The organism is Paraglaciecola arctica BSs20135, assembly GCF_000314995.1.
Taxonomy (GTDB): domain Bacteria; phylum Pseudomonadota; class Gammaproteobacteria; order Enterobacterales; family Alteromonadaceae; genus Paraglaciecola; species Paraglaciecola arctica.
This window is the reverse complement of sequence record NZ_BAEO01000062.1, coordinates 1-57671: the sequence shown is the minus strand read 5'-3', so window position 1 is coordinate 57671 and position 57671 is coordinate 1. Positions and strand designations below refer to the sequence as shown.

Here is a 57671-nt window from a genome sequence, read left to right as displayed (position 1 = left end):
TAGTCTTTTGTGACCACTCATCCCAATTATAAATATGCATATCAGTACCACAAATTGCGGTTTTATGGATTTTTATCAGCAAGTCGTTATGGCCGACTTCAGGAATATCGCATTCGGTTAACCAAATGCCTTTTTCTTTATGTAATTTGGCTAAGGCCTTCATGCAATGACTCCTAATTCTTTACCAACTTCAATAAACGCATCTATTGCCTGATCAACTTGCTCTAGGCTGTGAGCGGCTGACATTTGGGTGCGAATACGCGCTTGCCCTTTTGGTACCACAGGAAATGAAAAGCCCACTACATAGATGCCTTTTTGCAACAGGTGGTCAGCCATACTACTGGCCAGTTTAGCATCGCCTAAGATCACAGGAATAATTGCATGGTCTTTGCCTGATAAAATAAAACCAGCATCACTCATACGCTGCCTAAAGTGGCTACTGTTACGATTCAACTGAGCTCTTAAAGCCTTGCCATCACTCATCATGTCAAATACTTTTAGGGAGGCTGCGACAATAGGAGGCGCGACTGAATTAGAAAAGAGATAGGGACGTGATCGTTGACGTAACCAACTGATAACTTCTTTTTTACCTGACGTATAACCGCCAGAAGCTCCGCCTAATGCTTTACCCAAGGTGCCTGTTAATATGTCAACTCTCCCCATCACATCACAATATTCGTGACTTCCACGACCATTTTCACCAACAAAGCCAGTAGCATGGCAGTCATCTATCATAACCAATGCTTGGTATTTGTCGGCTAGGTCGCAAATCGCTTTTAAGTTGGCAATAATACCATCCATAGAAAAAACGCCATCAGTGGCGATAAGCTTAGTGCGGGCCCCATTAGCATCGGCTTGAATAAGCTGTGCTTCTAATTCTTGCATGTTGTTATTCGCGTAACGGTAGCGCTTAGCTTTCGATAATCGCACACCGTCAATAATACTGGCATGGTTTAACGCATCTGAAATAATGGCATCTTCAGCATCTAGAATCGTTTCAAATAAGCCGCCATTCGCATCAAAACAAGAAGGGTACAAAATAGTATCTTCAGTCCCTAAAAAATGACTAATTTTAGCTTCTAATTGTTTGTGAATATCTTGAGTGCCACAAATAAAACGAACCGAGGCCATACCAAAACCGTGGGAATCTAAGCCTTGTTTAGCGGCAGTTATTAAATCCCTATGATTAGCTAAACCTAAATAATTGTTCGCACAAAAATTGAGAACTTGTTGTGATTCATTAACCCTGATATCAGCTTGTTGACTAGAATTGATAACACGTTCAGTTTTATATAACCCTTGGGCTTTTGTATCCAAGATTTGTTGTTGTAGCCGCTCGAAAAAATGTTGTTTCATCATGTTTTCCTGCAAAAAATTAAGACCCAGATCCAGCGATTCAATTAAATGAACCTTTTCTTTACTGGGTTCTTCAAAGATATTAGTTGTGGTAAACCTATTTGAGTTTGGTTAGGTGGGCAACCCAACCACCGCTGGGAGCGAGCTTTATGGGGATATCTTGATTTTTAATTACCTGCTGATTGTGGATCCTATAATCACTAGCATATCTATCGGAATTAATGCCGTCTGCAAAACTATCCATTTGATAATTTCCATTATCTAGGAATGATAAATTAATAGTAAACTCACGTTTATTACTGTTGCCCATCACTCCTATAAACCATTCGTCACCAGAACGTCTTGCCGTAATAATGTGATCTGCAATTTTAGCCGATACTATGATCGTTTCGTCCCACACTGTAGGTACTTTACTGATGAAATCAGTAGATTCAGCTTCTCTTAGGTAATTCGATGGACTATCGGCCAACATTTGCAATGGGCTTTCAAACACAACATACATGGCCATTTGATGTACACGTGTGGTCATACTCATTGGGCGATTAAAGTTAATGTTGAAATTTTCAGGTTGAGAATTAACCATAGCACCTGGAGTATAATCCATAGGTCCAGCTAACTGACGAATAAAAGGTAAGGTCAAATTGTGCTCTGCAGTAATATAATCTGCCCATTTATTATGCTCCAGACCACGCAGCCCTTCCCGGGTAATAACGTTCGGGTAAGCTCTGCGTATTCCTGCCGGTTTGTAGGACCCGTGGAAATCAACTAATAAGTGACGTTTAGCGGCTTGTTTGGCAACACGCCAATAATAGTCCACCATGGCTTGGTCATCACGTTGCATAAAATCTACTTTGATACCTGCCGCCCCCCACTCTTCAAAAGTATCTAATGCAACTTCCAACTGATTATCTAAGGTTTTCCAGATCACCCATAAAATCACCCCAACATTTTTAGCTTTGGCATAATCAATAATCTCCTGAATATTAATATCAGGTACAACATCTAAGACATTAGTTAAATGATGCCACCCCTCATCTAACACTATGTATTCCAATCCGTATTGGGCAGCAAAATCGATATAATATTTATAGGTTTGGGTATTGATCCCTGCTTTAAAATCTACGTTATATACGTTATTGGCATTCCACCAATCCCATGCAACTTTACCCGGTTTTATCCAGGATGGATCAATAGCTAATTCGTCAGCTAACAGGTAACTTAATTGATTAAGCAATAAATCAGCGTCATCTTTGCCTATTGCAATTATTCGCCAAGGAAAAGACCTCCCACCTTGCTGCTGCTCAATAGTGTTTTTGGATAAATATTGACCTCGCTCAATAATATTTTCGTTGCGATCAGAATTTGTTTTTAGCTCACTCTTAAGCACATAATGTGGAAAACGTGCATTCAGTGAGTTATCACTATTTCCTTCAATCCACATACCAGGATATTCCCGTAATGCAGTTTCAGTAATGACAACCTTAGTCCCTTCCACATCGACCAATAAAGGCAAACTGGCAAATTGTTTGTTGGAAATCTGATTAAGCTGCTTGGGTAGATATAAACGCTCATTGTGGGAAATAAAGTTGGTTTCTTCAGGAAACAATACTTGGTGATCAGCTGCAAAATTAAATTTTGCGTGCTCTGCCGTAACAATGACCTCCCCTGTTTTTTGAGTACTAAAACGATAGGCAACACCTTGATTAAAGGCACGAAAGCTTATACTTTTTTGATTTTTGAAATTTAAAATCAGTTCATTATAATGTTCGACGACTTGTTTGGATTTCTGACGAATATGAGGAGTGAGGGTACGATTAACAGTTGCTCGTTTAACACTGTCAATAACCAATACATCATCACTTACACCAGCAAAGGTTAGCGCCGCACTTGCATTTTTTAATATATCCCTACCTGCCACTTTTAATGAATAATTCAAAGTATTTTGGGCGGATACAGTTAAAACTAACTCGCCGTCTGGAGATTTAATTTCGTAAACAGAATTTTCTGTAGACGCCTGCTCTAAAGATTTGGCTTGAATATTACTTAAGCATAACCCTGTCACAATAATGAACAGGATCAGTTTATTTATGGTTCGCAATTGAATTGTTCTCATCTTGATCTCGTATATATTTCTCAAAATAAAATGGTCGATATAGTGGAACATCAAACAAGTTAAATAACTTATCGAAAACAAAGGAAAACATCTTCAAAAATAACTTTTAAGTGAAGAAAATAACCACTTAAAAACTAAATAACCTACAGCCATCTATGGCCTCAAGTTAGATATACATTCGCTCTCCATGTTCGGGATTAGTCCATTGATGGCGAAATTGTTGAGGTGTTTGTTGATACTCGCGCTGAAAAATATCGTAAAAGCGACTAATTGAGCCAAAACCGGCTTCAAGGGCGATATTCAAAACTGCATTATTAGTATCGATCAAGAGTGCTTGAGCATGTTGTAGACGTAATTTATTGATATATTTTTTAATGGATATTTTCATCACACGTTGAAATAGCTTCATTGCATAATTTGGATGTAATCCCGTCACTTGTGCAACATTTTCAATAGTGACTTTTTGGTCATAGTTGTCGGCAATATAGCGGAGTATTGCCTGTATATGAAACAGACCGCCGACAAGTGACTTATTGTCTAATTTATCTGAAGAATGAGATAGTTCAAACGTAGAATAGGATTCAAGGGACATTCGCCGAATACGATTTCTGATTTCATCAATAACCTGCATTGTTAGTGCTATTTCTTTTTTTTCTAAATCATCTTCCCACATACGGGTTACAGGATGATCACTAGAATGCAAACTATCAGCCACCAATACCTCCCCATGAAGAATTTCACTGATAAAAGTATTTGAAAATTTCCAAGATAGAAATGATTGTAGAGGCACGTATATGTTAACCATTTCACCTTCACCTGAAGACGCGATCATTTGGTGTGGGATTGAAGCCCAAAAAAGGATCATACGTCCTTCGGGCACACTTACTTTTTTACCATTAATCAAATAATCAGCTGAACAATTAAACAGATAATTGATTTCAATATGGCCATGCCAGTGACTCGCATCCATAATTTGTGGTTTATGCCTTTGAAAACCAAAATTATTCTCATGCCCCAATACTTCTAATGGGCTATTTTCACTAAATTTTATGCGATTTACCCAGTCCAACATAATGTCATTCCTACTTTTTAGTACTAGGTTAAGCTAATAGATGAAACCACTTTGTACAACAGCAATGTTAGAAAACGGGAATAATACATGTATAAATAGGACGCCTCTTTATTGCAAGTCTTTTTTACCCGGTTCATTAAGGCCAAAAATAATTTTAATGAGTCTTGAAAAAAGAGTTAATTAACACTAACCCAACCCAACGAACAAGAAAAAACATTTATAAATTTCAGATGGTTAGACCAATTTTGGCAAAAGTAAAAAGCCCTCATTCTGAGCATTAACTACCAACTATAAACCGCAAAAATAAAGCCTCCAATTACAACAATCATCACAACATTAATTGTGATTTAACGACATTTCAAAGTTGCTTCGAGCAAGCATAGTTATTTATTAGTAGTAATCGGGTGTTTATCAGGAAAGCAAAGTGATGTCATTCGAGATATAAATTTTACGGTGAGTTGTTGACCTAGATCGAACTGTTCAACAAATTGATTCATAAAAAATAAAATAATTAATCACACATGACTAACACTAATGCTAGAGGTGAAATATGAAAACCAAATACCTATCAGTTGCCATAAGTGCAGCACTGTTTACTTCAATAAGTTCTTATTCAGCAGAAAATAATATTGAAAATGTAGCCCAAAATGATGTTGAAGTAATTAACGTCGTTGGAATAAAACGCAGTATGTTATCGGCCAACGAATTAAAGCGAGATGCCAGTGTCATTACTGATGGTATCTCTGCTGAGGACATAGGTGTATTTCCTGACGGTAACGTTGCTGAGGCACTTCAGCGCATTACTGGGGTTTCCATTGACCGCTCTGGTGGTGAAGGTCGTTTTGTTACAGTACGAGGATTAGGGCCAGAATTTAATACTGTTCTTGCAAACGGTCGTATGTTGGCGACTGAAAATGCCGGTCGAGAATTTAGCTTAGATGTACTATCTGCCGATTTAATAAACGGGGCACAAGTCTATAAAGGTTCAAACGCGGTACTAACTGAAGGTGCTATTGGCGGTACTGTAGATATCTCAACTTGGCGACCATTTGAAATTGATGGATCCAAATTTATCGCTTCTGGCTCAGCAAGTTATGATAGTAATTCTAAAGCAAACGACGTAAAAACCTCTGCACTTTATAGCAACACTTTTAATGACGATACTATGGGTTTTTTGATGTCAGTTGCTTATAGTCAACGGACAGCCAGATTGGATAGTATATTTTCTGATGGTTATAGAAATTTTGACTTTGATGCAAGTCAGACTGTCAGTGGTCAGGCTATTACTGGCGCAACCACGTTAGCGGCTCAAAGGTTTCAGGTATTTAATCAAGATAGAGAACGTTTAGGCGGTACTGCTGTATTCCAATGGCGTCCTAACGATGATCATGAAATAACAGTCGACGGTTTATTCTCATTGTTTGATGTGGCTGATTCCAGCTATCAAGCGGCATATCCACTTGATGCAGGCGGAGCTGCAGGATTTAGCAATGTAGTAGTTGATCAAAACAACCTAGTCATTTCTGCCGACAAAGCAGCCCGTGTTGATGTCATCAAAGGTTCAAACCCACGAGATACAACCACTTTCCAAATTGGCTACAACCACGAATGGCAAGTTGATGAAAATTTGACTGTAGTGGGTGATATTGCTTACTCCGAAGCTGAGAGTAATGCTTATGGTAAAGACCGATTTTTCATTGCTCGGGCAGATACTGATGTATCGTTTACCATGGCAGGGGATTTTCCGCTTATCACCACAACCGAAGTTTTAACTAATCCAACTATATGGGAATCCCATGTAGCATCAAAACAAGGCAGAGATACTAGCGACGAAGTGTTAGAAGCCAAGCTTGATTTTGATTACATTTTGGAAGACTTGGGAGTGATACGCAGTGTTCAATTTGGCATCTATTACTCTGATCGTGAAAAAGATGTCATTGCTTCAAAAAGAGGGGATTGTGCCACTTGTTATAATGGAGGCAAAGTAAAATATACCGACCCCTCTATTTTCACGTCATTCACTCCAGGTGACTACATGAGTGAAGTTGGTGGCAATTTCACCAATCAGTGGATTGATTTTGACTACGAGGATATTCAAGCTTTCTTAGAAAGTGAAGCCGCGCTAAGTCAACTATCACCAGCAGATCGTGCGAGTATCGAAGCAAGATTAGCAACCAGCGGTTATGAAGCTCAACCCAATCCAGCGGGCACCAGCAAAGTGAGTGAAGAAAGTTGGGCTGGTTATCTGCAACTCTCCCTTGGTGGTGATATATGGGATGGTCAAGTTGGTGGTCGTTTTATCAAAACTGACCAAGTATCTACCGGACAATTTCAGGAAATTGTGTCACTTGTGGACATAGTAGATCCTGATGGTTTTGTTGAAAATCGCGTGGTAACACTCAGCGATCCAACTTCCACAGAATTTAACAATGATTATACCGAATTTTTGCCCAGTGCCAGTTTCCGCGTAGATTTAAATGAAGAGGGAGACATTATTTTACGAGCAGGATATTCCGACACATTGACCAGACCAACTATAAGCAGTTTGTCGACCGGGATTAGTTATTCAACCAATGTGGGTTCAGAGCGAGTTAACGCTTCAAATCCAAATCTTAAACCATTTAAATCCACCAACTATGACTTGTCGTTAGAATGGTACTTTAATGATGTAGGCTCTTTAACTTTTGCTGCTTTTAAAAAGGAATTGGATTCCTTTTTAACTGTTACCACCGAGCCTGTCATTATCTTTGACGTGCAGTTTGGCGATACTCGTCCACGTAATGGTGGCGAAGGCAATATTACAGGTTATGAAGTTGCCTATCAGCAAATTTTTGACTCTCTGCCAGCACCTTTTGATGGCTTAGGAGTACAAGCCAACTATACCAATATTGACAGCAGTGCTGACTACAGTCAGTTGGGTGCCAGTGGCGAGCTGACCTTAGAAGGTTTATCTGAACATAATGCTAACTTAGTCGCATTTTATGAAAAAGACGCCATTAAGTTACGACTGGCCTATAACTATCGTTCTGATTTTATAAACGAAGCTGTAAGTTATATTGGTGGTCCTAAATCAACCGATGATTTTGGTCAATTAGACTTCCGTGGTAGCTACGATATTAATGAAAATCTCCAGGTATTTGTTGAAGGCATAAACATTACCAATGAAACTCTTAGCCAATTTTATGACCTAGATAAAGCGCAACTTTCTGGTTATGAAGACTTTGGTGCTCGTTATGCAATTGGTGTAAGAGCTCAGTTCTAATATAGTCAGTAACACTTTTCAAGGTGCATGGATGCACTTTGAAAGGTTATATCAAACAGTGATAATCAGATTATTTTTAGGTTTGTATTAAAACCAGTCAAATTAATCAAAAATTGTATTTTGTTGGAAACAGTTACCAGATCCTGACAGCTTAAGGAGACAATTATTGATAGTAATTATCGCAACAGCTCTACAAATAATTTGTGACAATATGTATTCACAAAACGAGTTGTTTTTTTTCAAGCGCATAAAAGCCGCTGCATGTCTGCTCGATATAGACGGCACCAATAATGTTTTAGAAATGATTAATAACAGGCAGACTTTTTTATGAAGCTTAACGGCACAATGATATATCAAACGGATTACCAGATTGATACTGTCATAGAAATTTCGACCAATAATACTTTGTTATTATTGGGGGTTAATACCTTAACCGGTGAGCTACTACAATTTTATTATGGTAAACGTATTCAAAACCCTCTTGAACTCATTCCCCAAGGGCGGCCTCGCAAAGGTGAAGAAGCAACCCCGGCTTATTCAAGTTTTGGAGGGGGTAATAGTAACGCAGCATTATGGGTCACTCATGCTGATGGAGCACTATCCACTGAGCTAATTTATCAATCCCATAAAATCGAACAAGTTGATAACAATAAAAGCCATATTATTATTCTACTCAAAGATAAGTACTACCCTTTTTACGTAGAACTCAATTACAGCTGCTATCAACAACAAGATGTAATCGAAAGTTGGGTGGTATTTTTTCATAACGAACAAAGCAATATCGTACTTAACCAATACTCCTCAGCAGAACTTAGTATCGCAAATCAATACGAAGACTATTACCTCACTAGTTTCCAAGGACTTTGGGAAAGAGAAAACACTTTGCAGCAAGAAAAGTTGCAGATGGGTAAAAAGGTTCTTGATAATCGTTATGGTACTTGGTCTTCTTTTGGGCACAACCCGTCGTTTATGTTATCCCTAGGCACGCCTGCAGATGAAAAACAGGGAGAGGTTATTGCAGCAGCATTAGCTTGGAGTGGCTGTTGGAATATGACGTTTAATTACAGTAATGGAAAGCTATATCATGATACCAGTGATCGACGATTATTAAGTATCACAGCTGGCATCGACAACGTTGCAACAGACTACCACCTGCAACCCGGTGATAAATTAAACACCCCTAAATTCATTATGACATATAGCGATAAAGGACGGGGTCAGGCATCACGTAATCTGCATAGCTGGGCAAGACGTTATAAGTTACTGGATGGCGACTTAGAACGCCCCATATTACTTAATAGTTGGGAGGGTTTACACTTCGATTTTGATGAAGCCAAACTGCTTGAAATGATGGATGGTACAGCGGCCATGGGTGGTGAAATGTTTGTGCTCGATGATGGTTGGTTTGGCAACAATGACAAAGCCAGAAATGGACCAGATAGAGGGCTGGGAGATTGGCAGGTAAATAAGCAAAAATTACCGAATGGTTTGGCTTATTTAGCTGAACAAGCGAATGAACGGGGTTTAAAGTTTGGTTTGTGGGTCGAGCCTGAGATGGTAAACCCCGATAGTGAGTTGTTTAAAGCTCATCCAGAATGGGTAGTACAACAACCAAATAGAGAACAGATACTCTATCGCAATCAACTAATATTGGATCTAAGCAATCCTCTAGTACAAGATTTTATCTTTTACAGCGTGTCTGACATTTTAAATCAAAGCCCGTTGATCTCTTATATCAAATGGGATTGTAACCGTTCTTTTACTAATCCCGGATCGCAGTATTTGCCAAAAGACCAACAGACCCATATTTGGTTTGAATATGTTAGTGGTTTGTATAAGGTCTACGACCGACTAATTAAAGCTCATCCTAAGGTCATGTTTCAAGCTTGTGCTAGTGGGGGCGGTCGTATTGATTATGGCATGCTTATGCGCAACCATGAGTTTTGGCCAAGCGACAATACAGATGCGTTGCAACGTGTTTTTATTCAATGGGGAACAAATTACATATACCCCGCCATTGCTACCGCTGCTCATGTGACATTATCCCCAAATATTCAAACACAGCGTCATACTCCCCTTAAATTTCGTTTTGATGTTGCTATGTCAGGACGTCTCGGTCTGGAACTAAAACCAGAAGATATGCAGGAGGATGAATTAGCTTTTGTGAAGTCAGCGATACAGACCTATAAATTGATCCGTGCGACCATAATGTTTGGTGATTTGTATCGTCTAGCATCCCCATATGATGGTCACTTTGCTGCTTGTATGTACGTGAGTCAAGATGCCCAAAAGGTCATTGTTTTTGCCTACAACATTTGTTACAAACTTGGTCAAATTCAGCCACATATAAGATTGGACGGCTTGCAAGAAGATAGAAAATATGTGATTAGAGAAATTAATAAACTTGATGATCATAGTCACTGTAGTATTGAAAATTCGGTGCTAAGTGGTGACGTATTAATGACCTATGGTCTATCGCTAAATTTTACTCAAGAATATGACAGCGCAGTGTTGCAACTAAATATGGTTTAATATCCAGACTGCGTGAAAATGAAGAATTCCTGAAGATTTAAAGCGGTTTTCAACTGTTATTACCAACCTCAATCCATACCTATCGATTATGCCCCGGCGCCGGGCAGTCTAAACGGCAGCATGTCCCAATTTATGCTGTCTAGTTTATTGTATTATCCTTATTTAACAATGGTTTAATTCCAAAATGGAGATAAGGATAAGAAAAGGCGTAAAACAACGAAAACAACGGCCCGCCGAGGCAAAATATAGCCCAAGGTGCATAATCTAAAGTAGCAACACCTAAAGTAGTAGCAATAAACACTCCGGAAACTGTCCAAGGTAAAATGGGATCCATCAAGGTCACTGAGTCTTCCAAAGAACGAGAAAGGTTTTCTGGGGCTAATTTGCGATCTTTATAAGCCCCCTGAAACAAGTTGCCAACTATCAATGCAGTAACACTTCCATGACTGGATAGAGAGATCATTAACAATCCTGAAGACATAGTGGCAGCGATCAAACCAAATACTGAGGTAGCAAATCTTAGCAAGCGTGTAATGATAACATTTAGTGCCCCTGAAACTTCCATTGCACCAGTGAGTAATATAGCCGCAACAATGACCACTAAAGTGTCAACCATTACGTAGACTCCTCCGCGATTGATCAAAGTTAAAAAAGGCTCACTAAACGAGGATATTTCGACACCAGACGGGTTAAACATTGAACTATTAAAACCATTCATTGCGGCATCAATAGCACTGCTGATTGAGAAATCTTGCACACTTACACCAATGACCAAAGCACTTAAGCTGGATGCAGCAATACCCAATACAGGTGGTAGTTTTGCGGCGATAGATGCCAAAACAATGAAGGGTGGTATAAGGGTCCACCAATTTAGCACGTAAGCCATATCGATATCCCGCAACATCCGAACGGCCCCCAGAGGCAGTTCTGAACTTGAACTGGATACACCACTAGAACCTGCAATAAAAAAGACAATTGCCGCCAGTAAAAATGCTGGCACAGCGGTATAAAGCATATGCCGAATATGGGTATATAAATTAACACCAGCAGCAAGCGCGGCAACATTGGTTGTATCAGATAAAGGCGACATTTTGTCACCAAAGTAGGCGCCTGAAACCACAGCTCCTGCGACCATAGCAGGAGACGCTTCTAGTCCAGGTGCCATACCCATCATAGCCACTCCTAGGGTGCCAATTGAGCCCCAAGATGTGCCAGTCATAAGTGACATTATTGCAGTCGACAAAAAGGCGGTTAGTACAAAAGTTTCTGGGTCAATCAAACGTAAGCCAATTGCCACAAAGTAGGGAATTGTGCCACTTAGTACCCATGAACCTATCAATGCACCTATAGCCAACAGTATTAACAATGCTGGAAACAAACTTGCCAATTTATGGGCGGCAGAAGATTGCACTTGATCCCAGGATTGCCCTTGTTTTAAAGCCAAAAGGGTAGCCACAACCGCGGCAGCCAGTAATGAAACCACTACAACGTTATTACCGGTTTGAATAAATATTGAGCCACAGATAAAAAAAATCAACATGATGGCAAAAGGTAACATCGCCAAATAAAGTGGCAGTTGATGCTCACTTTGCTGTTTTGCTACTGTCATTCTGATCAACCCATTTTATGTACGGTGGAAAAATTTAAATCACTCGTAATTTTTATTCCGCTCAAAGGCATGAGAAACATCTCATGCTCTCTAAACGATTAAGTGAAAAACCATGATTTACCTATTTTTATTATAAATAACACAGCCTTAGCGGATAGTGTTAGACCTTTATTCAAGAATTTTTCAAAGAGGATTTTGTTCACAAAAAAAGCTATTAAACGAGAGTTCTTAGCTGTTTTGCAGGACAATAATTACACTTGTTACTGCTATATTAAACGATTAGTGCAGTATGTTTTTGCTTAAGTATCAAATGTCGCTACACCCATTTGTGTGGATCAATTTAAGTAATATCAAATTTAGGAAATTGATAAATGTTTACTAGAGATCGAATGAAAAGAGTTGGATTAAGTTTGTTTTTCATGTTGCTAGGTGTGCAATACGCCGTCGCACAAGAAAGGCATTTTGTTATTGGTGAACAGAAAATAACTGTAGAAGGTGATTTGGCTGGTTTTAGTCTGAATATCGATAATACCAAAATAGAAGATGGCTTAGACGTCGCGGTTTTAACACTTAGTCATAGTGAAGCAACCACTCCGCCCAAATTGACCCTTAAGTGGTCACTGCCATCGACAGATATTTCCGGGATCTGGACTGCAGCCTACAACGAAAGTCACATATTGCAAGCTGATTGGGACGAATCTAAATTAGAATCTATGTTAACTCGTAATGCCCCGGTTTTTACCTTATTTGGATTTGACGATGTAAATCGCCTAACCGTAGCAGTGGCGGATGCAGTTAATCCGGTAAATCTAGCTGCAAAAATCAGAGAAGAAGATGCCCAAATTTATGCCAGTATTGAACTTTTTAGTGAAAAACATAAAAAAGTCACTCAGTACAGCACCGAGATTCGTTTTGATCGCCGCGCTAGGCCGTTTTATTCAGCATTATTAGATGTTTCAAATTGGTGGGCATCAATGGCGGCTTATATCCCAACCAAGGTACCTGAAGCTGCAACCGAGCCGATGTATTCAACTTGGTACAGTTATCACCAAAACATTGATCACGATGAATTACTCGAAGAAGTTAAACTCGCGGTCAAAATGGGCTTCAAATCCATTATTGTTGATGACGGTTGGCAGACAACAGACAGTAATCGCGGTTACGCATATACAGGAGACTGGCAGCCTGATCGTTTACCTGAAATCAAAAAATTTGTCGATGACGTTCATGACCAAGGCATGAAAGCCTTGCTTTGGTATTCTCTGCCATTTATGGGTGAGAAAGCTAAGGGTTTGCAGCAATTCGAAGGCAAATTTCTGACTCATCATAAAAGTTTACAGACTTATGTGTTAGATCCTCGTTTTCCGGAAGTACGGGAATATATTATCGGTCATTATGAAAATGCCATCCAAAACTGGGGCTGGGATGGTTTAAAATTAGATTTTATCGATCAGTTTAAAAGTTATTCAACAACAGTATTAGAAGCCACTGATGGCAGAGATTACGCCTCTGTTTACGAAGCTGTTGATAGATTAATGACAGACACCATTGTGGCACTAAAAAAAATCAATCCCGAGGTAATGATTGAGTTTCGCCAGCGTTATATTGGTCCGGCAATGCGCAAGTACGGCAATATGTTTCGCGCTACCGACATACCTAATGGTGCCATTACCAATAGAGAAAGAATTGTAAATCTCAGAGTGTTAAGTGGCAACACCGCAGTGCATTCAGACATGCTGATGTGGCACAAGGATGAAAAAGCTGAGATCGCAGCCTTACAATTTTTAAACATATTATTCTCGGTACCACAAATTTCAGTTCGACTTGCTGACATTCCCAAACCCCATGTCGAGATGTTAACTTTTTACACCCAATATTGGTCAAATAACAAACACGTATTGTTAGACGGAGATTTCAAGGCTCACGGAATTTATGGGAAATACCCACAGATAAGCGCTAATACCAGTAATAAACAAATCACAGCACTTTATGCCAACGAGGTAGTTAAATTAGGAAGTGTGTCACTCCCAAATTTAGATATAGTAAACGCCAAAAAATCTAACCGCGTTGTACTAGATTTGAGTGACAGTTGGGGCAAATACAATGCTGTTATCACTGATTGCACGGGTAAGATAATCAGTAAAAAAAGTGTCGACTTGAAACAGGGACTACATGGTTTCGACGTACCCACATCGGGATTATTGTCGTTTACAAAACAGTAAATTAATCAAATATAGGAAAACAAATATGAACCAACTGAGACCCTATGTTGCACTTTTGGTAATGACATTTTTATTATGTTCATGTGCCCAAAAAACTGAGCAAATAGCCAAAACACCAGATAAAAAGCCCAACATATTATGGATTTATGTAGAGGATATATCCCAAGATTTGGGAACCTATGGTGAACCATTGGTAAAAACCCCAGTAATTGACGATCTTGCAAATAAAGGCGTTAAATTTACCAACACCATCATGCCAGCGCCAGTTTGTTCCGCTGTGCGTTCAGCTATGATCACTGGTGTTATGCAAACCACCTTAGGCGTGCATAATCACCATAGTGCAAGAACTGAAGAGTCTGCATTTTACTTACCTGAGACGATCACAACCGTACCTGAGTTGTTTAAAAAGGCGGGATATTTCACCTTTAATAGTGGTAAAGAGGATTACAACTTTAGCTATGATAGAAAGGATTTATATGAGGGTGATTACATGGTTCATCCCTTATACGGAAAATCAGGTGTACCTATTGATTGGAATTCTAGACAAGATAAAGACCAGCCATTTTTTGGACAAATTCAACTAAAAGGTGGCAAGCACATCTTCAGCAGTACATTTAAAGATAGGGTTAAATTTCCAATAGACAGATCCAAAATAAAATTACCTCCCTATTATCCAAATGATCCTGTCGTTGTAGAAGAATGGGCAAGATATCTAGAATCTTTACAAATGACAGACAGGGACGTTGGTGAAATATTGCAGCGCCTAAAAGATGACGGCGAACTTGATAATACTCTTATATTCTTCTTTGCCGACCATGGAACACGTTTCCTGCGTCACAAACAATTTCTATATGAAGGAGGTATAAAAGTGCCCTTCATCGCTTATTGGAAAGGTAACCCTAATATTGTGGTACCTGGCGTAAGAGATGAATTAATCAGTGGTCTGGATATTGGTGCTACTTCATTAGCCGTTGCCGGTATTGATATCCCCGAGTACTTTGAAGGTGAAAATCTGTTTAGCGGACACTACAAGAGCAAAGATTATGTAATATCAGCCAGAGACAGGTGTGACTTCACCATAGATAGAATTCGTTCAGTACGAACCGAGCGCTATAAATATATTAAAAACTTCTTTCCTGAACGTTCAGCTATGCAACCTAGCTATCGAGATGAATGGGAGCTAACCAATGTTTCCCGCCAACTCTATCTGGACGGTAAACTCAATGACATCCAAGCTAAACATTGGCTTCCTCAAAGAGATGTAGAGGAATTATATGATTTAGTGAATGATCCTGATGAAATTAACAACTTAGCTAATGATCCCAATTATGCCGCCGAGTTAATTCATCATAGGGAAATCTTAACTTCTTGGATTAAACAAACAGATGACAAAGGACAATATCCAGAACGTGAGGAATCATTAAAATTAATGCTTGGCATTTGGGGAGATACCGCTATTAACCCTGAATATGACCTCTTAAGAGCCAAATATCCTGATCTGTCAGGGTCTCAATACTCGTTGAAAAATGAAAGATTCAAGAAAGTAACTCAGAAATGAGTTAACGACTTCTTATAGGTTCTCTCTTACTAGAGAGAACCTATAAATAGCTCAATACAGCGGAATACTAGATTTAGTCATCTAAGGTAAATCTAGTTAATTTTAAACCTTAATGTTCAAAGTACATCGAATTTTGAGGTAACTCCTAGCGGGCCTGACAAACAATAATCTTGGAATATTTATAATGAATCTATCTGCAATTGATATAGGCATTTTTGTCTTTTACGCATGTGCGCTACTCGCGCTGGCGCTGTATATTTCTCGGGATGAGAAAAATCATGAACGTGATACAGAAGACTATTTCTTAGCCGGTAAATCCTTACCTTGGTGGGCAATAGGTGCTTCGTTAATAGCCTCGAACATTTCGGCGGAACAAATTATTGGCATGTCAGGTTCAGGTTATGTTTTGGGTTTAGCCATTGCGTCTTACGAATGGATGGCCGCTATTACTTTGATTATTGTCGGTAAATACTTTTTACCTATTTTTCTCAAAAACAAAATATTTACCATGCCGCAATACTTGGAGCAACGCTATGACAATAGAGTTAGGACCATAATGGCGGTATTTTGGTTAGCTGTTTACGTCTTTGTCAACTTAACTGCAGTGCTTTGGTTGGGTGGTTTGGCCATTAATACGATTACAGGCGTTGATATAACAACGGGCATGGTTTGTCTTGGATTGTTTTCACTCGCTTATTCACTTTATGGTGGCCTTAAGGCCGTTGCATACACAGATATAATACAAGTTGTATTATTAGTTTTTGGTGGTTTTGTTTTAACTTACATCAGTTTAGATAAAGTCGCAGGCGGTGAAGGATTTATTGCTGGTTTTGGTATATTAACCGAGCAACTGCCTGAAAAATTCAATATGATTTTTGATGCTGATAGCCCCCATTACGCAAATCTGCCAGGGCTTTCGGTATTGTTAGGCGGAATGTGGATTATGAATATTTCCTATTGGGGCTTTAATCAATATATTATTCAACGCGCCCTAGCCGCTAAAGACCTCGAAGAAGCACAAAAAGGTATTGCTTTTGCTGCATACATGAAACTCCTTATTCCATTTTTTGTTGTAGTGCCAGGCATTGCTGCCGCATTATTGTTTACCGATTTAGATCGCCCTGACGAAGCATATCCTAGCCTAATGGCATTAATGCCTGTTGGTATTAAAGGGCTGGTATTTGCAGCACTTATTGCAGCAATAGTGTCGTCATTAGCATCCATGTGTAACAGTGTTTCAACCATATTTACTATCGACATATATTCCCATATTAAAAAGGATCGAAGTCAGAGCCACTACGTTGCAGTGGGCCGTATAGTTAGTTTGCTAGCGTTGATAATTGCTATGCTCTGCGCAAAACCATTACTTGGAAATTTTGATCAAGCATTCCAATACATCCAAGAATTCACCGGATTTTTTACTCCTGGAATAGTGGTACTTTTTGTTCTAGGAATGTTCTGGAAGAAAATGAATGCAGTAGGCGCAATGTCGGCAGCAATAGGTTCAGCCGTGTTATCTTTTACCTTCAAATTTGCTTTCCCAACTATCCCCTTTATGGATAGAGTTGGCTTAGTGTTCTTAGCCTGTATCGGTTTAGCGGTATTCTGCTCATTGGTATTCAGATCGGCTGGATCTAATACACAATCACAAACAGTGTCTCTTAAAGAAGTTAATTTCTCTACAACCCCTTCGTTCAATATCTTGGCGATTGGTATCATTTTGATACTTGCCGCATTTTATAGCGCTTGGTGGTAACTCGCCGTTAATTCCTATATTGAGTATCATTTAAAAAAGACAAAGATTTTAGCTTTGTCTTTTTTATTTTTTTTTATTTTTTTTATTTTATTCCAAGTGCATCGTAGACCAAATAGCCATTATAAGAGCAATAAATAGCTAGTAAGAAAATACCTTCTTTTCTAAAGATCCGGCTCCTCTTGCCAAATCCAAATACCATTACTAGTAATATTAGAGTCAAAGCAAACATGACTGGCCAGTCACGGCTCATGACCTCCGCAGGAATCGATGTTATCGGCGCAATTGCACCGGTAAGACCAACAACCCCAAGAATATTGAACATATTTGAACCGATGAGATTACCAATAGCGATGTCGTGATTACCTTTGCGAACGGCAGCAATAGTAGTGGTTAATTCTGGCAATGAAGTCCCAACAGCAACAATAGTCAGTCCAATAACTAGGTCACTAACCCCAAGAGCTGAAACAATTTCAACAGCACCCCATAAAAGTAATCGTGAACTAGCTATAAGTACAACTAAACCAACGATAAGCCAGATTATTTCACGTCTAAGAAGTATTGGAGTTGACGGCTGATCATCGCAACACTCCGAGTTTGAAGCGTCAGAACGATGCCCCAGAGCAGCAGTAACTGACCATATTATTACCAGTACAAATCCAGTGAGTAATAAATAGGCATCAAAAGTTGATAAAACACCATCAAAAAATAAATACCCAGAAAATAGCATTATAAATATTAAAAGCGGCATTTCATTTTTTATAATTTTTGAATGAATAGTGATAGGACATAAGACTGCTGTTATCCCCAAGACAAGGCTAATATTGGTAATATTTGAACCTATTGCATTTCCCAGTGCGAGTCCTGGAATACCATCAATTGCAGCCATAGCAGAAACCACCATTTCTGGTGCAGACGTCCCAAAACCAAGGATGACGATACCTATAAGTAATGGAGGTAGTTTAAAGTGTTTTGCTAAAATAGCAGCTCCATCAACAAAACGATCGGCACTCCATACCAATAAACTAAGACCAATAATTATTGCCAATAAAGCTATAAACATTAAAACACCTGCCAAGTAGACATATTTTAAAAAAAACGTGAGATTTCAGAAGAAAAACTCGACACTGAAGAACCGAGATTAATGAGCCGTTATTTCATTATGCTTGTTAGCAGTTCTTGTTTATGTCGTTCCATTTTTGAATTATTCTCAATCATATTCCGTGCAGTTTCCGAAAACTGTTCGGCAATGTTTTGGAATGGTATTTTGTTTGTTTCAGTTAACACCTCTAACTCTTCATCATTTATATATTTGTGCCCATACATTGCACCTAAAATCACGCCAGACATAACACCAATGGAATCCGTGTCTCGTCCAGAGTTAATACCACCAATAATGGTCTGTCTAAAGTCACCGTCATGTAATACCGCGTAGGCAAGTGCAAAAGGTAATTCTTCAATAGCGAACAGTCGACTTGGTACGTAATGATTTGACGGCACACCTATCTTTTCGATTTTTCGGCTGACATCATCAGCCATAGGTGAATACGGCAAAATTGTTTTTTGGAATTCAGCGACCACTAATGCATGATCATCTTTTTGACTTTTCAGTTGTCGCGCTTTCTCGCACATATCCTGTATAGCCATCTTAGTGCCATCCTTCGCCAGCGATAAAGCTGTTGCGACTATGTCTTCAATAACAACGCCGGGTTCAAATGCTTTAGCAACACAAGCGGCTAATACACCTGCTGCTTCTAGTCCATAACTAGCTTGATGGCCACTGGCAAAATTAATAGCCTCATCATACGCAGCCTTTGGATTGCAAGCGTTCACTATCCCAATAGGAGCAATATACATGGCGGCACCACAATTTATCATATTGCCGATCCCACCTTCTCGTGGTTCACAATTAGCGAGTGCATGACGTTGAAAAATCCATTTTTCAGGGTAAAACAAACGCTCGATAATATGATCTTCTCTGCCTAATTCTGGAATATAAGTTTTCTTAAATGCTATTTCTTTTACCATTCCATCAGCCATATCCCACGCATCGAGGGGACGTTTCACATCGTTATAAATATTCATAAGAGCGATGGTCATTAAAGTATCATCGGTAATAATGCCGTAACCTCGTTGACGATTATTACGCATAGAAGCTGACCAATCTGCCTTATGCCAAGGCATTAATATGGTTTCCACCCTGCCGTATTTTTCTAAAATTTGCTCGTAAGTAAGCTTTTCAATAGTGGCGCCAATGGCATCACCAAACGCAGTGCCATAAATCACTCCTTTTACTCTATCTACAAAGCTCAGCATATTTTTCTCCAAATCCATCATTTAAAAGGGGTTAATTGTCTAGGGTAGGTAGCAGCTAAAACATCCAAAATATTATGTTTGCAACTGTTCCAATGTGTTTTGATCAAACGTAAAACTGCATTCATTTGATTTGTTTTTTAACAAGTCATCGCTTATTTAGTAAGCAGCGGTATCGCTATTCATTACTGTCATTAATTTTTTTAGCGTTATCCCTCCATGCTACGGCTGTGTTGAAGTAGTTGCGTTAAGTTGCAGAAATTGATTAATTTGTTGGTGATCAGGGGCCGCATCTTGTGCCAAAGGTTTAATGACAGACAACGCAGCAGCTGCTGAAGCACGTACCACGGCGTCAATGAAGGGCTGTTTTCGCGCTCTTGCTACCGCTAAAACGCCATTAAATACATCCCCCGCGCCGGTTGGATCGAGAGCTTCAACTAAAAACGGGGGAATAAATTGCTGGATCTCGTTAGACGCTACGTAACTTCCTCTTTCTCCCAATGTAATAACGACCTGTTTAACCCCTTCGGACAACATAATATTCGCGGCTTCAATAACACTATCGTTATCCTTAACTTCAATACCAGTTAGCTCAGCCGCCTCAGTTTCGTTAGGCGTAACAATATCGGCAAGTGAATATAAAGATTTTGCATAGTCGGCAGCCGGTGCGGGATTAAGTACGGATAAAACATGGTGTTTTCGAGAAAGTTCCAAAGCAACTTTCACCACTTCAGCTGGTATTTCCAACTGAACAATAACTACATCTGCCTCACGAATTAGCGCTTCTGAATTGTAAACATCTTCAACAGTTAGCAGCCAATTGGCTCCCGGCGCAACAGCAATAATATTCTCTCGCTGATCAGTCACCAAAATTGAAGCAGTGCCTGTGGATTCATTTTTAATAGCACGAATATTGTCGGTATTGATTTGATGTGAGTGCAAATAATTAAGCGCATTGCTGGCAAATAGATCATCCCCTACACATCCGATGAAACTTACATTTGCACCATCTTTAGCCGCTGCAATGGCTTGATTAACCCCTTTCCCACCAATAGATAAAATAGATTTTTTGGCCATTACCGTTTGATTTTTTAAAGGAAAATCAGTTAGGTAGGTCGTTAAATCGCAATTAACACTGCCAACAACAACCACTTTGACGGGGGGAACTAAGCTATTAATTTGAGAGTTTTTCATTTCATTTTATCTTTAGAATAGGTTTGGAAAATGTTATTAGTTGAACCGCAACTAACCTTTGATTTACGATTCTGACACACGGAGTTTTGGATTGATTTTTCCTCAGAGGCGAAAGCTCAAATCCGACCATAATTAGCTTTTTTAATTTCTTGAATAAAAGCTTCTAACAGTCGACTTCTAATCGAAGAGCGCGACCAAACCACTCCAATTCTTCTAGGCTCAAATGTGATGGGCAGTGCAATCCGCGTAAGATTTAAGCCCTCCGGCCATGGTTTGGCCCAATCAGGTACAAGTGAAACTCCTAATCCCCGATCCACCATAACGGCAATCGCATTGAGTGCTGCTAATTCACAACGTTCATTTGGTGAAATCCCTACTTGATTGAGGTATTGATCTGCCAAGTTGCCACCCCACAAATTTCGGTCATAACGAATGAAAGGCTGAGTAGTGAGCAATTCATGAGGATCACAGTTCTTCATGCTCTCAGGTGCTAATACAATTAAAGGCTCCTCTCGAAGCAGGTGCCAGCAACAAGTTTTGGAAAGTGTAAACGGTGCTTGCAATACAAACGCGGCATCTAGTTGGCCATTTTCAACCGAACGGTGTAAGTCAATAGATAAACCAGGCTGAATGGTGACCCCAATCTGCGGAAAGTCAGCAACTACATTAGCTAATATGTCAGGCAAAATCCCCGTTAATGCTGTGTTACATGCGCCTAACTTAAGTTCACCACCGACCGAGTCATCAATTGCCATAGTACGTAGTTCGGCAACGTTTTGTATTACATTGCGAGTGCGCTCGAGTATTCGAACGCCTGCTTCAGTCACAGTTACCGTACGCCCTGCTCGCCTAATTAATGGAGCTTCAATCTGACGCTCTAAGGTGCGGATCTGTTGCGCCACACCAGCCGGGGTAAGATTAAGCTGTCTGGCAGCTGCAGCCATTGAGCCGCAATCTACAACAGTTACGAAGGTTTTAAGAAACTTAGTATCCATTTATATCCCCATCACAAAAAATACTCTGCAAAAATAACCTGCGGAGCTCACTTATTGGTCCGCAGCCTGAACTTTAGATCCTGCTTGATCCGCATAAATGGTTAATCCATCCAGACGTTCAGGGGCGGGGAAAAACCAACTAGCAGCATATCCAACAACAATGCAGACGAAGACTGAAAGAGGCATATAAAAATAGGGGTGCACAAGGTCAACTGTCCAAGCCATAAAGGTCACAATGAAACTAGCCGTTACCCCAACAATAACGCCTTGCCAATTTGCACGCTTAGTAAACATACCCAAAGTGTAAGCACCAGCGAATCCACCACCTAATAAGCCCCAAAGTTCAAGTGCCACATCGAGTAAAGAGTTAACATTATAACTTGCCAACAACAGCGCTAAAGCAATACCAATTAAGCCAGCAACCACAGTCACAATTTCTGCAAAGCGGAGATTGGTCTTTTCATCGCTGGTTTTGAACCATTTCTCATAAAAATCCACAGTTGATACTGTCGCCACACTATTCAAAATGCTCGACAGGGTGGACATTGCAGCGGCAAATATACCGGCGATGATCAAGCCGGTAACGCCGACTGGCAGTTCCGCGGAAATAAATAACGGGAAGGTTGCGTCAAGAGACAACGAAGGATCCATTCGTCCAGGGTTAGCTTGATAAAAGACATAGAGAGCAGTACCAATCAAATAAAACATTGCACTTCCAGGTATTACTATCGCCGAAAACGTCCACATCGAGCGTCCTGCTTCTTTAGCGGAAGATGTCGAAAATACCCGCTGCATTAGTACTTGGTCTTTAGGGAAAGTGAGCACAGTGTCGAAAAAGACCAGAAACAAGAATCCCCATATTGTTGCGTCAGTTAGATTGAAACTAAAATCAACCATTTTGAACTTGTCATCTGCTAAGGCGCTGGAAATAAACTCTGTAGTGCCGCCGTCAAGTTTCATTAAGATAAAAACAATGGCAAAAATAGTGCCGCCAAACATGACAAACAATTGTAAAACATCAGTCCAAATAACGGCTTTCATGCCACCTAATACCGTATAACATATGGTCACAAAGCCCATAACAAGTATACACATCGTTATATCCAGCCCAGTAACAGTGGATAATGCCAATGAAGGTAAATATAAAATAACCGTCATTCTGCCGCCCAACTGGAACACAATAAATAAAATGCTCGAGATCACACGAATAGACGGATGGAAGCGGGTTTCCAAATAATGAAATACAGATATTAAATTGAGTCGACGCAATAATGGCACTATCCACACAGCAACAAATATTAATCCAAGTACGAGGATCATATTGCTCATCAAATATTGCCAATTAGTAGCAAAAGCTTTAGCGGGAACAGCAATATAACTAATAGAACTGGCATTCGAAGCGTAAATACTTATTCCTGCAGCCCAAAACGGAATTGAGCGACCACCAAGGAAAAAGTTGGATTCTGATGACTGTCCTTGTTGCAGATAAAAATATAAACCCATACCCAACATCGCAATCAGGTAAACCACTAAGATGACCCAATCCGTCAGCGATAATAAATTTTGTCTAGACTGCACTTGCGCCAGTCCTAGTTGTGTGCCGTTCTGGTCATTTGCTGATGCGACCCACAGAATTCCTTTTTTCCATCCAGTACCGGACAAGGTGCCATGATTGTCCCAACGTTCCAGTTCAGCCCATGCGCCAGTTATCGTTTGAAAGCTCATTACTTTTACGCTGGAACCATCCGCACTGGTTACAAGATAAAGCGCATGTCCTTGTCCCATAGAACGAGCAGTTCCTTCAATCACATTACCCTGTAATATACTGCGTTGCTGCCAACCGTCTTTGGGTAACCATTGCCACATTTGCTCTTCAGTACTTGCCTCATGCTTTAAGGTAACTTGTAATCTATCTGTTTGAGCAATGACTGATGTAACAACCCCTCCATCTCCCGACCAAACAGGATAGTTTTGCCATTCGGCATTATCTGACGATAAATCTAGAGCCAACATTTTCGAAGCTCCTTGTGCAGATGTGCCCACAATAAAAAGCTTTTCATCCAAGATGCTTGCAGCAGCGAATTTAAGTGGTTCGGGTAACATAGGCATTGAATAACCCTGAGGTTGTTCAGAGGATCCAAAAGATTCAACTCTATTTATCCAGCCTGTTGACGGGTCTGCCATCAGCAAATAAGTACTATCGGCGCTAATTGCCGTGCCTTTCACTATGCCTCGAAAAGGTATTTCTTTTTTGTCCCATTTATCCGTTGTTTGATCAAAACTCCAAATATTGTCGCGACTATCAACTGCCACCAAGTTTTGTTGATATGTCCAAATTTTTGCTACAGCAACATCGCCAGGCAAAGGTTTGACATCTTCGGTACTCACAGCAACTAGATTTTCGGCCTTAACTCCGAGACTTATCATTAGAATCAAAACCAATGCTAAAAATGGCTTTAGAGTGATAGAAAAGAGAGTAGATCGATGACCTGACACTTTACTGTTATTGGGCATAATTTGGTTCATTTTGTACATCCTGAAATTCTTACCATTAAGTCGATTAAGCCGTTGTTTGGGTGTTTATGTAGTGCCTATATTCTGCAAGTACTGATTTAGCCCGCTGGATAGAGGGAAGATCAATCATTTTTCCAGCAACAGTAAAAACCCCGACACCTTTACTTTCAGCTTTATCAGCCGCTTCAACAATCTGCTCTGCCAAGGCAACATCTTCTGCTGCTGGGATAAACAGTCGATTAACTGTCGCGACTTGATTAGGATGTATGCAACTTTTGCCGCTATATCCCAAGCGACGCGCCATTTCTACCTCAGTTTGAAACCCTTGCATGTTATTAATATCGGGAAATGCGCCATCATAAACCTTAATACCGGCTTCGCAGGCTGCTAGCCGAAGCGTCAGCATTACAGCATGCACACTGGCGTTATCATCTCGATCGATCCCAGCTGAATCAAATAAGTCATTCAAGCCTAATTGCAGTCCAGCGACTCTTTTATGGGCGCCGCAGATTTCTATTACGTTACGTAGTCCTTTGGCGGTCTCGATGTTAACGAGTAAAGGAATGGGGTTAACAATAGCGTTTTCCCGTTCGATTTTTTCAATCAAGGAAACCGCAGCCAAGACATCTTTGGCTGATTCAATTTTAGGTAAATTGAGCATGCTTAGGTTAGGGCGAATAACGGCCGCTAGATCATCTTTAAAATGACTAGTATAAATTCCGTTGCACCTAACAATAATAGTTTTGAGACAAGTAGCAACTTCCGCGGACAGCAAAAACTCGCTGATAATATGCCGTGCTTGGACTTTTTGGCTAGCAACTACCGAGTCTTCCAAATCTATAGAAATGGCGTCGGCAGGCCCGGCTAATGCCTTACTAAATAATTCAGGGCGGATACCAGGAACAAAAAGCTTACTACGCATAATTACCCTCTATTGATTAGCTAAAAAGATATATTTGTTTTGTTTTGTTTGTTGCAAATGTTAACAATTGAGAATTTACATTTTCATTCAAAACTTTATAGAACAAGTACTAGGGGGCAATTTAAGTTATTTTTAGGATTAACAAAATAGTTCTATTCTATCTTCAAACCATACTTTTTGTTTCTTTATAATTAACTTGGGTCCCCAGATAGCTATTGACCACAGCTATCCACAAAGCAGATTGCGTAGTCAATAACCCAATTATTGTTAGAAACAGTAGTTAAAAGCAGTATTAGCGGTTAAAAATCATCTACCTGACTAACAGCAGCATTTGATTTTTGGTTCGATGAACTTTGTATGACAGCAACAGTTCTAGTGGCTAAATCAGTAAATTGGGCATTATCAAACCCTCCCAAACTAGAGCGAATACGATTATTCAGTGGGTCGATCCATTTATTAGGCAATGCGGTGGCACCGTTGATGATACCGACTATGGAGCCTGCTGTGGCGCCGTTGCTATCAGTATCCCAGCCTCCCATAACCACATTACATATGGTTTTTTCCAGATCGCCGTTACCCACTAATAATGCAGCAACGGTTAATGCCGCATTATTGATGGTGTGTACCCAATGGTAGTGGCCAAAATGATGGTAGATTTCATCTACCACTTGCTCCCATTGCATTTCTTTAAGGGGAAATTCCAGCACTATATTAATAGCTTTCGCAAAGCGTGATTCAGCAGGGACACAAGCTAAAGCAGCGTGCACTAAGGTACGTATATCTGATCCATAAAAAGCTTCGGCAATCAGTGCGGCAAAAAACATTTCACCATAGATACCGTTGCGTGAGTGACTCAGGCGAGCATCACGCCAGGCAAATTCGGCTGCCCGTTGTGGTTTTCCAGGAGAAATGTAACCCCACAAGTCGGCTCGAATTTGGGCGCCGATCCATTCCCGAAACGGGTTAATATAGAGTCCAGACTCAGGTGCATCATGCCCTGCTAAGAGGTTAAAATAGGCCACTCGTTCAGCAGTAAATAACTCCATCACCGGTAATTTTGCTAACCAGGCGGTGCCCACATCTTCACTACTAAAATTTTCACCATGGGTCTCGAATACGTGTAAATTTAGCATAGTGTAATTAAGATCATCATCTTCGGGCATATATTGAATATTTTCCCTAAGACTGGCCAAACCTCCACGTCTTTTCCATGGATACTTGGTCAGAATTTCCTCTGGCATCCCATCTTGGGTCCAATAATTATCCAATGGCCAAGTATTATTGGCTTCTAGCATTTCTCGCAACGAAGGCCGTTGATATCGCTCCACTGGTTTACCAAGTAAACAACCAGCGGAACGCCCTAACCAACCGCCCAGAATACGATTATAAAGTTCAGCTTCATTAAGAGGAGTTCGAATTGATTCGGGAGCATTTATTGGTTTTGCAGCATCCATTATCGCATTCAATTCATCAGGTTCAGTTAAAGACGATCTATTGCCCTGTTTGTCAGTGGCCATTAATTCGATCAGTAACTGACGAGCATTCTGACTGCCCAGCTCTAACGGCTGGCTCTGTATTTTTTTGAAAGCATTCGAAAGTTCGCTGGCATCGTCGCCTTGTTCTGTGCGTTGAATAATTTCAAACTCTAGCTGTTCTAGAGGATCCAGATATCGAATAATCACAAAATTTCCTTAAATTTATAAACAACAAATAATTGACTGGCATCATTTTGATGCCTTGTAGTAAACCAATAGGCATGAATAGGTTTATTTCACTACGCTATCATTACGCAGTTTAGTCCGTTGTAATTCGGTAAATCCGAGCTGCTCCAACACAGCATCGGAATGTTGTCCAAACACTGGTGCCGCAAAAGGTTTAGGTCCTGGTGTGCGGCCAAATTTTATGGCCCGGGTCATTCCCTGATATGTACCCACCAGTGGATGTTCAAATGTGGTCATCATGTCTTCTGCCACAACCTGCTCATGGTTAAATACGTCTTCAATTTGTCGAGCAGCGGCACATGGCACGTCATTACCAAAAAGGGTCTCCCACTCAATGGCGGTTTTATTCATTAATGCTGCTTGTAACAAAGGTACTATTTCTGCAGCATGTTCAGCTCTTTTGCGAATACTATCGTAGCGCTCAGAAGCCGCTAAATCGGGAAGACCAACTTTATTACAAAGTGCTTTCCAAAAATGTGGTGTATTAGCAGATAAATACAAATATCCTTCTTTGGCTGGGTGGATGCCGGTTATCCCCCCTGACCGGAAATCTCGTCCGATATTGGCAGGTTCACCTTCAGCCCAGACAAGCCTAGCTGATTGCATCGTTAAGGCACTACGTAATAACGACACCCCAACATATTGTCCTAACCCACTGCGTTCACGTTCATATAAAGCAGAGGACGCGCCACCAGATATTAATGCTGCAGCATAATAATCAACAACTGAACCGTTGACTATTTCAGGTGTTTTACCGCGTATCCCTTGCATAGAACAAATTCCGCTCATCGCTTGTAACACTTGATCAAAGCCAGCCTTGTTCTTCAACGGTCCCGTTTCACCATAACCAGTAACAACACAATAAATTAGTCTGGGGTTGATTAAATTTAACGTTTCAAAATCGATACCGAGTCGTTCAGGTACGCCAGGGCGAAAGTTATGCACTAATATGTCGGCCTTTTTTACCAACTTCATCAGTATTTCATGACCTTCCTGGCTTTTAAGATCTAGCACCAATCCACGTTTACTACGATTAATCCCGAGAAAACCTCTGTGCTCAGCTTCCAAGGTGGTAGGATATTTACGCATATTATCGCCAGTAGGGGGCTCAATTTTAATGACATCTGCGCCCTGATCAGCTAATAAGGTACAACCATATGGTCCTGCAATATATGCACTTAAATCTATAACCTGAATGCCACTTAGAGGCCCATCAGCTCCAGATCTTGTTGATAAAGAATATTCTGGTTTAGAATTCATAAACTTCCTCCACTAATCCAATGAGAGAATAGTCAAAATTGATTACCCAATCAGGTAAGTTTGTATGACTTTAAAGCGAGAATAAACAGAATGGTACTTTCATCAAAGCATACATAATGTTTATTCCCGCCATTGATTAAAACAAGCAACTAATCTCGGTTAGAATCAACAACACAGCGAAATCCGAGCATTCCTGATCTGTCTTTACAGGGCGCCATCAATAAATATTTACCATGTTGATCTAACTGATAGGCTTGTGGGAAATACCAATGAGATGTAGCTGGGTGATATGATGATCCTCCACGCAAAGCTGCAGCACGAGTATGTTCGTCAACAAATTCATTGGTCCATTGCCAAACATTCCCCACCATATCCATTACCCCAAATGGGCTAGCGCCGGTTGGATGTGCATCAACATTGGCAGGAGGCAATAAATCTCTTTGGTGATTGATTGCTGGCACAGCGTTAGCATCCCAACTGTCGCCCCATGGGAACAAACGTCCATCCGTACCTTGGGCTGCATATTGCCATTCCCATTCGTTAGGCAAGCGTTTATTTGCCCAAGTTGCGTATGCTCTTGCATCTTCAATGGACACCCAAGTTACGGGTTTATTTTCCCAACCTTTTTGAGGTTTTCCATCTACCCAATCCTTCAAGAAGTTGAAATCATCTTCAGGATGATAACCAGTGGCAGTGACAAATTTGAAATAATCAGCATTACTCACAGGATATTGATCCATAAAAAATGGCTTTATATCTAGGTGCTGGTTATGGGCTCGACGCGGCACGTTTTCCCACGGATATTGGAAGTCTAGACCTGCCCACATGAAACCTTCAATTTCTATCCCACCCACCTTAAAATCAAAACCACCAGCAGGAATGGCGATCATGCCTTCAGGTGCTTCTGTCTTAGGTGCAGTTGCTGGAATATCGACCATATTCTGTACAAGCGCTTTCCACGCTCCTGAATAGTGTTGCAACGGCTTAGCAGCTAACTCTTTCATTTGCTGCAAGAAAACCGTTAGATCAGTGATACTTTCGCCTTCTTTTAACGCTAATACACAGCCGTACCCATTAGGCTCCATATCAAAATGTAATATTGCCTTATCTTTGGATAATCTGGCTTTTAGCTCAACGCCATTCCAGATATCGATATAGCGCGTACCAGCCTGATGATTAACAACTAGTTGCTCTGTAGATAATTCATACTCATTGCGATTGACTACAGTCCATAAGGTCATTTGTTCTCTAGGAAACGCGCTTGCAAAAACACCTTGCTGAAGAGTTTGTGCATAGGGCTCCCAATCGGGGCCGACAAGCAAAGTGGAAAATTTTCGGAAAATAGTGGCAATACGCCGCAAGGTTTCCCCATCTCTGGGAGTGAATTGATTCCAGATACCCCAAATATTTTCCCAAGCGTTATAACCATGACCATTAAAGAATATATATTGGAAATCATCGGTACGATTTCTCGCCCAGCGGTTCTCGACATTAGTTAAATGCCTCGACTCTAACCATTTCAATTTGCTAACCGCAGGTATAAAAGAGGTCGAGGCTTTACCCCAAGTTTGGTTATTCCACATCAATGCTTCATCTGACAGTGGCCAGGTTTCGGGTTGTAAAACCACTGGGTGCCCGGTTTTGTCTGAAGCCACTCTAAAGGAATGAGGAACACTAAAATAAGTATCTCCATTGATACCGTCTGCATTCACTTCAGCGGCGAGCTCGGCCATAGCTTGCCAATCTGTTTTACCATTATCTCGGGTACCATTATCCCATGGCATAGTGGGCAAAAACACTCGCACATTACGGCGATGGAAATCGGCAACAACCTGTTTCAATCCTTCAAGACCGCCCGGTAATGAATCAACTAAGTCGTGTTGACTGCGATCATCAATTCCGATGTTTGGGTAAATGTACCAAAGTAAAACGCTGTCAATTCCGCCAAATCGAGCTTTCAGATCATCAAGATATTTGTCTACCGTATATTGTCTTGCAACAGGATCATAAAAATAACGATCTTCAACCATCATTTGCGCGTGCACATAGTTACTCTGTGACCAAAGTAATTCTTCACGCTTATATTGGGCATCGTCATATCCCATTCGGATCAAATGTTCTTGGCGCCACACTTTCATACCATGACGCCACGTATCGACACCCGCATTTACGTCAATTTTCCACTCACCAATTTTATGAAATGGCCAAGGTGTTGGTTCGCCAGGAGTAGGTAGATGAATAGGTAAAGTATGAGGTTGTTCAAATTCAGCTATTTTAGGTTTGGGGGCGGGTATGTTGTACTTTTTATCGGTCATAGAAACTCATGCAGCTTATTTTGTGGACTCCGCTTAACTAACTGGAGTAACAGAATTATGTAAATTAGAATATATCAGGTATGCAGTGGAACTTGTCTTACCCTCGGCCTATACCGAGGGCAAGTTTTATAGTCTTAGAATTTTAATGTATAGCCCAAACTAACTATACGACCTTGACCTTTAAAATAATTTCTCCACTGGTCAACCTGAGAATGACTTAAAAAATATGACTTATCTAACAGGTTATCTATACCAACGCTGAACGTGGCATTGTCTAATTGATAATTAGCATTTAAGTCAAAAAGAGTATAACCATCTATGTGTTCTTCACCTGCTTGACCTTCGTTTATATCATTGTCAAGAACAGTACGAGCACCTAGTACTACCCTACCCTGATCTGAAAACTTCCAGTTCGCCGTTAACACCACTTTGTCAGGGCCAACATCACGCATCCCCATTTCGCGATCAAGCGGTCCAGTATCGCCAGTACGGGTTTTACCTTCGGTATGCGAGTACATCGCACTCAGTTCAATGGTATCGGTGACTTTGAAACCAGCTGTCATCTCATAACCTTTAATCTCAGTAGGTCTGCGCAGCATTATATAATCTTCAGTTTCAGGGTCGACTCTCAAACTAACCCCAAATTCTGAGTCAGACAGGTAATATGATGCCCCAAAGTTTGCGCGCTCACCATTCCAGTTGAACCCTATCTCTTTGTTTTGTACAACTATGGGTTGTAAATCAAGAATTCCATCTACAGAAATAGGATCATCGTCAGGACATCCATCAGGTTGCGTGCCGCCAAACGGCACATCACCTTCACTGGTGTCGTTGGAGCAACTAATGTTACGCAGCGGAATACCTACGTTAGGTAGCGTGAAGCCTTTAGCTGTTGATATATATGCGGAAAAATCGTCAGTAACTCGCCAAATGGCACCCAAATTGGTTAATGTTTCCTGATAATCTAAGGTACCACCAGATACTTCTCGGCGGTCTCTGTACCAAGTTGTAGTGTAGTCATCTACTTTTAATTGACCATCTTCACGACGAACCCCACCGGTTACAGTAACATCACCTAAGTCATAAGAAAGTTGCAAGAAAGGTGTTTTGCTGGTGTATTCCATAGGTGGCACCCAAACACGATTAGTCAGAGCTAATAGCTGCTGAGCCGTATCTGTCACAACATCCAAACCAACTTGTAGCTCTAAATCTCTTACTCCAAAGATATCTAATTTCGTCCAAGAAGATCTCAAGCCTTCTTTATCAGAATGGATCTCTGACTGATCAATTAATGGAAAATCACTAAGTGGAACACCGTTTTCATCTAATGCTATTGGAGCAATTAAAGGGTCTTGTTTGTCGATACTATTTTCGGCTTCGTAACGCATTCCTTGATCAGCTCGATAATATTGAACCCAAAAAGAACCGCCAAAAAAATCGTCATTAGTATAAGTCAGGCTCTGTTGACTAAAATCGTTAAAGCTTGCTCTTGCTCCTAATGGACGTCCAGGTTCTGAAGTGCTACTTAAACCTGTTTCTCTGTCACCATCGACTAATATATAATTGCCTTGGCCAGCTATATTAAAACGGCTCAAAGACAGTTCTAGACGTTGCTCATCCTGATCACCGAAATTGGTGCCAACTTTTATAAACAAATTATCAGATTCTGAATCCATTGCAGAACCACTTGTTCCCAAACCAATGCGACGACCATCTGCATCGTAACCTATGCCTGTTTCAGCAAAAGACGCCGCCAAAACCAAGTCATAATCATCTTCTAGATGTGCCACATTAAAACCTAGTCTCCAACTTTCACTATCGTCTTCAAACTGAGTTCGATATTGAGAAGACAAAGTTACTTCTGTACCTTTTTTGGTAGGAGTACGTGAAATGTAATTAATAATTCCGCCCGCAGCACCAACACCTTCAGAGGCTGAAGGACCATTAATAACCTCTACGCGTTCGATAATCCCCATATCAGTAAAAATACCTGCCCGATTACCTTCTCGTAATGGAGAACCTTGAGGAACGCCGTCAAACAACCTTAATGCGACACGCCCACGAAGGGTTTCCCCTGAATTAGACATTTGCTGAGTGGATTCTGAATATCCAGGAACGGTTCTGGTGAGTAACGATGTTGCATCAGAGGTCAAAGCTATATTACGACTGACTTCTTCTCGAGAGATAACATTAATAGCGCCGGGAATTTTATTTGCAGCTTTGGGCTGCCTTGAGCCAGTAACAATGATTTTCTCTACATCAGCTTTCGATTGTTGTTCATCAACGGCTTGCTGTGCAAAAGAAGTCGCGGGTAATAATGGCAACATCGCCATATTAGCAATTATTATCGCAGACAGTTTTTTCATTTTTTTATTATGCATTTTTTCGCCTCTGTAAAATAAGTGTTCTCGACTTAACAAAAGTCAGTTTAACGAGCCTGAAACAATCGATGAAAACAACCGCCAAGCTGTAAAGTTTATGTAAAAAATATGTTTCTCATTAAAAATATACGGTAACCAAATGGCGAACAAAATCCCTCAATAGTATCTTCAGAATATATATAAAGTTACTTCTCAAATCTTATACAAAAAACGACTTGCAGCAGAGACCAACAAACCTAGCCATATGGAGGACAAATTGAATGGGGGGAAACCGTATAAATGCGGGTTAAAGTGTACTTGAGACCGCTGTCACTTCGTTTATATTAACGTGAGATTGTATTTTTACTCAGTCAAATTTTCATTATTTCAAAGTACTAACTTGTTAAATTTATATCTGAAATATTTATCAAAAACTACCTGTATTTATTAAAATCAGCTAGATATTGCGCAAAACGATAGTATCGGTATGTTTTGAATAAAGGATCATTGAATTAACTCATCAGCAACTTTTGGCTATATTCTATACCGCACAAACCAACAATCAATTAACAACGAGGCTTAATGACTAGAACAAGTTGCGGATTTACACTGGTCTTTTTGATGAACATTTGCTTAGCCGCAAACGCCCTCAATAGTACTGATGAGCATATTGTAACCAGTAAATTAACGGTTGATTATCAGCCTCATCTTCCAAAAGAGTATGATGCAAATCGCAGTCGCGGTTATCCCGTTATTTATATTTTGAGTTCTGATAAATTAAGCGCCAATAAAGGCAATGAAATTTATAAAACTTTAGATAATATGTTCATTGAAGGGCTTATTGAACCAGTTATCACAGTGTTGGTGGAGGCAGATAATTCTGTTGTAAATGATCCAAAAAATAATGTTTTATATCATCACAAGGTAATGCAGGAAGCAATTAACTATGTGGACAAACATTATAACTCGCGCCCATATGCTGATGGACGATTATTGATAGGAGCACAAGCCGCCACTGTATATGGACTTACTCATCCCGAGTTTTTTAAAGGTATTATCACACTTAATTTTTCCGGGCTATTTGCTCAAGCTAAATGGGATGAAAACCTAGTCTCTCGTTCCATTGTCCAATATGCGAAGCAATCAGCTCGAATACCATTTTATATTATTGCTGGCGATGATCCAGGGTGCTCAGACCCAGACCATAAATTGCGACATCCGCAAAACGAGAATGTGGATAACAATATACAAGCAGTGCAGTTATACCAACAACTGCATAAAGCCAACTTGTTTCAGAAAAAATTTAAAAAATTCCATGATGTCCCTGCAAACCCTGCCGAATTAAGAGTTTTGCATGGTAGTGCAACAAAAAATGCTTGGTTAAATGGTATCGAAGAAGGCTTGAAATACTTTTTTGATAACGACAATCTACCTTTATCTCATTCCCTTTATGATCCATCAATATCTCAAGCATCCAACAAAGGGCTGGTGTTAACCAATCAGTTAAGCGGCGAGGGTTCACTAAAACAGTCCCAAATTGATCACGCTTCATTATTTTATAAGGTTTATTTACCAGATGGCTACGACGCTCAAAACGACACCAAATATCCGGTTTTATACCTGCTACATGGTAGCGGTGGAAATGATACAAGTTGGAACGAATTTTGGCCCATTCTAGATTCTATGATTGAGCAAAAAGTAATCCCTGCCGTTATTGCAATTGCACCAATCAGCGGTAATAGCTACTGGATTGACTCGGATAAATATGGCGCTATTGAGTCATCAATCATTCAAAAATTGATACCTGAAGTAGATGCAAAATATCAGACTATTAGTCAAAGATCAGGAAGAGGCATTCTTGGCTTTTCTATGGGAGGATATGGGGCACTACGCTATTCCCTTGTTTATCCACAACTGTTTAGCTCTGCCGTATTATTAAGTCCTGCAGTTCAGCATAAGGATGCGCCCATCACATCTGGGGCAGTGACGCGGGGAGCATTCGGCGAACCTTTTAGCTTATCCAAATGGAACAGACTCAACTACCCAGTTGCGCTTCAGTCATATCTAGCACAAAAACATAGAGTCCCTATCTACATCATTACCGGAGATGATGATTGGAACCATATAAGTGAAAAGCATGATCTGCCAAAAGATGCACATAGTTACAATATGGAAGTACAGGCAGTCATTTTGCAGCAGCAACTCAGCCAATGTGTCAAACAAGAGATTGACCAGTGCTTAACTAGCCCAGTGCAACTACATATTGTGAATGGTGGTCATGATCTTGATGTCTGGGCTCTAGGGTTTCAACAAGGCGTACAATATATGTTTGCTAATGGATTATCTCGATCTTATGACTCGAAATCCGCAGAATAATATAGATGTATAACAACAGTTAAAGGTTTTGAAACAGTTAACCAGAAAAATATTTAATCAAATTCAATCCCTAGGTTTCCCAAAAGATTTATTAAACACTTAGTTGAATTCTGTTTAAAACTGCCAATTAAATTATTTAGGCCTATTATTTACTACCAACAGACATGAAATATTTGGATCTCGCTTATGAAATCAAGCAAAGTTGAAAATATGTTAATCCATCAATATGTTATCAATGATCCACTACACCAATTATTTGATGCAGTGAATGCTATTTCTGTGCAGGGATACGATGAACAAAGACGCGTTATCTATTGGAATGAAGGTAGCGAATTACTTTATGGTTATAGTAAAAAAGAGGCTATAGGACAAAAACTAGAAGATCTGATTATTCCTGAACCTATCCGCGACGTTGTTATTGCAGCGCACAGTGACTGGATAGAAAATGAGGTAGAAATTCCTGCAACTGAGATCACCTTACGCAATAAAAACGGTCATGATGTATCAGTTTTTTCTAGCCATGTAATGTTTACAAATCAATATAATACCAAACAAATGTATTGTATTGATGTAGATTTAACCGACGTTAGACAAGCTCAAGAACAAGCTGTATTTAAAGAGAATATGCTTGAAACTATATTTGAGGCCATCCCCGATTTATTTTTTTTGATGACTGATGATGGAACAATCCTCGATTATCATGCGAGCAATACAAAAAATCTTTATGTCCCACCCAATCAACTGGTAGGTAAAAATATAGCCGATATATTACCTGCGAAAGTAACTAACAAGTTTAATACTCATATTGCTAAATTATTACAGGAAAAAGGGACTATAAGTTTTGAATATGAACTCACAATGCCCCATGGGCTGGTATATTTTGAGGCAAGAATTAACCATTTCTCAAAATATAAACAAGTTGTGGCAATTATTCGTGATATTACCGAACAGTACAAGTCTGCCGAACTCATTCGCCATCAAGCTTACTTTGACAATCTAACTTCATTACCCAATCGTTTTTTAGCTCTTGACCGTTTATCACAAATGCTAATTGAAGCGGAAAGAAATATTGAAAAAGCTGCGGTACTTTTTCTTGATATAGACGACTTTAAAAAAGTAAATGACACATTAGGACATGAAATAGGCGATAAGCTTCTAATCAAAGCAGCCCATAGATTACAGCAAGTATTACGAAAAGAAGATACTGTTGGTCGTTTAGGTGGGGATGAGTTTATTGTCTTACTAAGAGGTCTCACTGAGCATAATGATGCCTTAACCATTACTGAAAATTTACTGGAAACGTTTAGAAAGCCTTTTAAAATTGATGGCAGAGAATTAATACTAACAACAAGTATTGGTGTTGCTATGTATCCGGAAAATGGTAGTAGTTCATCTGACTTATTACGAAATGCCGATACTGCAATGTATCAAGCGAAAGCGCTAGGCCGCAATACCTATTCATTTTTTACTAATGAAATGAATATTATTATTCAACGCCGTATGGAAATTGAAGAGCAGATGCGCGGAGCGTTAGAGCGTAATGAATTTGAAATATATTACCAACCTCAATTGGATGTAAAAAACAAAGAAATTATTGGTGCCGAAGCTTTGCTGCGCTGGCATAATTTAGCGCTAGGCAATGTAACGCCAGATGAGTTTATTCCAATTGCTGAACACACTGGACTCATTGTGCCTATTGGCAAATATGTTATTAAACAAGCACTATGTTTTTTAAATCAATGGCAAAATATTCAACATCAAAAATACACAATCTCTGTCAATTTATCTCCTCGTCAATTCAGAGATAATGAGTTACTCAGTTTCCTCAAAAATACCCTTACTGAGGAAAATGTTAACCCTGAAAGTTTAGAACTTGAAATTACTGAGGGGGTATTAATGAGCGCTCAATCTTATATCCATGAAGCCGTAGCTGAAATTAATGATTTAGGCATAAAATTATCAATGGATGATTTTGGTACAGGCTATTCATCTATAAGTTATTTAAGACAATATCCTTTTGATGTACTGAAAATAGATCGCAGCTTTATTCATGGCATAACATTAAACAAGGCAGATTGTGATTTAGTTAAAGCCATTATTACCATGTCACATAGTTTAGGACTAACAGTTGTTGCTGAAGGTGTTGAGACTGAGGAGCAACTGAAGTTATTAGAAGAACTAAGCTGTAACTTTGTCCAAGGGTATTATTTTAGTAAACCTATACCCGCCCAACAGCTGCTTGATTTTTCAGTCAACCATTTCAAATAAATCGTTATATTTCATTCAACACATTGCGAGCCTAGCCTTCATATTTACGATCACCTGCAATTGATGATAATAAATACCTGACTAAAACCATGTATTTGTTGTCATTCACATATTGTAAAAAAATCATTATTTTTTAATAAATCAGTACTGGGTAAAAAAACACACTGTTTTTGACAAGTCAGTACTGGTATTGTTAGCGATAATAAAAAAAAGGGACAAGGACTGTATGTCAACAAAACAACTAGGCTCTCTGGTAGTAGTGGGCACAGGTATCAGTGTTGCCGGCCAAATGACGCTATTGGCCCAGAGTTATATTGAAAACGCAGATATAGTGTTTATGGGTATTAGCAACAAAATTGGCGAGAATGTGGTTAAAAAACTTAACCCCAATACTGTGCAATTAGATGACCTGTACCAAGCAGGCAAATCTCGCGCTATTACTTACCAACAGATGACAGATCGTATAGTAGACGCGGTAAAAGCAGGGCAAAAAGTCTGTGCGGCTTTTTATGGCCACCCTGGTGTATTTGTTAATCCTTCCCATGGGGCAATTAAAAAAGTAAAAGAACTAGGATTGCGGGCTGAAATGTTGCCCGGTATTTCTGCCGAAGATTGTCTTATCGCTGATTTAGGTATCGATCCGGCTCATTATGGCTGTCAGTCTTATGAAGCCACCCAATTTTTGTTTCGCGATTATAAGCTCGACCCCCATATGACCCAAATTATCTGGCAAATAGGCTTGGCTGGAGAAGCTTCCCTAGGGGTGTTGGATGCAGATCACTGCAAAGCAGGATTAGAGCTTTATCAAGAAATTTTAATGAAAATGTATCCTGCAGAGCACGAAATCATTCTCTATGAAGCAGCCACACTGCCATTGTATGGCCCTAGAATTGAACGTTTCCCATTATATGAATTAACAAACTGTCAGCCCACACTGATTTCAACCCTAGTTGTGCCTTCGCTGGGCTTACCTGATTATCATCAGGGGCGTTTAACAAAACTTGGCTTGACCCAAGAACAAGTTATGGGTTATCGAAACCAATAACTTTACAACTGTAATTACTTTACTCAACCTAAAAGGAAAACATGATGACAAAGTCTCTCGTAGATTTTTTAGAAGAACTAGATAGTAATGCTGAACTTAAGGAGGCTTACTTAAAAGACCCAGTTGCAACAGCCACCAGCTACGGCCTAGCAGATGCGGATGTAAAGATTATCAAGAATAAAGATTGGGATACTGTGAAGAGCAAATTTGAAAATTTAAATAAAGACATAAAAGTCCATTCATATTAAGCCGTGATCTTAATGACATTCACAAGGGGTTTGAAGGCTGCTTTTTTCTGCAGCCTTTTAACCTGTTGTTTAATAGCAACTTACCTTCATGCCGAAACTAATCAAAGTATTAGCGATCAAATTGAGTCTTTAAGGACACAAATTCAAGCTAATGAATCATCTGTGCCTGTCAGAATTGAATATTTGCGTAACTATTTTATAAAAAATCCAGATGATTACCATGAAAGTGCGTTTTTAAACGTGTGGGCATATGCAAGTTTATTAAAACAAAACATAGAGGTCGCCTACCAAAGATTGTTACTGGCGCGATCCAAAGCTGAAACTTCTGATAATAACCTACAATTAGCCGAGTCTTTTCGAATCGAGGGCGCGGTATTAGATACAATAGGAGAATATGGAGCGGCGTTAGAAGCATTAAATAAGGCGTTTTCACTATATAGTGAGCTGCAAAGTGACAAAGTGCTGGGTGTATATAGTTCAATATCCAACGTATACAATTCCCTTGAGAATTATCAGGGCACTTTGCAAAATTCATACAGACTACTTGCTGCGGCGCAACAACATAATAATAAAGCCTATGAAGGACTAGCATATTTTCGCATTGCATTCGCCCAATCCCAGTTAGAGCAACTGCAGGATGCAACAGTCAACGCTACGATCGCAGAAAAAATATTACAGCAAGTTGATTACCCTTTTATTGGGGTGGTTTATCTTCTAATCGCGCAGATAAATGTTGAACAAGGCAATTTTGAAGAAGGGCTAAAAAGGATCAGTCAATCCATTGAAGCCGATAGAAAAGTGGATTATTTATATAATGAAGTACCACGACTATTACTCATAGCTGACATTTATCAGCAACAAGGCAATACCAATAATGCTATCGATGAATTGAAAAAAAGTTTTGAAAATGAAGTGCTTAGAAACGACAAAAATCAATTTTTACAGATTTTAGAAAAACTGATTGAATTAACCGATTTAACGGGTGATACCAACTCACAACTTAATTTTTTAAAACAATACAACACATTATACAAACAAAGTTTTAACCAGAAACAAGCACAAATGTTGGCCATAAATAATGTTCGCCTTAATGTGTTTGAAAAAGAAAAAGAAATTAAACTATTACATAAAGAAAACGAATTACAGCTACAAAAAAGCCTGATCCAAGATCAGAATAATCGATATCAGCTGTATTTTACCCTGACTGTATTTGCTGCCCTGCTGTTAGTCGTTGCTTTGTTAATTCGTACTCGCAAGCAACGTGCACAACTTAATCGCTATTCTCAAGAACTCAAACAAGCCACTCAAGCTAAGTCGGACTTTCTAGCCCGAATGAGCCACGAAATTCGTACCCCTATCAATGCTATTTCTGGTTTGACCAAATTAATGCAAAGAAACGCAGATAATCCTGACGACATGACCAATTTGCGGCAAATTGATGAAGCCTCATGTTCCTTGTTGGGTGTCATTAACGACATTTTGGACTTTTCTAAAATTGAAGCGGGTAAGTTGGATATTACAACCACTAGTTTCCAGCTGGATAAAACTGTCAGTCAGGCCATTCGCTTACAATTGATAAGTGCACATCAAAAAAACATTGAACTTATTCAGCATATTGCCCGTGATGTGCCTTTATATTTGCAAGGCGACGGGTTACGCATACAACAAGTGTTAGTTAATTTACTCAGTAATGCAGTGAAATTTACTGATGATGGTTTGGTTTATGTCACAGTTAAAAACAAAGCTACTGAGCAAGGGGTTTTACTTGAGTTTGCGGTCAAAGATACCGGCATTGGACTAACTCAAAATCAAATGGATGGATTGTTTGAGTCTTTCGCTCAAGGAGATGAGTCTATTTCTCGCAGATACGGCGGCACCGGATTAGGCCTAGCTATTTGCAAACAACTTGTTGAGTTAATGGGGGGTAAAATCTGGGTGGAAAGTCAGCTTGGTTCTGGCACCACTTTTTATTTTACCTTGCCACTTAAAGAGGAAAAAAATCAACACATCAGCTCCCCTTCGAAACAACTATCTAACCTTAAAGTATTAGTCGCAGACGATATTAATTTGTCACGCCAAGTCATAGCCGAAATTCTACTACAAGCAAACATTAAGTCAGATTTAGCAGACGGTGGGCAAGAAACCTTAAACAAATTGCGTTTAGCTACGGCTAAACTCCAGCCTTATGATGTATTGATATTAGATTGGAAGATGCCGGATATCGACGGCCTGCAAGTAGCCGCCATTATCAATCAAGAATTTAGCCTCAACAAACCCAAAATCATTATGTTGTCTGCTTTTGATTTTTCCCACATGCAACAACAAGCCAAACAATTAGGCATCAAAGATTTTATCGAAAAACCCTTTAGTGCCAGCGAGTTAATCAATAGATTACAAGAAGTCGCTTTTAATCTGAAAACCGACTCATCTCCTAGTTTTAAAGAAATGAAAAATGTTCCTGATTTAAGCACTAAACGTATTTTGTTGGCAGAAGATAACAAGCTGAATCAAAAAGTGGCATTAGGTTTCTTAAAATATACTAAAGCAGAGGTCATTTTAGTTGAAAATGGTTTAGAGGTGATAGAGGCATATAAACATCAAGGCAATTTTGATTGTATTTTAATGGACGTACAGATGCCTGAGATGGATGGGCTAACAGCGACATTAACACTGCGTAATGAATTAAAATGCAACTTACCAATCATCGCCATGACGGCCAACGCCATGAATCAGGATTTACAAAAGAGCTCTGCAGCAGGTATGACAGCACATATCACCAAGCCTATTGAACCTGAATATTTTTATCAGGTTCTAGCAGAGATTTTACTCGCTAGTCCGCAGGTAATAACTCAAAACTCACAACAATCTAAGTTAAGCGCAGTGGACAAATCAGCGATAAACCCCATAGAAACACTGTTGATAATGGATCAAGCCAAGGCCATGCAAAAACTATTTGTAGACGAAGAAACCTTTGTCAGTATGTTAAAAGACTTCGTCGAAAAGGAGCCCACGTTAAAAACCTTGAACACACTAATCGAAAATGGCGCTTATCAAGACATTTATAAAATTACCCACGACCTACTCCCGACTCTGACTTATATTGGAGCAGATAACTTAGCAAAACTGACAAGATCAATAGAATCAACTATCTATAATAAAACCCAACAAAACAATCAAGAATTCGCAGAACAATTAACGCGCTTTAATCAAGCGATGCTCGAACTAGTAGCAAAAATTAAAAACCAATTAGCAAACAACTGAAGTCAAACCTCAGCCGGCCCCAAAAAACACTTTGCAATTTCTTTGCAAAAATCAACCAAGATGCCGGTTTCCAGATGGGTAGAGCAAAACATCAAATGGAATTTGGTTCCATAGCTTTTGATGCTTCGTATAATTTATTACCCACACCCCCTATTGACATGGCATCAAAAGCTTCTATCTTTAAAAAACTGGTTAGCTTAAGAATTTTTAGATAAGGAAATCGAATCCAGTTTTATCCTTCCTGCTTTGTCTTGTTTTATTTTTTTATCACCGATTGTAACCAGCCAATTCATATGCAAACTTACAATGAAACAGGACAAGAATATGCCAAATAAACAACAATACAAAGGCAGAATACTGCCTTTGTTGTCAGATGGAATGGGCAGGGAATTATTTATGTCTAACACTGAAGATGATTTTTCAGTGGAGGATTTATCCGACTACATAGGCACATTACTAGAGGAACTTGAAATCCAGCATTATGGAGCAAGTCAGGACTTGCGTTCACTGATGGCAGAGCAGGTGGATGATAATGCCCCCTGGGAAGGAGATGGTGAAGTGGCATTTTTGCTATATTTTTTGCATTATCCCCCAGTTCAATTAATGCAGGAAATAGATGCCATTCCAGCGCTGAAATTGCTCTGGGATGCCATGGCCAGTGTCGCTGCGGCCCCCGCGTTTACTCAACAGCAGTTTGCTAACTTAGCATCATCATTACCCAATACCTCCAATGTTAAATGCAATAAGTGGGGTGACATATACGGTACTCATAAATATGAACAGCTCGATCCGGGATGGGCCTGGACACTAAAAAATGATTTATTAAATCATTTACCTAAATGGTTTGGTAAAGGGTATGGCATTGCCGATTTTCAAACTCATGATTGGGATCAGCCATTTGAATTACAATCGTCTCACGATAATCAAGTACGGATCGCCATTATTGGTGATTGGGGTTCAGGAAAGTATCCATTAACTGGCTTAGCCAACCAGAATGGTCCAGCTTGTGCGGTAATGGATAGCCTAGCTCAACTTTGCCCCCCTCCCGATTACATTATTCATTTAGGCGATACCTATTATTCTGGCACTGGCGCGCATCGGTCTCCAGCAAACGAAGAAGTAGATAATTTAGTCAATATATTGAAGTTATACCCTAATCTGGCTCGCAATGGTCGCTGTTTTACCCTCAACTCTAATCATGAAATGTACGGCGGGGCTTATGGTTATTATCAGCAGGCATTAACGGATCCGTTATTTTCTTCACAACAAAATTGCAGTTATTTTGCGCTAGAATTTGCTGACTGGATTATTGCAGGGATTGATTCTGCTTATTTTGATCCCTCCGTTTTGTATATGCAAGGAGGGTTGGGCGATCAAGCAAAAAACCCACAATATCAATTTTTGTCAAAATTAGGTGTCAGCGGCAAAAAAGTAATTTTAATGTCGCACCATACCGGTCTGAGTACCGATGGAGCCAGCTCTTCAAAATATCTGTGGGATGATGTTACCCGTGTTATCACGCCAGATTATTGGTATTGGGGACATATCCACTTAGGCGCAGTTTACAGTGCAAATGCTAATTCTGGATCAGTAAAAAGTCGATGTATTGGACATAGTGCCATGCCTTTTGCCATTCCTCCTGGTATGGCCAACTGCCAAAATACAGTTGATTGGTATTCTGACGCACCATTAGACTCAACTTCCAGGCTGCAAGAGCTGTACTACTCCAGCCCGAGAGCGGCCAATGGTTTTGCTATGCTGACACTAAGTGAACATGGCATAAAAGAAGACATCTATCATATCGGCTGTACCACACCAGTTTGGTCAAGTTGAGATTCAATACCTCTCAACACAATCCAGATATTAAAAGGGAGGTTAGTCGTTTATTAAAAACCACTAACTCAAATTACTTTATTGGTAAGCTAAAGAAAAATATGTGTGTAGATATACACAAAGAGAGTGAGTGAATGTTTGCTTAAAAGTATCAATCCTTATCGTATATGTCTCAATTAGTATATTGCTACAATAAAACTTGATTTAACCACGCACTTATCAAAAGAGAATTAACCATAGGCTGTTCATTAGGATTATTCAAATCAACCTTTTTGTAGGTATTATTTAACTGAATAGATTCTGAAGGTGATATCCCAAACTCTTCTTTAAATAACAAACTAAAATTAGATAAAGACTTAAAACCTGACTGAAAGGCAATAGTAGATACTTGTACTTTTGTTTCCTCATTACTACGCACCAAACGATAGGCATGCTGTAACCTCTGCTTTCGAATAAAGCTTGCAACGCCCCCTAAAGGCTCAGTTATACGGTAAAGTTTTGCTCTAGAAATATGATATTTTGTACAAATATTAACCACACTTAAATCAGTACTTTGAATGTTTGAACAAATATATTCTTTAATTTTAAATAATAGCGAATTCTCTGATCTAGGGGGGGCAAGATTAGCTGTCTTGATATGATTTTGTAAGGCAGATATGACCAATTCAATAGTCAATTTAGAAACGTCTAATATTTCATTTTGAGTAATAGATTTTGCTTCTTTTCTTAACATTGTCATATGATTTACTAACAGGCGAGTCATCACACTTGCTTGGTTTAACGTTTGCAGATGTAAACTCTCTATATTGACGATATGTTTACTTAGAACATGTCTAGGTATAACCAGGTTAATAGTATCAATTTTAGGGGTGATGCCAATGACCTCCCGTGACATATCAAGGATAGTTATACCGCCCGCACCATTGCGAATACTACTGGCATCACCAGAAAAGTCACAATGTCCCTCTAAAATTAATTTAACAATCACGCCATCATAGCCAGATTTAAGTGCTCGTTCTGTACCACTGTAATAATTTTGCGGATCGGCTTCTGCATTAATACACAAGAAATTTTTAAAAAAATAACCGCTTACCTTGGCTTCAAATATCGCATCTTCAACTTGGTCTGACGTTTGATAAAATGGATGCATGACGTCTCGCCACGCAACTTTTTTATGTTCGATAGGAAGTGCAGAAGTACAAAAATGAAAAGATGATATTTTCTGTGTCATGCAAAATCTTAATAATTTAGGTTATAAGATCTTACACAATTGAACTGATATTTGCAGTATCAAAACGACATATGAATGGTGGATTGTCTGTCGATGCGGTTAAAAGAGCCGCTTAACGACTTTCCATCAATTGCAGTAACTTCGCATTCGTTGTTTGTCTCTGTGGATTGCATCCATTAGGTGAAGGCTGACTAAAAAGAGAGCGGTCAATACTGCTAACCAAACGGGCAATGGTGTCGCCTTAAGGATAGTCACAGTGCTGTTTTAGTCAATCCAAATGGCAATATCCAAAACCAGCTATATTTTCCCAGCCTTGAAAGCCACCAATGACAGCTGCTACTGTGAGAAACAATACATCGAACAAGGTATAAGTACCCCTTGTCGCTTGGCGTCCACTGGAATTTTTTCTTAAAATGAAGCTAAAGCGTTAGAGGCTGAAAGCAGTGGATAAGCCACAGTAAAACTCATGTTTGCTGTGGCCCATGCAACTTATTTTAGCTCATCTGTTGCTGTCGACGTACACGATATAACACTAGCCCCATTAAGGCGATAAGAATTATTCCCATACTGCCGCCTTTTGAACCTTTAGTCACTGTCACTGTGGTAGTAGTAACAGATGATGGTGGTGGAGGGGCTGGAGGTGTTACAGGTGTTGGTGTTACAGCTGTTGAAGAAACCTTGATATTAAAAGCTGCTAGGCTTGCACTTAAGCCTCCACTATCGGTTACTGTAATAACGATATTAGTGGTTGTACCAATATCACCATTATCTGGTGTACCTGTTAATGCACCGTTACCAGTATTAAACGTTGCCCAATCAGGTCTGTTAGTGATGCTAAAGGTTTTTGTATCACCTGTATTACTATCCGCAAATGTTGGGATGAAGCTGTAATTTACACCTTTTGAGGCAGTTACTACAGGCACTCCGCCAATAGTTGGTGCTTGATTAAGATTACTTGCTGGGATTGGCGTTGTACTATCTGCAATGATTAAGCTAGCTTTAGCGCCTGTATTCCAATCCTCCGCCGCTGCTAAGTTATAAACTGTACCGTCATTTGAAACTGAGCCGTTTTTATTGATTAACGCATTAATTGCTACTTTATCTGTTGCACTGAGTGTTAGCGTAAATTCTGTTGAGCTAGTTATGTCAACATCAGCCGTGTCCGTTAATGTATAACTAGCGCTGGCTTCACCTGTGAAGCTAAACATTGAAGCATCAATATCATTATTTGCACCGGTTTTATCAGCAAAATTAATTCCAGTTATTGTTAATCTACCAACAAGAATATCGTAAGTAGCACCTGTAATTTTAGGCACTGCTGTAAACAACAATTCAACATTTGACAATTCAGGGGTAATAACAGGTGATATTGAATTCAATTGTGCACGCCAGCGTATATCATCGGTGCCAGTTTCAGGGAAAATGAAATTAGCACCAGATTTAACGCTGTGCCATTTCGCACCGCCATCATTGGTTACATAATAATCAATAGACGTATTGCGAGTATCGGCTGTATTTATTGTAGCGGTAGCCGTTAACGTAACATCAACAACCTCTGTCACACTGCCATTAACTTTATTTGAGTAAATCTGGTTGGCATGAATATTATGGCTAAGCTGCTTATACAGTTTATTGGCTAGTCCACGATTAAATGCAATCAAGTCCAAGTCGCCATCTTTATCTATATCTGCTAATACCATCGCACGGGTATTATCAGCCACGCTGTTTATATCAACGCCTATTGCGGGAAAAGCACCTTGTCCATTATTGTAATAAATTTTATTAGTGTTCGATTGATTACTGACCAAGATGTCTTTATCGCCATCCTTATCAACATCAGCAAAAATGACAGTACGGGTACTATCTAATTCACTACCAATATCAGTAGGTACAGCTGGAAAATTACCATTACCATCATTGAAATAAAGTCTATTTGATTGAAAATAATTACCCGTTATCATATCCACGGTGCCATTATTATCGATATCAGCAAAAGAAAGAGACGCGGTATCATCGGTTTGAATACCAATGTTGGTACCTGTTGCTGGAAAACCGCCATTACCATCGTTAAGGTAACGCTTATTTGTTGTTTGTTCATTTCCGACTATAATATCTAAAAAGCCATCTTTATTAATATCCTGTAGGGCAATTGAATAAGTACTATCCGCTTCACTACCTATATTGCTACCTGTAGCTGAAAAACCGCCACTGCCGTCATTAAGGTAAAGCTTATTTTCTACAGCGCCGGAATTACCTACCACTAAGTCAATGTGCCCATCGCTATTAACATCGCCAACAGCAATCACTGTGGTGCTATCGCTTTCACTACCAATATCAGTGCCTGTGGCAGAAAAACCACCACTGCCGTCATTGAGGTAGAGTTTATTGATTTCTGATAAATTACCAGCAATCACATCCAGATCACCATCATTATCGACATCAGCTAAGGCGATAGACTGGGTATTATCTGTATCATTACCAATATCAGTACCAACGGCAGGAAAATTACCACTACCATCATTAAGGAAGAGTTGATTAGTTTGAGATTCATTACCGACCACGAGGTCGATATCACCATCATTATCGATATCAGCATATGCTGCTGTAACAGATTGACCTGAATCACTGCCGAAGTCTGTACCGGTATTCGTAAAACTAGTGTTACCGTTATTAAGGTAAAGTTTATTGGTTTGATTGGAGTTCGCTGATAACACATCAATATCACCATCACCGTCATAATCGACCAAAGCTATAGCAAAAGTTTGATCCGTTTCACTGCCAATTTCTATACCTGTGGCAGAAAAACCAGCATTACCATCATTGAGGTAGAGTTTGTTGGTTTTATTATAATTACCTGCTACTACATCGATATCACCATCATTATCCATGTCAGCGAGCGCAAGACCTATGCGGTCGTCAGGCTCACTACCAAGATCGGTGCCCGCTGCGGGGAAATTACCGCTGCCATCATTAAGATAAAATTTATTAACAGCACTATCATTCCCTGCCACCAAATCCATATCACCGTCATTATCTAAATCAGCAAAAACAACACGTCGAGTTTTGCCCGCATCCGTGTTTAAATCTGAACCTGCCGCAAAAACAGCATTACCATCATTCAGGTAGACCTTAGTGGTTTGTAAAAAATTACCCGCTACCGCATCTAGGTGGCCGTCACCATTAATATCCACTAAGGTTATGTCATAGGTATCATCCGTATCAGTGCCTATGCTAGAGCTTGCTCCAAAACTACCACTGCCATCGTTAAGGTAAACTTTGTTCGTTTGACCTTGATTACCTGCTACAAGATCGATATCTCCATCTCCATCTAAATCAGCCAAAGCGATAGCCCAAGTATTATCAGTTTCAGAACCAATAGCAGTGCCTGTAGCGGAAAAGCTACCCGTGCCATCATTGAAATATACTTTGTTGGTTTGACTGATATTGCCGACTACCAGATCTAAATCACCATCAGCATCTATATCAACTAGAATTGGAGCTTCACTTATGTCCGTTTCGCTACCAATATTGGTACCTGCTGTAAAGCGGCCCTTGCCATCGCTAAGGTAAAGTCTGTTCACACCACTATTACCTACAACAAGATCCAGATCATTATCATTATCTACATCCCCCCAAGCTAAATTATGGGAATTATTTGTTTCACTACTAATATCTATTCCTGTAGCAGTAAAATCACCTTGGTCATCTTGTTGGTAAAGTTTATTGGTTTGATTGTCATTAGCTACCACTAGATCGAGGCCACCGTCATGGTCTACATCTGAAAATGCTAAAGCACGAGAATTATCTGTATCACTACCTATCGCTGAGCCGGTTGCAAAACCACCGCGGCCATCATTAAGGTATAATGTATTGGTTTGATTATCATTACCTGTAATTAAATCAAGGTCGCCATCATTATCCACATCAGCTACGAAGCCAGCGTAGCTATCATCCGTACCACTGCCAATAGCAGTGCCGGTATCAAAAACACCATTGCCGTTATTAAGATACAACTTATGGCTTGTACCATAATTAGCTGTCATTAAATCAAGATCACCATCACCATCGAAGTCCTCTAATGAGCTAAAAACGGTATCATCCAAATCACTACTTATAGCGGTACCTGTAGTCGAAAAATTACCACTTCCATCATTAAGGTATAATTTATTAGTTTGACCTTCATTACCTATCACTAGATCAAGGTCACCATCACCATCTACATCCCCTAAGGCGATAGACTGGGTATTATCTGTATCACTACCTATGTTTGTACCTGCGCCTGTTGTAAAGCTGCCAGTCCCATCATTAAGATATAATTTATTGGTTTGACCTTTATTCGCGGCCACGACATCAAGGTCGCCGTCACCATCCACATCTCCTAAAGCTAGTCCCCATGAATTATCGGTGTCATTGCCAATATCTGTGCCTGTTGCTGCAAAACTGTTAGTGCTACTATCATAAATATATAACTTATTGGTTTGACCATAATTACCAACCACTAGGTCAAGGTCGCCATCTTTATCTACATCAGCTAAAACGACATCATAGCTAGCATCTGACTCGCTACCTATATTTGTGCCTGTTGCTGCAAAATTACCGTTACTACTGTCATAAATATATACTTTATTGGGCTGTCCTAAATTGCCAGTCACCAAGTCTAAGTAGCCGTCACGATTTACATCCCCAAAGGCGAGCCCCCATGTACTTTCGGTCTCAGTGCCTAAGTCTTCTCCTGCAATATTTTCGTCGGGTAATCTATGTAGCGGTTGTGATCCAGCTAAATATACTGCTTGCTCTTCAGTCGATAAATTGGCCGTGGTTTTTACCGTGTCAATTGAAACATCATTTGAAAAATCATCAGAAAAACTAACGCTTGCTGCAACAGCAACGCCAACACTGGTAATAAGTGCAAAAGAAGCTAACCACTTCTTTTTTGAATTATGTGTCAGGTTAAACATGTGTATATCTACCTTTTTTGATAATAAATTTATGGCTGGACCTTTTAATGGTCTTCTTTATAGACATAGTGGGGATTTCATACTTATAAAAATGGCACTTGAAATAACTAAAATATTAACTGATAAATATTTCACGTTATTACACGTAGCAAATTCAAATTATTTTGTGATTAGGGTAAATAAAAAATATGTGTGTAGATAGACACAATGGGAGTGAATGTTTGCCTAAAAGTATCAATCTTTATCGTATATGTCTCAATTTGTATTATTGCTACAATAAAACTTGATTTAACCACGCAATTATCAAGAGAAAATTAACCGTAGGCTGTTCACCGGGATTATTCAAATCAATACCCTCTAGTATCATTGCTGTAACTTGTACATTATCAACCGCCTCATTACCGCTATTGGTAAGCGTGATGTAATAAGACATCTCAAACGATGTATTATTTATACTCGTGGCTAGTTTGATTGTTTCAACAGCACTGCCCTGCAGGATAAGGGGCCTGATACTTAACGTAACAACGCCCCTTTTTATTTCTGCTCCCTTTATTTTTGTTAATCGTTTATCAATAATGGCGTTTAATTGATTACAGGTAACAATTGATATTCTTCAGCGTATTCCATCATTTGTTGTTGGAAATCATCAGGATAGCTAATGGTAACATCGATGATTTTTCCGTCTTGATATACAGCTTCCAGTTTAGGGTTTATAAACCCTGAATAAGGTGCAATATCCAATTTTTCATATCTTGCTAATACTTCTTGATGAATGTCGTCATTAACTTTAACTGCATAGTTTTCTATTAAGGCCTGACCTGAAGCAAAGTCACCTTCGGATTTAATGCGTTGCAGCTCACGTAATAAATCACCAAACAAGCCACGTAACTTAATGTAATCATTGACGAAAAAATATGTTTTACCATCACGAACACGTTTTTCAATAACGTTTTCTGTGGCACCTTTTTCAAACACCCAACTTGCAACCAGTTGACGGTTTCGCATATGGGCCTCTTCAATGACTTCGCCTTTCTTCAAACGGCGAAGTTGCAACATCATGCCATTGCGAATGTAACTATCGTATGCAGCCTTACCTGTTTCTAAACTTGGCATAATACCAAGTTCAATAAGTTTTTCGTCCATCAGATAATACAAAGCCACTAAATCTGCGCGGCCTTCTTCTAGTGCAGAAGAATACTGTTTTAAGGTTTCTTTAGGCGTGCCAACTCCTGGGTTGATTTGTCCTGAAGCATGTCCAATCACTTCATGTAAGTCGGTTAACAAATGTGAGGCTAAAGGTCCAAATTCTTTACCACGTTTTAACTCGGCTTCATCCCATGCAAATTCAGCTAAAGAGCCTCCTTTGACATTATCATAGGCATCAACAATATTGGTTAAGCTCACTGATTTAGAGCCATGTTCAGCGCGGATCCAGTTGGCATTAGGTAAGTTAATGCCGATAGGTGTTGATGGTGAAGCGTCGCCTGATTCAACAACCACAGTAATCGCTTTACCTGTTATACCTTTTACTTCTTTTTTCTTGTGGGCTTCAATTAATGGCGAATTATCTTCAAACCATTGTGCTTGTGCTGCAATCTTTGAAATAACTTTTGTCGCATGATGATCTTTGACCGAAACCACAGACTCAAATGAACCACGGTATGCTAATGGGTCGTCATATACTTCAATAAAACCATTTACAACATCTACGTCAGAATTAACGTCTTTAACCCACTCAATAGAGTAATCATCAAAATCTTTCAGATCACCAGAGCGGTAATATTTAGCAAGCAAGGTTAAGGCTTTTTTCTGTTGTGCATTTTCGGCTACGGTTGCTGCTTTATCTAACCACTGCACTATCTCAGTAATAGACTTGTCATACATGCCACCCACTTTCCAAACTTGCTCAACTAACTGACCATCAGTTTTAGTGAGTTTTGAGTTGAGCCCCCATGACACTTTGCGCTTTTCATCAACATTGGTTTTGTTTTTATAAAACTCGGTAACTTCTGCTTCTGTAACACCTTCATAATAGTTAACCGAAGAGGCAACAATATTGTCAATACCTGCTGATTGATCCACCATTTTAGGAGCAATCTTTGGATCAAACATGATAGGAGTAAGTAAGCTAAGTAACTGCTCAACATTCTGCTGCTCATTTAATGGCAGGTTTCCTTTATCCGCTACATCATTAACATAAAGCGCAAATGACTCGGCACTAAATTCAGGCATAATTTTAGCTGACATGTAATGATGATGGATCCCGTTAGAAAACCAAACTAGCTTGGAATATTCGATGAATTTAGCAAACTCATCAGTGGTTTTATCACCTGAGTAATCGGCAATAATAGCTTCTAATGTATGGCGAACCGTTAAGTTATATTTATAGTTTTGGTCCCATGTCATGTCCCTACCTGAAAGCGCAGCTTTATATAAATAAAACAATAACTCTTTGGTTTCTAAGGCTAACTCTTCAAAGCCAGGCACTTGATAACGCAAGATCCGAATATCCGCAAAACGTTCTGCCTGCCATTTAAATGAAACGTCCTCAGTTTTATTCTGTTGCGAGTGACTTTCTACTAATTCAGATTTTTGTTTTTCTGCTTCTAAATATTTATCGGTAGCCTGTTCTGTACAACCTGCCATGGCAAATGCAAGCGTTAATGCTGCAGTAATTTTAGTTAACTTCATTTTATTATTATCCAGAATGAGCTTTAGTTGAAATACGCTATTTATTTTTTGAACACTGATATGACGAACCGTACCATGCCTTTATTTATAAAATAATGATGGCTATAGATATCGAAATTTATTATCAGGATATTAAACCCTACACACAAAAATACTATCAGCTAGGTTAATTGAATGGAATCAATCTACAAATAAACTTCTTATGAGAACAAAAAATGGCGGGGAGTCATAATAGACGGCTATCACTTTCAAAAAACCTGACCTCGCAGTTCCGCAGTTCTAAACTATTTCTTCCTTATCGGCAATTGTCATAACTCTGACTCATTACATTCGTAAGCTTTCATTGATAAATAAAATTGGAAAGTAATATGAGTGAATTAGCTAGCACAATTGAATCGAGCAACTCCGATCGAGCGTCAAATAATCTTTCACAATGGCTAGCAGTTGCCGCATTGGTTTATTTACTTATTTGTGCAGTTAGTCTAATTGGTGGTGGTTTTAAAATGGCCGCAGGCGGACATGCGAAAGAACTATTTGAATTTGCCAGTAATCCCTTTGCAGGTTTAGTGATTGGCACTATAGCCACGGCATTAATCCAGTCATCTTCTACGGTAACTTCTATAATTGTGGGATTAGTCGCCGGTGGATTACCAGTCTCCGTTGCGGTACCCATGGTTATGGGTGCAAATATTGGTACTTCTATTACCAATACCATAGTTTCCTTAGGTCATGTCAAAGCAAAAAAAGAATTTGCGAGAGCCTTCTCTGCAGCCACAGTACATGACTTTTTTAACTTGTTATCGGTCGCTATCTTTTTACCACTAGAAATCGCTTTTGGCCTTCTTGAGAAATTAGGATCCATGCTAGCCCAGATATTTTACGGAAGTAGTGAAGTATCAATGCATAGCTTTAATTTTGTAAAAGCAGCTACGGCCCCAGTCGTTAGTAATGTGAAATATACTTTGCAATCGTTTGGCGATCAAACTGGCGGTGTCATTTTGATTATCATCGGCATAATGCTTATTTTTGTATCTATTACATTAATAGGCAAACTACTTAAAAAACTCATGGTAGGCAAAGCCCGTGAAATAATGCATGCAGCCATTGGCCGCAGCCCTATTTCTGGCATATTTTCTGGAACAATAGTTACTGTATTAGTGCAATCGTCGTCAACCACTACGTCGCTTATGGTGCCACTGGCAGGTTCTGGGGCGTTTAATCTAAAACAAATATACCCTTTTACATTGGGTGCGAATATTGGTACTTGCGTCACAGCAGTATTAGCAGCTACAGCTGTAACAGGTAATAGTGAAGCGGCTTTACAAATCGCCTTTATTCACCTGACGTACAATATTTTGGGTGTTGTATTAATATATGGCGTGCCATTTCTGCGCTATATACCCGTACGCTGTGCCGAATGGCTAGGGCGCAGGGCCTCAGAAAATAAATTAATTGCTTTAGTTTATATTCTGGCTGTATTTTTTGTAATTCCTGCTTTATGCATCCTTGTTTCAAACCTAATCCAATAAGGAGTTAATGATATGACTAATGTCAATGTACTAAGCACCGATCGCCTACGTGCTTTAATTGCAGATACAGAAACGACTCTTAAACAACTTACTGTAGAACTTGAAAGACGAGAATTTTTAAAGCAGGAAAATGAAATAGAACATTTAGAAGAACATATGAAAGGGGCCGAGTTAAGTTTAGACACAATTCGCCAGTTTCTGGCCTATCTTATCAATGACTTAAAAGACCGAAAATAAATTCAACATTCGCTCTTCCATTACCCCATAAAGGGATAAGTCAGTCGCCCTATTGAACAATCATCACAACTAAAATACTGATCTTTTTTTGGATTTTCGTATTGAAGTTAATTTAATAAATAATGCATAGTTGTCATTGTCGACCTTTTACCTAAATTATTCACGAAGTGGAGTGATTCAAATGATAACTAAAAGTACAACCTGGCTAGTTTGCTGTTTTTTTATAAATGAATCATCGTAAACAAAAAGAGAGATTGAAGCTTATCGAGCTAATTGACTCTCTCAGTCAAACAGGGCAAAAAAACAAATCGTCAGTTGAGTTGCCATTACTTCCCAAACGCGAAAAGTTAGAAGCTGTGATTGGTCAATGTGGCAAACACCTTTATACAACTCAATCTAAAGCCAAAGCAGCCGTCATATACAGACTAAACAAGGGAGCAGATACCTCAAAACTCTTCACCTATTACTGCGAGCAATGTAATGCATGGCATATGACATCAAAACCTCAAAAATAAATCTAAACATCACAATTAAACATCAATTACATGGACACGCATCGTAAGAGAGCACTAACCCTTCAAAATATCTTTAGCTTTACCTATAAGGGGATAAGTCAGTCGCCTTACCGTTCAATCACCGAACATAATTAACAAGACTTCAATGATAATTAGAATATCCATCCAATTGCTTTCTGAACTTCTATTAAAGAAAGAGTGAACCCGTCATTTATAGGTCAACAACTCTGCCCTTGATCTCTTCTCGCCAACGTTTTGGAGGACTTAATAAAAGCGTTTGAATTTATTGGAGTCTTTTACTAGTCTTTAAACCACAGAGGCATTTCAGTCTCTGCTAAATAATAAAAACCATCTGATGTGGCATTGTGTATTCTGACTTTGCATTGATATTTTTATCGAGCGAGGTTCAAGTTATGCAAGCTATTCACTCCAAAATATTAAATCTCTTTACCCGTGCTATTTTTCTTACTTTATTCTTTACTGCTTTTTTAGTTGTCTCAGGTGGCAGTATCGCTGATGAATTTGACGACTTTGAAGATGACGTAACTGTCATTTATTTAAAAAAGATTAGAGACGCAGAGGGCAATTATTTGGTCGATATAACCAAGGCGGCTGCCAAAGCCCTGAGTAAATCAGGTGAGTTTAGTGTAAAGCGATATAAATCAAAGTCCTATAAGTCTGGTCCAATCATAACGGTTAGTTCGCCTGCCTTTGCATTTACACCTCATAAAGATGGCATGAGCACCAAAGAATTGGCGACAACAAGCTTGGCTTTGGTTTCAGAACTTGGAGGCATATTTGGTTTAGGGAAGCAGGCAGAAAAAGCGCGTGAAGCGAACGATAAAATTAATGATCCAAACAGTGTTCTAGCAGGCATGTCTGATGATGACGCGTTGCTGGTAACAATGAATATTCGAGTGTTGATCGAAGATGATAGCGGCGTGGAAGTCAGTCGTGTGAGTAATTCTGAGACAGTATTTGAAAATAAATCGGGCTTCAAAGCTAAGGAACAAGATCTTATGCGGAGCGAAATCTTGTCAGCTGTGAAAAAGGCAATGGGTGAATACATAGAAGATACTATGTAACTCAACTCTGGATAAAAGAGTGTCTCGCTAATTATTATTAGGGCGAATCTAAACGCATTTTAGGTTAAATGAAGCAATAGGCAACACAGTTCAATCGCACCCTATCGTGAAAACCAAATTAACAAGAAACCCATATAACCAGATTATGATAGTTACCGCAGTGCACTCGTTGCTTTCAACTAACATGACCTCCACAGATATTGTCAGTTTTTTTACAACATTTAGTATCTTCAACTACAATGACACAATCAAATCACTTGAAATCAACACCTTATATTCTCAGCTCGATTTTTGCATAACTATAATTAATTAAAATATTTAGGAAATAGTAGTATGAAGAAGCAAGTTATGACGATGTTTTTAGCGCTAGCATTTTTAGCTCTACCAGCCAAAGCAAGCTTAATCAATGTTGATCTTAGTGGCACCGCTGGAAACTTAACCGATGGCTACACCGTCACAATCCCTTCTTTTGGCAATCTTTTTCTGCAATATACAGCTAATACAAATAGCGCATTAGGTGAGTTCGAGGATGGCTCTGGTTTATTTAGTGGAGGCGCCAACTTTGTTCTAAGAAAAGGCGACGAAATAACGATATCTTCAAACGGTTTCGGTATTGATTCGATTATTTTTGAAATTTGGGATCTTGATACTGTTAACACAGTAGCCGAAAGAGTGTTATTCAATGGCGCGAATGTTTTAAGTGGAGTTTCAAATAATATTTCTAATAACGTCGCGTCTTCTCAAGCAATATTTAGTTCTGCAATTACCGCTGATGTAAACGGTAAGATCACCGTAAGTGCAGACATATTCGACGGTGGGTTTGCGATAGCCGGTTTTCAATTAACCACTGTCGCCAATCCGGTGCCTGAGCCTGCCTACCTAACGTTATTGGGCCTGTTGCTTGTAGGTTTACGATTCTCTAATCGCAAGTAATCCCCATATAACAGTAAGTTAGCTCCACTTCCTTTCAAAGGCTTTGGAGCTTTTTTATGCCTAGAATTAATCTACTTTCAACGAACCTGACCCGAACGGTTTTACCAAGCCGGTTTTACCAAGCCGGTTTTACCAAGCCACCCATAATAAAATTCTGGCTATTACCCAAACATTCAATATCGATTTTCAGGGCAAAAATGGCTTGGGTTGAGTGAGATATGAGGCTTAGAGGAAGTTTCAGCCTATTTGATGGGAATTATAAGCATTTATCGAATTTATAGGCGTACCTGTGCCTTATCGGTAATATTTTGACTGCTCTCTTGAGGTTATGCGCATCGAAGTAGCGTTTTTGCTTTACCCATGCCTCGAATGCGTTGATGACCTGTGTGT

Annotated in this window: 34 protein-coding genes (1 of these 34 running past the window's edge); 16 read left to right on the top strand and 18 right to left on the bottom strand. The window is 39.5% G+C overall.

The window, feature by feature from the left end; genetic code table 11:
- The 4 genes from tdh to melR all read right to left on the bottom strand — a co-directional run.
- Window positions 1–163 carry the 5' portion of an L-threonine 3-dehydrogenase gene (gene tdh / locus GARC_RS20575; protein ID WP_007623957.1) on the bottom strand. 860 nt of this gene lie to the left of the window's left edge, so the window shows 163 of its 1023 coding nt (coding positions 1–163); the start codon lies at window positions 161–163; the stop codon falls past the left edge of the window.
- The gene (locus tag GARC_RS20570) at window positions 160–1356 is read right to left on the bottom strand and encodes a glycine C-acetyltransferase (protein WP_007623955.1); all 1197 of its coding nucleotides are present in this window, start codon (window positions 1354–1356) and stop codon (window positions 160–162) included. Before GARC_RS20570 ends, tdh begins: the two co-directional genes overlap by 4 nt.
- Before the next feature lie 97 nt (window positions 1357–1453).
- On the bottom strand, window positions 1454–3469 hold the full coding sequence (locus GARC_RS20565) for a glycoside hydrolase family 97 protein (RefSeq protein WP_007623953.1): 2016 nt from the start codon (window positions 3467–3469) through the stop codon (window positions 1454–1456).
- A 166-nt stretch (window positions 3470–3635) separates the two neighbouring features.
- Window positions 3636–4541, bottom strand: a complete 906-nt coding sequence (gene melR / locus GARC_RS20560; RefSeq protein WP_007623942.1) for a transcriptional regulator MelR — start codon at window positions 4539–4541, stop codon at window positions 3636–3638.
- A 550-nt stretch (window positions 4542–5091) separates the two neighbouring features.
- Between melR and GARC_RS20555 the strand changes: the two genes are divergently transcribed.
- Window positions 5092–7803: a TonB-dependent receptor gene (locus GARC_RS20555; RefSeq protein WP_007623939.1), complete on the top strand. Its 2712-nt coding sequence runs from the start codon at window positions 5092–5094 to the stop codon at window positions 7801–7803.
- A 327-nt stretch (window positions 7804–8130) separates the two neighbouring features.
- Window positions 8131–10335 (top strand): alpha-galactosidase, encoded by a 2205-nt coding sequence (locus tag GARC_RS20550; protein ID WP_007623936.1) that lies wholly within the window; start codon window positions 8131–8133, stop codon window positions 10333–10335.
- 139 nt (window positions 10336–10474) lie between these two features.
- Here GARC_RS20550 and nhaC read toward each other — a convergent pair whose 3' ends face one another.
- Window positions 10475–11944: a Na+/H+ antiporter NhaC gene (nhaC, locus tag GARC_RS20545; protein ID WP_007623934.1), complete on the bottom strand. Its 1470-nt coding sequence runs from the start codon at window positions 11942–11944 to the stop codon at window positions 10475–10477.
- A 371-nt stretch (window positions 11945–12315) separates the two neighbouring features.
- Here nhaC and GARC_RS20540 point away from each other — a divergent pair, with 371 nt between their 5' ends.
- The 3 genes from GARC_RS20540 (at window position 12316) to GARC_RS20530 (ending at window position 17480) form a co-directional block, all read left to right on the top strand.
- Window positions 12316–14166: a glycoside hydrolase family 36 protein gene (locus GARC_RS20540; RefSeq protein ID WP_007623932.1), complete on the top strand. Its 1851-nt coding sequence runs from the start codon at window positions 12316–12318 to the stop codon at window positions 14164–14166.
- Window positions 14167–14191: 25 nt separating this feature from the next.
- A complete protein-coding gene (locus GARC_RS20535) occupies window positions 14192–15724 on the top strand; it encodes a sulfatase family protein (protein WP_039990174.1) in 1533 nt (510 codons plus the stop codon).
- Window positions 15725–15908: 184 nt separating this feature from the next.
- Entirely contained in the window at window positions 15909–17480 is a 1572-nt protein-coding gene (locus GARC_RS20530) for a sodium/sugar symporter (RefSeq protein ID WP_007623928.1), read from the top strand.
- Between the two features lie 82 nt (window positions 17481–17562).
- On the opposite strand, the gene GARC_RS20525 is transcribed toward GARC_RS20530, so the two are convergent.
- The 10 genes from GARC_RS20525 to GARC_RS20480 form a co-directional block, all read right to left on the bottom strand.
- The gene (locus GARC_RS20525; protein WP_007623926.1) at window positions 17563–18540 is read right to left on the bottom strand and encodes a calcium/sodium antiporter; all 978 of its coding nucleotides are present in this window, start codon (window positions 18538–18540) and stop codon (window positions 17563–17565) included.
- An 89-nt stretch (window positions 18541–18629) separates the two neighbouring features.
- Entirely contained in the window at window positions 18630–19793 is a 1164-nt protein-coding gene (locus GARC_RS20520; protein ID WP_007623924.1) for an ADP-ribosylglycohydrolase family protein, read from the bottom strand.
- Window positions 19794–20012: 219 nt separating this feature from the next.
- On the bottom strand, window positions 20013–20984 hold the full coding sequence (gene rbsK / locus GARC_RS20515) for a ribokinase (RefSeq protein ID WP_007623923.1): 972 nt from the start codon (window positions 20982–20984) through the stop codon (window positions 20013–20015).
- A 116-nt stretch (window positions 20985–21100) separates the two neighbouring features.
- Window positions 21101–21979, bottom strand: coding sequence for a LysR family transcriptional regulator (locus GARC_RS20510; RefSeq protein ID WP_007623920.1), 879 nt, complete (start codon window positions 21977–21979; stop codon window positions 21101–21103).
- Between the two features lie 51 nt (window positions 21980–22030).
- Window positions 22031–24406 (bottom strand): sodium:solute symporter, encoded by a 2376-nt coding sequence (locus GARC_RS20505; protein ID WP_161603940.1) that lies wholly within the window; start codon window positions 24404–24406, stop codon window positions 22031–22033.
- Between the two features lie 133 nt (window positions 24407–24539).
- Window positions 24540–25415: an HpcH/HpaI aldolase/citrate lyase family protein gene (locus GARC_RS20500; protein ID WP_007623917.1), complete on the bottom strand. Its 876-nt coding sequence runs from the start codon at window positions 25413–25415 to the stop codon at window positions 24540–24542.
- Between the two features lie 299 nt (window positions 25416–25714).
- Entirely contained in the window at window positions 25715–27097 is a 1383-nt protein-coding gene (locus tag GARC_RS20495; RefSeq protein ID WP_007623915.1) for an ADP-ribosylglycohydrolase family protein, read from the bottom strand.
- Between the two features lie 84 nt (window positions 27098–27181).
- Window positions 27182–28396, bottom strand: a complete 1215-nt coding sequence (locus GARC_RS20490; protein ID WP_007623914.1) for a CaiB/BaiF CoA transferase family protein — start codon at window positions 28394–28396, stop codon at window positions 27182–27184.
- A gap of 149 nt (window positions 28397–28545) precedes the next feature.
- Window positions 28546–30711 (bottom strand): formylglycine-generating enzyme family protein, encoded by a 2166-nt coding sequence (locus GARC_RS20485; protein ID WP_007623913.1) that lies wholly within the window; start codon window positions 30709–30711, stop codon window positions 28546–28548.
- A gap of 134 nt (window positions 30712–30845) precedes the next feature.
- A complete protein-coding gene (locus GARC_RS20480; RefSeq protein WP_007623912.1) occupies window positions 30846–33092 on the bottom strand; it encodes a TonB-dependent receptor in 2247 nt (748 codons plus the stop codon).
- 600 nt (window positions 33093–33692) lie between these two features.
- On the opposite strand from GARC_RS20480, the gene GARC_RS26075 reads away from it, so the two are divergent.
- The 6 genes from GARC_RS26075 to GARC_RS26070 all read left to right on the top strand — a co-directional run bounded on the left by GARC_RS26075 (window position 33693) and on the right by GARC_RS26070 (window position 44102).
- On the top strand, window positions 33693–35447 hold the full coding sequence (locus tag GARC_RS26075; protein ID WP_007623911.1) for an alpha/beta hydrolase-fold protein: 1755 nt from the start codon (window positions 33693–33695) through the stop codon (window positions 35445–35447).
- Window positions 35448–35633: 186 nt separating this feature from the next.
- Entirely contained in the window at window positions 35634–37715 is a 2082-nt protein-coding gene (locus tag GARC_RS20470) for a sensor domain-containing protein (protein ID WP_007623907.1), read from the top strand.
- Window positions 37716–37941: 226 nt separating this feature from the next.
- Window positions 37942–38760 carry an SAM-dependent methyltransferase gene (locus tag GARC_RS20465; RefSeq protein WP_007623905.1) on the top strand — a complete coding sequence of 273 codons (819 nt, stop codon included), beginning with the start codon at window positions 37942–37944 and terminating at the stop codon, window positions 38758–38760.
- A 41-nt stretch (window positions 38761–38801) separates the two neighbouring features.
- Window positions 38802–39008, top strand: a complete 207-nt coding sequence (locus tag GARC_RS20460) for a hypothetical protein (RefSeq protein ID WP_039990173.1) — start codon at window positions 38802–38804, stop codon at window positions 39006–39008.
- A 12-nt stretch (window positions 39009–39020) separates the two neighbouring features.
- A complete protein-coding gene (locus GARC_RS20455; RefSeq protein ID WP_153810983.1) occupies window positions 39021–42269 on the top strand; it encodes a tetratricopeptide repeat-containing hybrid sensor histidine kinase/response regulator in 3249 nt (1082 codons plus the stop codon).
- A gap of 324 nt (window positions 42270–42593) precedes the next feature.
- The gene (locus GARC_RS26070; protein WP_007623893.1) at window positions 42594–44102 is read left to right on the top strand and encodes a metallophosphoesterase family protein; all 1509 of its coding nucleotides are present in this window, start codon (window positions 42594–42596) and stop codon (window positions 44100–44102) included.
- A gap of 187 nt (window positions 44103–44289) precedes the next feature.
- Here GARC_RS26070 and GARC_RS20445 read toward each other — a convergent pair whose 3' ends face one another.
- The 3 genes from GARC_RS20445 to GARC_RS20430 form a co-directional block, all read right to left on the bottom strand.
- Complete coding sequence (locus GARC_RS20445; RefSeq protein ID WP_081587596.1) at window positions 44290–45333, bottom strand: helix-turn-helix domain-containing protein; 1044 nt, start codon at window positions 45331–45333, stop codon at window positions 44290–44292.
- Between the two features lie 494 nt (window positions 45334–45827).
- Window positions 45828–50291 (bottom strand): FG-GAP-like repeat-containing protein, encoded by a 4464-nt coding sequence (locus GARC_RS20440; protein WP_007623885.1) that lies wholly within the window; start codon window positions 50289–50291, stop codon window positions 45828–45830.
- Between the two features lie 582 nt (window positions 50292–50873).
- Window positions 50874–52982 (bottom strand): dipeptidyl-peptidase 3 family protein, encoded by a 2109-nt coding sequence (locus tag GARC_RS20430; protein ID WP_007623883.1) that lies wholly within the window; start codon window positions 52980–52982, stop codon window positions 50874–50876.
- Between the two features lie 368 nt (window positions 52983–53350).
- On the opposite strand from GARC_RS20430, the gene GARC_RS20425 reads away from it, so the two are divergent.
- The 5 genes from GARC_RS20425 (at window position 53351) to GARC_RS20405 (ending at window position 57281) form a co-directional block, all read left to right on the top strand.
- The gene (locus GARC_RS20425; protein WP_007623882.1) at window positions 53351–54511 is read left to right on the top strand and encodes a Na/Pi symporter; all 1161 of its coding nucleotides are present in this window, start codon (window positions 53351–53353) and stop codon (window positions 54509–54511) included.
- 12 nt (window positions 54512–54523) lie between these two features.
- A complete protein-coding gene (locus GARC_RS20420) occupies window positions 54524–54748 on the top strand; it encodes a hypothetical protein (RefSeq protein ID WP_007623881.1) in 225 nt (74 codons plus the stop codon).
- Window positions 54749–54975: 227 nt separating this feature from the next.
- Window positions 54976–55263 carry a hypothetical protein gene (locus tag GARC_RS20415; protein WP_039990169.1) on the top strand — a complete coding sequence of 96 codons (288 nt, stop codon included), beginning with the start codon at window positions 54976–54978 and terminating at the stop codon, window positions 55261–55263.
- A gap of 413 nt (window positions 55264–55676) precedes the next feature.
- On the top strand, window positions 55677–56348 hold the full coding sequence (locus GARC_RS20410) for a hypothetical protein (RefSeq protein WP_007623878.1): 672 nt from the start codon (window positions 55677–55679) through the stop codon (window positions 56346–56348).
- Between the two features lie 333 nt (window positions 56349–56681).
- Window positions 56682–57281 (top strand): hypothetical protein, encoded by a 600-nt coding sequence (locus GARC_RS20405; protein ID WP_007623877.1) that lies wholly within the window; start codon window positions 56682–56684, stop codon window positions 57279–57281.
- The last annotated feature ends 390 nt before the right edge of the window (window positions 57282–57671 follow it).

Excerpts from the sequence above, each read along its gene's own strand:
- GARC_RS20485 (WP_007623913.1), bottom strand. The coding sequence starts at position 30,711 with ATGACCGATAAAAAGTACAACATACCCGCCCCCAAACCTAAAATAGCT.
- melR (WP_007623942.1), bottom strand. The coding sequence starts at position 4,541 with ATGTTGGACTGGGTAAATCGCATAAAATTTAGTGAAAATAGCCCATTA.
- nhaC (WP_007623934.1), bottom strand. The coding sequence starts at position 11,944 with ATGACAGTAGCAAAACAGCAAAGTGAGCATCAACTGCCACTTTATTTG.
- GARC_RS20470 (WP_007623907.1), top strand. The coding sequence starts at position 35,634 with ATGAAATCAAGCAAAGTTGAAAATATGTTAATCCATCAATATGTTATC.
- GARC_RS20570 (WP_007623955.1), bottom strand. The coding sequence starts at position 1,356 with ATGAAACAACATTTTTTCGAGCGGCTACAACAACAAATCTTGGATACA.
- GARC_RS20565 (WP_007623953.1), bottom strand. The coding sequence starts at position 3,469 with ATGAGAACAATTCAATTGCGAACCATAAATAAACTGATCCTGTTCATT.
- GARC_RS20455 (WP_153810983.1), top strand. The coding sequence starts at position 39,021 with ATGACATTCACAAGGGGTTTGAAGGCTGCTTTTTTCTGCAGCCTTTTA.
- GARC_RS20535 (WP_039990174.1), top strand. The coding sequence starts at position 14,192 with ATGAACCAACTGAGACCCTATGTTGCACTTTTGGTAATGACATTTTTA.
- GARC_RS20460 (WP_039990173.1), top strand. The coding sequence starts at position 38,802 with ATGATGACAAAGTCTCTCGTAGATTTTTTAGAAGAACTAGATAGTAAT.
- rbsK (WP_007623923.1), bottom strand. The coding sequence starts at position 20,984 with ATGAAAAACTCTCAAATTAATAGCTTAGTTCCCCCCGTCAAAGTGGTT.
- GARC_RS20425 (WP_007623882.1), top strand. The coding sequence starts at position 53,351 with ATGAGTGAATTAGCTAGCACAATTGAATCGAGCAACTCCGATCGAGCG.
- GARC_RS20550 (WP_007623936.1), top strand. The coding sequence starts at position 8,131 with ATGAAGCTTAACGGCACAATGATATATCAAACGGATTACCAGATTGAT.
- GARC_RS20420 (WP_007623881.1), top strand. The coding sequence starts at position 54,524 with ATGACTAATGTCAATGTACTAAGCACCGATCGCCTACGTGCTTTAATT.
- GARC_RS20405 (WP_007623877.1), top strand. The coding sequence starts at position 56,682 with ATGAAGAAGCAAGTTATGACGATGTTTTTAGCGCTAGCATTTTTAGCT.
- GARC_RS20445 (WP_081587596.1), bottom strand. The coding sequence starts at position 45,333 with ATGACACAGAAAATATCATCTTTTCATTTTTGTACTTCTGCACTTCCT.
- GARC_RS20555 (WP_007623939.1), top strand. The coding sequence starts at position 5,092 with ATGAAAACCAAATACCTATCAGTTGCCATAAGTGCAGCACTGTTTACT.
- GARC_RS20430 (WP_007623883.1), bottom strand. The coding sequence starts at position 52,982 with ATGAAGTTAACTAAAATTACTGCAGCATTAACGCTTGCATTTGCCATG.
- GARC_RS20410 (WP_007623878.1), top strand. The coding sequence starts at position 55,677 with ATGCAAGCTATTCACTCCAAAATATTAAATCTCTTTACCCGTGCTATT.
- GARC_RS20490 (WP_007623914.1), bottom strand. The coding sequence starts at position 28,396 with ATGAATTCTAAACCAGAATATTCTTTATCAACAAGATCTGGAGCTGAT.
- GARC_RS20525 (WP_007623926.1), bottom strand. The coding sequence starts at position 18,540 with ATGTTTATAGCTTTATTGGCAATAATTATTGGTCTTAGTTTATTGGTA.
- GARC_RS20465 (WP_007623905.1), top strand. The coding sequence starts at position 37,942 with ATGTCAACAAAACAACTAGGCTCTCTGGTAGTAGTGGGCACAGGTATC.
- GARC_RS20440 (WP_007623885.1), bottom strand. The coding sequence starts at position 50,291 with ATGTTTAACCTGACACATAATTCAAAAAAGAAGTGGTTAGCTTCTTTT.
- GARC_RS20540 (WP_007623932.1), top strand. The coding sequence starts at position 12,316 with ATGTTTACTAGAGATCGAATGAAAAGAGTTGGATTAAGTTTGTTTTTC.
- GARC_RS20480 (WP_007623912.1), bottom strand. The coding sequence starts at position 33,092 with ATGCATAATAAAAAAATGAAAAAACTGTCTGCGATAATAATTGCTAAT.
- GARC_RS20415 (WP_039990169.1), top strand. The coding sequence starts at position 54,976 with ATGAATCATCGTAAACAAAAAGAGAGATTGAAGCTTATCGAGCTAATT.
- GARC_RS20500 (WP_007623917.1), bottom strand. The coding sequence starts at position 25,415 with ATGCGTAGTAAGCTTTTTGTTCCTGGTATCCGCCCTGAATTATTTAGT.
- GARC_RS20520 (WP_007623924.1), bottom strand. The coding sequence starts at position 19,793 with ATGCTGAGCTTTGTAGATAGAGTAAAAGGAGTGATTTATGGCACTGCG.
- GARC_RS26075 (WP_007623911.1), top strand. The coding sequence starts at position 33,693 with ATGAACATTTGCTTAGCCGCAAACGCCCTCAATAGTACTGATGAGCAT.
- GARC_RS20505 (WP_161603940.1), bottom strand. The coding sequence starts at position 24,406 with ATGATAAGTCTCGGAGTTAAGGCCGAAAATCTAGTTGCTGTGAGTACC.
- GARC_RS20530 (WP_007623928.1), top strand. The coding sequence starts at position 15,909 with ATGAATCTATCTGCAATTGATATAGGCATTTTTGTCTTTTACGCATGT.
- GARC_RS26070 (WP_007623893.1), top strand. The coding sequence starts at position 42,594 with ATGCCAAATAAACAACAATACAAAGGCAGAATACTGCCTTTGTTGTCA.
- GARC_RS20510 (WP_007623920.1), bottom strand. The coding sequence starts at position 21,979 with ATGGATACTAAGTTTCTTAAAACCTTCGTAACTGTTGTAGATTGCGGC.